Below are 57,671 nucleotides of genomic sequence, written 5' to 3' on the forward strand. Positions count from 1 at the left end.
GAAGGGATAAGTGCTGAAAGCATCTAAGCATGAAGCCCCCCTCGAGATGAGATTTCCCATCACGTAAGTGAGTAAGATCCCTAGAAGATGACTAGGTAGATAGGTCAGAGATGGAAGCATGGCGACATGTGGAGTTGACTGATACTAATCGATCGAGGACTTAACCACAAAGAGTCATTATTTTAATGAACAACAATTGGTCGATATTCGGCTTTCTTGACATCAATCCTTTATCTAGTTTTGAAGGAATAAAATTTATATGAAAATATAAAAAAATCCTTGAAAAAAATTATCTACACGATATAATAGTACTTGTCCTTAAAAAAGAGACAATACATAGTCTGGTGACAATGGCGAAGAGGTCACACCCGTTCCCATGCCGAACACGGAAGTTAAGCTCTTCAGCGCCGATGGTAGTTGGGGGATCTCCCCCTGTGAGAGTAGGACGTCGCCAGGCATATCGTTCCGCAGTAGCTCAGTGGTAGAGCTATCGGCTGTTAACCGATCGGTCGCAAGTTCGAATCTTGCCTGCGGAGCCAATATATGGAGAGCTGTCCGAGTGGCCGAAGGAGCACGATTGGAAATCGTGTAGACGGTTAACGCTGTCTCAAGGGTTCAAATCCCTTGCTCTCCGCCATTATATTTTCAATAAGGCCCATTGGTCAAGCGGTTAAGACACCGCCCTTTCACGGCGGTAACACGGGTTCGAATCCCGTATGGGTCACCATTTTCTTTCAAAAAGAATTCATTTACATAGTGGAGGATTAGCTCAGCTGGGAGAGCATCTGCCTTACAAGCAGAGGGTCGGCGGTTCGATCCCGTCATCCTCCACCATGATTTTTACGAAGCGTAAGCGGAGTAAGATAATCTTTCTTCATTATTATGTGTAACTTAACATATCTTATCGTCGCGGGGTGGAGCAGTTCGGTAGCTCGTCGGGCTCATAACCCGAAGGTCGCAGGTTCAAATCCTGTCCCCGCAATACCATTTTTGCTTGTTATTAGTAAAAGATTAACTTTGATCTTTTATGAGTGACGCAAGGATAGTTATTTTCGCTAGCGCGAAAAAACTTTGGTCCGGTAGTTCAGTTGGTTAGAATGCCTGCCTGTCACGCAGGAGGTCGCGGGTTCGAGTCCCGTCCGGACCGCCATTTTTACTTAGAGTATTGTTTCTTGAAAAGGAAAAGGGTTTCGAAAAGCGAGAAGGTCGAGGAAGCAATCGAAGGAACACCGCAGCGTATTTAACATACGTGAGGATGTGACTGAGTGAGCTGACGAAGAGATTCGAAGCTTAGCGGAAGCCGGAAACTATTTGGCTCAGTAGCTCAGTTGGTAGAGCAATGGACTGAAAATCCATGTGTCGGCGGTTCGATTCCGTCCTGAGCCACCATTTATTTACTTGATGCCGGTGTAGCTCAACTGGTAGAGCAACTGACTTGTAATCAGTAGGTTGGGGGTTCAAGTCCTCTTGCCGGCACCAGTCAAGTGATTTAGCTGGAGGGGTAGCGAAGTGGCTAAACGCGGCGGACTGTAAATCCGCTCCTTCGGGTTCGGCAGTTCGAATCTGCCCCCCTCCACCAAGCTTTTTTGCTAAAGCAGAATAAGCATCCATATAGGGGTATAGTTTAACGGTAGAACGAAGGTCTCCAAAACCTTTGGTGTGGGTTCGATTCCTACTACCCCTGCCAATTTTAACATGGCGATTGTGGCGAAGTGGTTAACGCACCTGATTGTGGTTCAGGCATTCGTGGGTTCGATTCCCATCAGTCGCCCCATAAAAGTCACATTTTTATTTCCGTGACATATACTATCAGTGGGCTATAGCCAAGCGGTAAGGCATCGCACTTTGACTGCGACATGCGTTGGTTCGAATCCAGCTAGCCCAGTAGTGCGGAAGTAGTTCAGTGGTAGAACACCACCTTGCCAAGGTGGGGGTCGCGGGTTCGAATCCCGTCTTCCGCTCCAATATTAAGGCGGCATAGCCAAGTGGTAAGGCATGGGTCTGCAAAACCCTGATCACCGGTTCAAATCCGGTTGCCGCCTCCAAATGTAATGCCGGTGTGGCGGAATTGGCAGACGCGCACGACTCAAAATCGTGTTCCTCTGGAGTGCCGGTTCGATCCCGGCCACCGGTACCACATCGCGGGTGTAGTTTAGTGGTAAAACCTCAGCCTTCCAAGCTGATGATGAGGGTTCGATTCCCTTCACCCGCTCCAACTTACATACGACAGACTTTCTCTTTATGAGGAAGTCTTTTTTATTTGTTCAAATCTCAGCATTATTTCAACACCACTTAATGATTTGCAAAACTAACTTTTCACACAAAACTCACAACCTTTTCTTTTACCCATCACCCACCAAAACAAAACCCATCTAGTCAAAATAGTGCACCTTCTTCGTCAATTGAGTTCCCCTTATTAAGAAAGCGCTACCATTATAATAAAAGAAAGCGATTACACAGATAGGGTGGTGATACGGGTGGAACCAAAGATTCAGACTGGACCAGTAAGCCCAGATGTACAAATGAAGGCAGTGACAAAGAAGAAGTTCAAGTATAAGAGCTTGCTGACGTACGCTGCCTTTGTTGGACCGGCACTTTTATTTTTCTTAGTGATTCAGATTCTTCCATTCTTGATGGGTGTGTATTATTCCTTCACCTCATGGAATGGTGTCAGCTCGGTTGTCGAGTGGGTTGGATTCGATAACTACAAAAAGATCTTCACGGATGATAAGACGTTTTTTAATTCATTCATGTTCACTACGAAGTTTATGTTTGCGGCAGTGATCATCAGTAACTTGATAGGATTCGGATTTGCCCTGTTGTTGAATGCCGCGTTGAAGACGCGCAATATCCTGAGGACGGTATTCTTTATCCCCAACGTCATCGGGGGATTGTTACTAGGGTTCATCTGGCAGTTCATCTTTGTTAAAGGATTTGCATCACTTGGGAATATGACGGATATCGGATTCTTTAAGATGCCGTGGCTTGGTGATGAGAAGACGGCTTTCTGGGGGATTGTCATCGTATTTGCCTGGCAGATATCGGGGTATATGATGGTCATTTATGTAGCGGCATTGCAAGGGGTGGACAATTCACTTCTTGAAGCAGCGAAAATGGATGGGGCATCAAATTGGACCCTCCTCACAAAAATCATTATTCCTTTAATATTACCTGCATTCACGATTTGTTTCTTCCTGACGATTTCGATGGCATTTAAAATATTTGATCTTAACATCTCGCTGACAGGCGGTGGGCCATTTAACTCCACGCAATCTGTAGCGATCAATATCTATCAGGAAGCTTTCCAGAATAACCGTTATGGACTTGGGACGGCGAAGTCGATTCTGTTCTTTGTGGTAGTGGCCGTGTTTACGACGGTCCAGGTAATGGTGACGAAGAAGAAGGAGGTTGAGGCGTAATGGGCAATCGCTATACGAAAAGAACATTTGTATTAGAGATCATCGGGATTGTGATCGGGCTCATTTTCCTTATCCCTTTCTACTTCGTACTGGTCAACTCGGTGAAACCATTTGCTGCGATTTTGATTGATGCGGCAGCATGGCCGGAGGAATTTATGTTTTCGAACTACGCAAAAGTGTGGGAAGTCATTAATTTCCCCCGGGCTTTCTGGAACTCATTGATCATCACCGTTTTCAGTAATATTGGCCTAGTGATCATCAGCTCAATGGCGGCGTGGAAAATGGTCCGTACGCCAGGGAAGTTCAGCAAGATCTTATTCGTGATCTTTGTTTCAGCCATGGTGATCCCGTTCCAGACGGTGATGATTCCCTTGATGAAGGTCGGGGGTACACTGGGACTGACAAATAGCATTCCCGGTCTCATTCTCATGTACTTTGGGTTCGGAGTGCCACTTTCCCTGTTCTTATATCACGGATTTGTGAAAACCGTCCCGATTGAAATCGAGGAATCAGCGATGATAGACGGCTGCAGTCAGTTTGGCGTGTTTTGGAGAATCGTCTTCCCATTACTGAAGCCGATAACGGTTACTGTGATTATTTTGAACACATTGTGGATCTGGAATGATTACCTGCTTCCACTCCTTGTGTTACAGGATGCGGAACTGCGTACGATCCCGCTTGCTGCAAGCTCCTTCTTTGCACAGTATACGAAGCAGTGGGATATGGGACTTGCAGCTTTGGTACTTGGGATCACACCGATCATCATCTTCTTCCTGTTTTTGCAGAAGCATATTATCAAAGGAATTGCGTCAGGTTCGATCAAGTAGATATAAAGTTTCTGTCGAGATGGTCTATCATTGATACAGAAATTTATATAAAATATTTTATATCAGGGAGGTCATTCCATTTATGAAGCGTATTTTATTACTATGTATGTCTTTGGTTTTAGTATTTGGAATCATTGCAGGTTGTTCTTCTAAAGACAAAACAAGCAGTTCAGGCGGGGATTCAGGTTCAGGTGATGATGTCGTAACATTGAATTTCTTCCAGTTCAAGGTTGAAATTGCCGATCAGCTTCAAGAAATGATCAAAGAATTCGAAGCGGAGCATCCGAACATTAAAATCAAGCTTGAAACCGTTGGTGGAGGTGCCGATTACGGTGCTGCCCTTAAAGCGAAATTTGCATCAGGTGAAGAGCCGGATATTTTCAACAATGGTGGATTCAAAGAGTTAGAGCTTTGGAAAGAGAAGCTTGCGGATCTTTCTGGTGAACCTTGGGTTGAGCATGTCCTTCCGATCGGGAAAGTTCCGATGACGGATGAGGACGGCAAGCTTTATGGTATGCCAGTTAACTTAGAAGGGTATGGTTTTGTTTACAACAAAGATTTATTCGAAAAAGCAGGTATCACTGAGCCTCCTAAAACGATTGATGAGTTGAAAGACGCTGCGAAGAAGCTCGAGGCGAAGAAAATCACTCCATTCTCAGCTGGTTACGGCGAATGGTGGGTAATCGGTCAGCATTTACTGAACATTCCTTTTGCACAACAGGAAGATCCGGATGCGTTCATCGCGGGACTTTATGACGGTTCTGAGAAGATTGTAGGGAACGAGAAGTTCAAACAGTTTAAAGAAGTACTGGATACTGAGCTTAAATATGCCAACGATAATCCTTTAACAACGGATTATAATACGCAGGTCACGTTGTTTGCTTCTGGTGAAACGGCGATGCTTCAACAGGGGAACTGGACGGAGAACATGATCACGGAGATCAACCCTGATATCAACATGGGCTTCCTTCCGATTCCGATCAGTAACGACGAGAATGCAGATCGCCTTCCTGTCGGTGTACCGAATAACTGGGTATTGAATAAGAACTCTAAACACCTTGAAGAAGCGAAAACATTCTTGGAGTGGATGGTTTCATCTGAAACAGGTAAGCGTTATATCACAGAAGAATTTGCGTTCATTCCTGCATTTGATAATATCGAGCCGAATGGTCTTGGTGACCTGGGTCAATCCATCCTTGACTACTCTAAGGATGAGAAGACGATTCCTTGGACTTGGTTCAAATGGCCGGATGGAGCGAACAAAGAATTCGCTGCGACCATCCAGGAATATGCAGCCGGAAAAATTGATTATGATACTGTACTTGAGCGATTCCAACAAACGTGGGATAACTTGAAGTAAACAGAATAGTAGAAAGCATGTCTATTGAAGGCATGCTTTCTATTTTATAAGTTTAGTAGGAATATTTCGAAAAAATACTTCCAAGAGCGGGGAATAACACTTTATACTAGTGTATAAGTGAGACCTGGGAGGTCCGTCCCTCATGTTAAAGACAAGCATTCGGAATAAGTTGATTGCGCTGTTGATGATTACAACGATTGTGCCGTTTGGCAGTTCGATCATCATTACATATTTGTATACGAAGGATTCGATTGAGGAGCAGGTGGTGAAGGAAAGCAGTAATCTCCTTTATCAGGGGAAGGTGAACTTGGAGAGCTATATCAATGAGCTTAACGGGTTATCGCTGTCCCTCTATAATAATCCAGATTTCATCAATTTCATGAGGTCACCGGGTAAGGAGAATAACTACCTGACGATCGGCATCGTGAAGAATATTGTGCAAACGATTCTCTACACTGGAGATACGATCAACGGGGTGCGAATATCCTTCGCCGATGGTGACCGTGTTATTTCGGCAACGAAGCGTTCGACCGTTGTGTTCTCCAATAGAATAAAAGATTCACAGTGGGAATACTTCAGAAATGCAGAACGAAGCCCGTACAATATGTACATTGAACCAACCTATAGTCAGGAAGAGGAGAATATTAACCGGTCGAAGGAAATCATCACGATTCACAGGGCGTTCCGGAATGTTCCCGGCGACGAGGTGCTGGCGTATATTTCCCTGGACATCTCTCCGGATAAAATCATTGATTTAAGCAGGAACCTCTATAACCCTGATTCTGAGGAATTCTACCTCCTGTCATCAGAAGGGGAAATGATCTACAGCTCGGATCGCGACGTATCTGATGATGGAAACAATCAGAAGTGGATCAGAAAGATCATGGAATCGAAGGATGTCTCAGGGACTCTTGAGTGGAAGGAAGATACGTTCAACGGGGTGATGATGTACGATCAGCTCCCGGCTTCCGCAGGCGGATGGTTCCTGGTGAAGAGGGTATCGTATGCGAACCTCTATGAAAGTGCCTTTAGCGTGGCGAAGATCAACATCCTGTTCGGGGTTCTTGGCTTGACCCTCGTTGTGCTTGCGACTCTGTTTGTTTCCTTCAAAATTACATCTCCAATCCGGATACTACTTTCAAATATCCAGGAGGTGGAAAAAGGGAATATGAAAGTACAGGCGGAATCATTCGGTTTTGATGAAATCGGGATCCTTGGGAATAGATTTCAGCAGATGATCGAGCGGATCAATCATTTGATCAACAGGGAGTATAAGCTAGAACTTGAAAACAAAACGAATCAATTAAAGGTCCTGCAGTCGCAGATCAATCCCCATTTTCTCTACAATGCCTTGCAGTCCATCGGGACAATTGCGCTTAAGAACAGGGTTCCGCAAATATACTCCCTGATCACCCATTTATCTAAAATCATGAGATACGGGATGAATATGGAGGAGGATGTGGTTCCTTTAAGCAAGGAAATCAACTATACGAACGCTTATCTCCTTTTACAAAAGGAGCGGTTTGGGGAAAACCTGGAGTATAGTGTCGAGGTGGATGATGGGGTAAAGGGTGTTCCCGTTCCCAAAATGATCCTGCAGCCCCTCATAGAAAACTACTTCAAGCACGGGTTCGACATCCGTGATGGAGTGGGGAGGATTGATCTGACCTGCTTTCAGGATGGGAAAGAACTGGTGATGGTCGTCCGGGATAATGGAGCAGGGGTGACAGAAGACAGGCTCAGGGAAATAGAAGAGCATTTCAAAGCAGATGCATGGAATAAAACCGGTGATGAAACCAATATAGGGCTGAAGAACGTGTATGTAAGGCTAAAACTTTACTATGACCATCAGGCGGCTCTGCTACTTGAGAATCATGAAGATGGAGGCTTTATGGTCACCATGAGGCTGCCACTCAGAATGGAAGGTGAGGCAAATGAAAGCAATCATCATTGACGACGAAAAGCATGTGCGTGAAGGGTTACTTTTGTTGGCAGAATGGGAAAAGCACGGTATCCATACCATCCTAGAGGCGGAAGATGGGGACGAAGCCATCGAATTGATCACAGAGCACAGGCCCGAGATCATCTTCACGGATATGCGGATGCCGAAGAGGGACGGCATCACCCTGTTAAAATGGCTTCATGCCTCTGATTTGACAAGCAAGACCATCGTTGTGAGCGGATATGATGACTTTGAGTATATGAGAAACGCAATCCATTATAAGAGCTTCGATTACATCCTGAAGCCGATTGAACCGGATGTACTGAATGACACGCTGGATAAAGCGGTATTGGAATGGAATGAGCAGGCCCGGTCAAGAAGGACCCAAGTCGAGGAAAACAGAGTACTCAATGAGGCCAAGCCTCTATACTGGGATCGATTATTTTCCAGTCTTTGCGCGAAGGAGAGCATTACGGCTGAAATCGTGGATAAGGTTGAGAGGGAGTTCGATGTTTCACTGCCGAAGCTTGAGAAAACGGTTGCGCTCCTGCCGATCAAGCCGATTGTCATGAAATCCTTTCAGGGAGACAGGGACCTCGCCTTTTTCACCCTCATTAATATTTGCAATGAGCTTCTTCGAAAGCAAAATGATGGGGTATGCTTCCGGAACAGCCACAAAGAAGAGGAGCTTGTCATTCTCTTCTGGAATGATAAGCGTGTGACCTATCTGCTGGAGGAAATCTACTCAATAATCTATCAATATAGCAAGGTGTTTACGGTCCTCGCTCTCGGGAAGAAGTCAAAAAAGGTGAATGAAGCCTATGAATCCGCCCTTGAAGTATTTTCAAGGCATGCCCTCCTGGATCAGAAGAAACTGGTCACACACCGGGATGTGAAGAGCGGGCACCTCCTTCATTTATTGGATTACTCCAATGAATTGAAATGGGCCATCCGTTCTGGAAGCAGGGAGCAGGTCCAGCACCAGCTGGAAGCGATCTTCTCTCAGTTAGAAAACAGACATACCATCTCCATCGAGCAGCTTAAGGCCTGGGAAGATCAGTTTGAACTGTTGCGTAATAATTGGTTGAAGGAATATGAGATCAAGCGTCAGGAACCTTTCTACCGGGGAACGGATTATTGGAATGAAGACGGATCGTTTTCGTTCCGGAAGTTTAAAGAAGAGAAGACAAAAGAATTTATCGAACTTATTCAGACACTGACAAACGTTAAATATCAGAAGGAAAAAAACAATATGCAGCATATTGAAGAATATCTGCAGCAGCATTATCAGGAGGATATCAACCTTCAGGACATCGCCGACAGGTTTTTCTTAAGCAGGGAATACATTTCCCGTAAGTTTAAGCAGGATTATGGAGCGACCATCACGGATTATATCACCGGTATCAGAATGGAAAAGGCGAAAAAGCTCCTGGAAAACCCGTATTTAAAAATTTACGAAGTGGCCTACGGAGTAGGATACGGGAATGAAAAATATTTCAGTAAGGTGTTCAAGAAGCACACGGGTGTTACACCAAATGAATACCGGCATGCACAAATATAAACTTGGAGGTTTTACAATGGTAAACGTAACCGTATGGAATGAAAATCGTCATGAACAAAAGAATCCGAAAGTGAGAGAAGTGTATCCTGAAGGAATTCATGGTGCCATCGCTTCTTTCCTCGGAGAAGCGTCCTACAATGTAAAAACCGCTACATTGGATGAAGGTGATCACGGATTGACGGAAGCAGTGCTTGAAGATACGGATGTATTGGTCTGGTGGGGCCATATCGCCCATGAAGAAGTGAAGGATGAGGTGGTCGAACGGGTGAAACAGCGGGTCCTCGACGGAATGGGCTTGATCGTCCTTCATTCAGGTCACTTCTCTAAGATTTTCAAAACCTTGATGGGAACATCCTGTGATTTGAAGTGGCGGGAAGCGGATGAAAAGGAACGTATCTGGATTGTGGACCCGAGCCATCCGATCACAGCCGGTTTAGGGGAATATTTTGAGCTTGAAAAAGAAGAAATGTATGGAGAGCATTTTGACATCCCGGCACCGGATCAGCTTGTGATGGTGAGCTGGTTCGAAGGTGGGGAAGTGTTCAGAAGCGGGTGTACATATCAGCGTGGGAACGGAAAAGTATTTTACTTCCGTCCGGGACATGAAACCTATCCGACTTATTACAATGAAAATGTCCAAAAGGTCATCGTCAATGCCGTGAAATGGGCTGCACCGGTGGATCATGCAAGACCTGTATATGGGAATGCAAAGCCGCTCGAAGATATCAAAGGATCAAACTGAAAATAGAGGAGGAAAAATCATGAAAACATTAAGAATCGGGGTCATCGGATGTGGAAGCATTGCTCAGCACCGTCACCTTCCGGAATACGCAAATAATAAAAACGTTGAAGTAGTCGCCGTATGTGACATCGTCGAGGAGCGGGCATGGAAACTCGCCGATGCAGTAGGAGCTAAAGCCTATACCAATTATAAAGAACTGCTGGCAAATGCTGATGTGGAAGCAGTGAGCGTATGTACACCGAACTACCTGCATGCACCGATTTCCATCGATGCCTTGAACGCAGGAAAGCATGTACTATGTGAAAAGCCGATGGCGACTTCAAGCGAAGAAGCAGAAAGTATGATCGATGCCTCTGTTAAAAGCGGTAAAAAGCTGATGATCGCTCACAACCAGCGTTTTGTCCCTTCTCATCAAAAAGCGAAGCAGCTGATTGAAAACGGGGAAGTGGGCAAAATCTACAGCTTCCGTTCGGCATTCGGCCACGGCGGTCCTGAAGGCTGGAGTGCTGATGGCAAGGATAGCTGGTTCTTCAAAAAGGATGAAGCGTTCATCGGTGCCATGGGTGACCTTGGTGTTCATAAAACAGATCTTCTCCGTTACATCTTAGGGGAAGAATTTGCTGAAGTCGGCGCCTTTGTGGAAACAAGCGCAAAGGAAAATGCCGATGTGGATGATACGGCAGTATGCGTATTGAAAACAGAAAGCGGTACAATCGGTACCCTTGCAGCAAGCTGGTCTTATGTGTCCAAAGAAGACAACTCCACCATTATATATGGAGAGAAAGCGATTCTCCGTTTAGAAGATGATCCGGTAAACTCCCTTGTCGTGCAATACTCGAGCGGGGAAGTAGTGAAGTATGAGCTTGGCGGCATCCAAACGAATGACGAGGGAGGACAGTCGAATTCCCGCGTGATCGATCAATTTGTACACTGCATCCTTCATGATGCAGAGCCTCCCGTACCGGGTGAAGAAGGAAAGAAATCACTTGAGGTTGTGTTGGCAGCTCTTGAATCAAGTGAAACAAAACGAATTGTAAAGCTATAAAGGGGAATGCGAGCGATGAACAAACTTCGGATGGGAGTGATCGGCGTCGGGGGGATCGCCCAGACGCGTCACATCCCTACTTTTATTAAACTATCAGATTCAGTATCGATTGAAGCGATCAGTGATATCAATCCCGGCACGGCTCAAACTGTCGCAGAAACCTTTAACATCTCGCACGTGTTCAGTGATTATCGGGACATGTTCGCGCATGTGGATGCCGTAACGGTCTGTACTCCAAATAAATTTCATGCGGAAATCACGATTGCCGCCCTCGAAGCGGGTCTGCACGTGTTTTGTGAGAAACCGATGGCCATGACTCCTGAGGAATGTGAAAGAATGATCGGTGCCGCTGAAGAATCAGGGAAGGTTCTGGCGATCGCCTATCATTATCGTTTCATGAAGGACTCTCGTGCGGCGAAGCGGGTGATCATGGAAGATGAAATCGGAGAACCGATGGTCGCCAGGGCAAGGGCGATCCGTCGCCGCAAAGTACCGGGGTGGGGAGTGTTTACCAATAAGGAGCTTCAAGGCGGAGGCAGCCTGATCGACTACGGATGTCACTTCCTCGATTTATCCCTGTGGCTTCTCGGAAATCCTACACCTGTCGAAGTGACGGGAACGACCTATAACAAACTTAGTAGAATGCCTGATCAAGTGAATCAATGGGGGGATTTCGATAAAGAGACCTTTGAAGTCGATGATCACGTGACCGCTTATATCAGATTCGATAACGGGGCATCCATGCTTTTTGAAACGTCATGGTCCGCAAACGTGAAGAGTGATGAAGAAAGCATGAGCATCTCAGGGGAAACGGGGGGAGTCGATTTATTCCCATTCCAGATGAATCAGATGAAGCACGGCATGCTTCTGAATAGTGATGCGGATTGGCTTCCCGGTGAAGACGATCCGAGTCTTCCCCAAGCACAGAACTTTATCAACAGCTGTCTTGGTTTAGAGGAATTGGTTGTGAAACCGGAGGAAGCCATGCAGGTGTCCCAAATCATAGATGCCATCTATAAAAGCAGTGAAACCGGACAAAGCATCCCATTGAAATAGGAGGAAGTATAAATGAAACTAGGCGTATTTACCGTATTATTTTCACAAAAAAACCTTGATGAAATGCTGGATTATGTAAAAGAAGCCGGTCTTCACGCAGTGGAAATCGGTACGGGAGGATATCCCGGAAATGCCCACTGTGAGCTGGACGCCCTTTTAGAAAGTGAAGAAAAGAGAAACGAGTACTTAGAGAAGGTAACGTCACGGGGACTTCAGATCAGTGCGTTCAGCTGTCACGGAAATCCGATTTCCCCTGATGCTGTCTTTGCTGAAGAATCCCATGCTGCCCTGCAGAAAACGATCAAGCTAGCCGGATTGATGAATGTACCGGTGGTCAACTGCTTCTCCGGAACCGCTGGGGACCATGAAGGAGCCAAGCATCCGAACTGGCCGGTATCACCTTGGCCGAACGAGTACGGAGATATCCTGAAATGGCAGTGGGAAGAAAAGTTGATTCCGTATTGGAAAGAGATAGGGAAGCTAGCAGAGGATCATAATGTAAAAATCGGTCTCGAGCTCCACGGAGGGTTCCTTGTACATACTCCGTACACGTTATTGAAGCTTCGTGAAGAAACATGCGATGCAATCGGAGCCAATCTGGATCCAAGTCATCTTTGGTGGCAGGGGATTGATCCGGTTGCAGCGATCAAGATCCTTGGAAAGGAAAATGCGATCCACCATTTCCATGCGAAGGATACATATATCGACCAGGACAACGTCAACATGTACGGTCTGACAGATATGCAGCCATACGGCAGCATCCAGACAAGGGCGTGGTCCTTCCGTTCGGTTGGATGCGGGCACAGCTTGCAGGAGTGGTCGGATATGATGAGTGCCCTTCGCACATTCGGGTATGATTATGTCGTAAGCATCGAGCATGAAGATCCGATCATGTCGATTGAAGAAGGGTTCGGCCGTGCGGTGAAGAACCTGAAGTCGATCTTGATTGAGGAACAGCCGTCGGATATGTGGTGGGTGTAGGTTTTTTTGAAGGGAGAGGGTCCATAGGGCTCTCTTTTTTTTTGAGAGTAAGTGTGGAGGTGCCTCGTGTTAACATTTATTGTAAATTGGCTGGATTATTTGCTGAAACGGCTGGATTTTCACAAATAATGGCCGGATCCATCGTGATTTCGGCTGGTTTCACGATAAAAATGGCCGGATTATGGTGAATTTCGGCCGGATTCGGATTGAACCCGGCCACTGTCAAAATTGAGTTGGAGAATCCATTATCCACCAACCACTTCAAACGAACCTTCCCCTCCATGAATCCCGATGAACATATCCATCAATGATTTCGTCAGTTTCCCGCTTTCTTCTTTAGAAAGGGATGGCTTCAAAAATATGATCTGTACGGCATTTTTCGTCTGTTCCCCGATCGGTGCACGATCAGAGTCGACGAATGGACTTCCGAAAGGTCCGTCCCCGTCACAGGCGACGATGAGGTTTTCCAGGGAGTTTTCCCGGCCGTTGAGCCCTGTGTAGGTTTGTCCCGTTTCCCCTACTTTTAACTCGATGTGATTTCCCTTGAGCCCCGAACAGTCGTATATGCCGATCGGCACTTCGTATTGAAGGGAGAAGAAGTTATTGAGATCGATGGCAGAGTTGATGGTCGTCAGATAATTTTGTTTTTTGACACGGCGGAAAAGGGCCTCGGCTGAATGACGGTACCGGTTGGGATCTTTTCCAGTCCTCTTGAAGATTTCCCTCCAGGCGGCAATCCCTTCCAGTTCAGTGACACTCTTATCATGAAGGTCAAAGAATATCGATTCCTGAAACAGTTGAAGTCTGCCCTTCAGCATTTGAGGAGAAGAGCCGACTTCGATATGATGGTATTGAATGAATCCGACTTTGAAATCGGGGATTTTACTCGTAATGGATGAATCTATTGTGATTTCCACTTATTTTCCCTCCACATTTGTTTTAAAATAGTTTATCATAATACACATTGCTATTTCACGAATGCTTATTTAAATAAATGCAGAAAGGAGGCAGGGGCAATGGATATAAATCAATTAAAACAGGATATCATTGCGTACAGTAAAGAGATTGGAATAGATAAGATCGGGTTTACCACGGCCGATACGTTCTCTGAAATGAAGAACCGGCTCCTTCGTCAGGAGATGCTAGGGTATCAATCCGGATTCGAGGAGAAGGATATTGAGAAGCGGGTCGATCCTTCCTTGATATTTGATCAACCGAAATCGATCATCGCGATTGCCCTTGCCTATCCTTCCAAGATGAAAAATGCGCCACAAAGCAAGCGTGGGGAGAGACGGGGGATTTTCTGCAGGGCATCATGGGGGACGGATTATCACCATGTGCTCAGGGATCGTCTTTCAAAGCTTGAAGAGTATATTGTCTCCAGAGTCCCACAGGCGCGTTTCAAATCCATGGTGGATACGGGGGAACTTGTGGACCGGGCCGTGGCGGAGCGTGCAGGGATCGGCTGGAGCGGAAAAAATTGTTCCATCATCACACCCGAATTCGGATCATATGTGTATTTGGGGGAAATGGTGACAAATCTTCCATTTGCACCGGATACACCTATGGAGGACCAGTGCGGGACATGCAATAAATGTGTGGACGTATGCCCGACGGGGGCCCTCATGGAAGGCGGACAGCTGGATTCCCAAAAATGCATTGCGTTTTTAACTCAAACGAAGGGATTTCTTGCGGATGAGTACCGGGTGAAGCTCGGAAATCGCCTGTACGGTTGTGACACCTGTCAAACCGTTTGTCCTGAAAATAAGGGGATGGACTTTCATTTTCATGAAGAGATGGAGCCGGATCCGGAAATCGCGAAGCCACTCTTAAAGCCCCTATTAACCATCAGTAACCGTGAGTTCAAAGAGAAGTACGGGCATGTATCGGGTTCCTGGAGAGGAAAGAAGCCCATACAGCGAAACGCCATCATTGCCCTCGCTCACTTTAAAGATGAGACGGCCGTAGAGGACCTTATCCATGTTATGGAAAAAGATGTGAGGCCCGTCATGCGGGGAACCTCCGCATGGGCTCTGGGGAAAATCGGCGGAGAAACAGCGGAAAAAGCACTTCTCATGCAGCAAGCGGTTGAAACGGATGAAGAAGTCATGGATGAAATACGAAAAGGTCTTAATTTAATACAGCACAAAGGATAAACTCGTCAATTCTCCTCGAGTTTATCCTTTTTTGTTTTGAACGGTTTGAGTGGAGCATATCAATTAGTGAGGAGGGGAGACGATGATTCGAAAGCTGTTAATGGAAAAAGTCCATCATGTAATCGAAGAATATACTTCTCGCAGTCAATCAGATTACGAGAGTGACAAAGTGAGAAGAAAAAAAGCATCTTGCGAGGAGCGCCACGCAGAAATCGTGAAGGTGGATGCAACCGGAAAGGTCCTCCGCATTACACAAGAAAGCAATGAGACTCAAACCATTTTATATGATGTTCATTATAAATATCTCATCAAGCAGGGGGCCCTGCTCTATTTGGAAGAGGAAGTGGAGAATCGAAGGGCGGTCTTCTACAATGATAAAATGTATGAAGATGGAGAAATCCAGATTCAACGTGAAGAGAGCGTGGAAGAAGAGGAGGGCGTCACTCATGAAGAAGAAGAAAGAGTGACGTACCGGTATGACCGACTCAGTGCCGTTCAATATGCAGAGCGGTGGTGGAACAGCTATAACCCGGCATTCAAGAAGTTCGAAAATGATTGCACGAATTATATTTCGCAATGCCTTCATGCAGGGGATGCTCCCATGCGTGGATATCCCACCAAGGGGAAGGGCTGGTGGATGCGGAATCAGAACTGGAGTTACAGCTGGACGGTGGCGAATTCCTTAAGGTGGTATATCCCTAATTCGACGATCGGTCTTCGCGGCAGGCTTGTGGATGATGCGAAAGAATTGAAGCTTGGGGACGTGATCTGCTACGACTTTGAAGGGGACGGACGTTTTGATCATACGACCATTGTGACGGGAAAGGATGCCGCGGGAGAGCCCCTCGTGAATGCCCATACCTTCAATAGCCGGATGAGATATTGGAAATACGAAGATTCCACTGCCTATACACCTAATATGAAATATCGTTTTTTTACGATCGTAGATGACCGTTAGTCTTGTTCTATGGGGGAGAAATGGTATAATGTCACTTAGAGTTTTATGAATGAGGTGACATTGACATGGGAGTACATGTTGTATTATATCAACCAGAAATACCTGCTAACACAGGGAATATCGCAAGAACATGTGCAGCGACCGATACAACCCTGCACCTGATCCGACCACTCGGATTCTCGACGGACGATAAAATGTTAAAGCGTGCCGGCCTTGATTACTGGCAGTTTGTGAACATTGTTTACTATGATTCCCTCGAAGAGTTCTTCGAGAAAAACGACGGCGGTGAATTTTTCTATTTAACAAAGTACGGGAAAATCCCTCACACGAACTTTGATTATAGTGTGGAAGACAAAGAATACTTCTTTATTTTCGGCAGGGAAACATCGGGACTTCCTGATGACATCATCCAGAATAATCTGGACCGGGCACTCCGCATCCCTATGAATGAAAACGTACGCTCCTTGAACCTTTCCAACACAGCGGCTATTCTCATCTATGAAGCATTGAGGCAGCGAAATTATCCGGGGCTGTTATAAAAAAGCAGGAATGAAAATCAAATGATTTTCATTCCTTTTTTTATTTAGCTTATACTAAGAGGATAATGAGAAGGGAGAGACTACATAATGAATGAAACCATCGAAACCATCCTGAAACATCGATCCATCCGTGAATTTAAAAATGAAGCACTGACAGAGGAACAGATCCGTACGATTGTCTCCAGTGCACAAGCTGCGAGTACATCGAGTTATATACAGGCGTATTCAATCATTGGCGTGAAGGATCCCGTGAAAAAGAAGAAGCTTGCTGAACTTGCCGGGAATCAAGGTTATGTTGAAGAAAACGGCCATTTCTTCGTATTCTGTGCTGATTTATACCGCCATGAGAAAATCGGTGATTGGGAAGAAGCAGACGTGATTCCTTCTTTAGAGAGCACGGAAAAATTCATGGTGGCCCTCATTGACGCTTCCTTGGCTGCCCAGAATGCATCCATCGCGGCTGAATCAATGGGACTTGGGATCTGCTATATCGGCGGGATCAGAAATGACCTGGAATCAGTAAGTGAACTGCTGGGGCTGCCGGACCGGGTCATCCCTTTATTCGGACTCGCTGTCGGTATCCCTGAGAATCATTCGGATGTGAAGCCGAGGCTGCCGATGGAATCGGTTTATCATGAGGATTCATACAATGTGGATGAGACGTCCATTAAGGAAGGGCTCGACCGTTATGATGAAACGATTTCAGCTTATTATCATGCCCGGACCGCAGGGAAACGATCGGATCGCTGGACCGCGCAAATGGCAAAGATGCTGTCTGGTAAGAAGCGGATGTACATGAAGGAATTCGTGGAGAAGAAAGGGTTTAATAAAAGATAGGAAGTTCAACCGGGGAAATGAAAAAGAACTGGCCATGTGGCCAGTTCTTTTTCGTTTTAGTTTTAGTTACATCCAGCTCCGGCGGCTAGTCCCTCGAGGTCATAAGTCAAACCAACCAAAAAGGCAAAAGGCGCCTTTCCGGTTGGTTCGTCTTATGCTTGTCGGGCCTGAACGAGCCGCCTCCGCTTTAGTTTGAACCCGGTTTATCGTTATATCCAGCAGTGAAAATCGCTACTAAGAACGTTAAAGATACACCTACGATCATGACAGTACCCATGTTTTTGCAACCTCCCAGTTTACTTATTCCACAGTCTGTCTTTAGTATAGCCTATTTTCAAATTGATGTGAACGAAAGTTGGATTTTTTTTGCTGTTTTGTGAAAGTTTGAAGGTCGAAAGAGAAAGCGTTTCATATTTATGTCTCTATTCCAATGAATGAAGCGAATATCGACCGTTTGTCTTGAATTAAAATATCTTATTAACATGTTCGGGTGAACAAGCGCATAGAGTATATTAATCGTCTCTCATTAAGCGACAGGGGGAGGTCCTTATGGATATTTTAAAAAGAATTGAACATTACCGAGAAGAAGAAGAGAAACTGAAATGGGAAGGGACGTTTGCTCAGTATTTAGACCTGCTGAAAGAGAAGCCTTGGATCGGGCAGTCTGCTCATTCAAGAGTCTTTAATATGATTAAAGATGCCGGAGTCGAGGAGGTCGAGGGGAAACGGAAGTATAAATTCTTCAGCAATCAATTATTTGGCTTAGAAGAGGCGCTGGAAAGACTCGTTGAAGAATACTTTCATCCTGCTGCGAAACGATTAGACGTGAGAAAGAGGATCTTATTATTGATGGGTCCTGTAAGTGGAGGGAAATCGACACTCGTTTCCATGTTGAAACGGGGACTCGAGCAGTATTCACGGACTGAAAGAGGAGGAGTATTCTCCATTAAAGGCTGTCCGATGCATGAAGACCCGCTGCATTTGATCCCTCAGCATTTACGTGAAGATTTCTATGAAGAGTATGGCATCCGAATTGAAGGAAATCTCTCTCCGTTGAATACAATGCGTCTGGAGAAAGAATACCAGGGCCGCATTGAAGACGTCCAAGTGGAAAGAGTCTTCTTCTCTGAAGATAAACGTGTTGGAATTGGTACATTCAGTCCATCTGATCCAAAGTCACAGGATATCGCCGATTTAACAGGAAGCATCGATTTCTCGACGATTGCAGAATTCGGTTCAGAATCCGATCCGCGTGCCTACCGGTTTGATGGGGAATTAAATAAAGCGAACCGTGGTTTGATGGAATTCCAGGAAATGCTCAAATGTGATGAAAAGTTCTTATGGCACTTATTATCTCTTACCCAGGAAGGGAACTTCAAAGCAGGCCGGTTTGCCCTGATTTCTGCCGACGAGCTGATTGTGGCTCACACGAATGAAACCGAGTACCGATCCTTCATTTCGAATAAAAAGAATGAAGCCCTGCATTCACGTATCATCGTCATGCCGGTCCCGTATAATTTGAAGGTTACCCAGGAAGAGAAGATATATGAAAAAATGATCAACGAAAGTGATGTTTCGAACGTCCACGTGGCTCCTCATACATTAAGGGTCGCAGCGATGTTCACGATCCTGACACGACTGAAGGAACCGAAGCGCGGTGACATCGATTTAATCAAGAAAATGCGCCTGTACGACGGCGAAAATGTAGAAGGGTTTAACTCCGCTGACGTGGACGAAATGAAAAAGGAATATCAGGATGAAGGAATGAGCGGTATCGATCCGCGTTATGTGATCAACCGTATCTCTTCTACGATCATTCGAAAAGAAGTACCGACCATTAACGCGTTGGATGTTCTCCGGGCTTTGAAGGAAGGTCTGGACCAACATCCATCGATCACCAATGAGCTTCGGGAAAAATATCTAAATTTTATCTCCCTTGCCCGGAAAGAGTATGATGATATCGCCAAGAAAGAAGTGCAGAAAGCCTTTGTGTACTCGTATGAAGAGTCTGCGAAAACGCTTATGGATAACTATCTTGATAATGTTGAAGCCTACTGCAACAAAGCAAAGCTTCATGACCCGTTAACCGGTGAAGAAATCAATCCAGATGAAAAGCTGATGCGTTCCATAGAGGAGCAGATCGGTATCTCAGAAAATGCGAAGAAGGCATTCCGTGAAGAAATCCTGATCCGAATCTCTGCCTATGCCCGTAAAGGGAAGCGATTCGACTACAATTCCCATGATCGCCTGAGAGAAGCCATTCAGAAGAAGCTATTCGCTGACTTGAAGGACGTTGTGAAAATCACGACATCATCTAAAACGCCAGACGAACAGCAGCTGAAAAAAGTCAACGAAGTGGTTGCCCGCCTCATCGATGAACATGGCTATAACTCAACATCCGCCAATGAATTACTGCGCTATGTGGGCAGCCTGTTGAATCGTTAATAGACGTACAATCGGGAGGTGCTTCGGCATCTTCCGATTTTTTCTGGATTGTTTAAATCTCTCATCTAAAGGGAAAAGTAGTATCCAAGAGGTGAAGAGATATGAGTAAAAGCAAACACGAATTAGATAAAAATTATGAACCGGAAAACGGCTCAATGGCGCATGATATGGAAGAGATGGAGCAATTGGGGAAACAGATGGATAAGCTTAGGACGAATGAAGAATTGAAAGAGGATAAAAAGCAGCCCGATCCTGTTCAATATAAAGAGAAAGACAAGGGATAGTTGACAGAAAACTCTGAATACCATAATCTATAGATAGAGAGCCGGACCCATTATCAAATGAAGGTGGGTTGATAGGATGTCGTTTACACCGAAATCCCGGGAAGAAGCGGAACCTCTCAATGGTAGCATGGCCTCCAATATGGAGGAAGTCATTAAACTGGGAAAGCAAATGGAGAAATTACGTTCCAGTGGCGAATTAAAGTTGAACAATCGAGTTTCAGACCCGGCTCAATATGAAGAGGAAGCTTAATCAGGTGAAAGTGCCTGATTATTTTTTTTGGAATCTCATCGATCCGGGACAGGCATTACAACCTGTCAGAAAAATAGGCTCGTCCGATTAGAAAAGAACGGTTAATTGTCGAAATTATTTGTAAATTTATCAATACTTCTGCATAGGATAGAGTAATCCCCGTTTCACTTCATGGGATACGTGCAGTTTAGACAGTCAACATAGTGTATGCAGGAAAATGAAAAAATGTGAAAAAAATTAAGGAGGGGAATAATTTGAGTCAAATGGATAATCATCAGTTTGTCATTTCCAAGGAAGATTGGGCCCTCCACCGCAAAGGTCACGATGATCAACAAAGACATCAAGAGAAAGTACAGGATGCCATCCGCAATAATTTACCAGACTTGATCACAGAAGAAAACATTGTCATGTCCAATGGCCGAGACGTCGTCAAAATCCCGATTCGTTCGTTAGATGAATATAAAATCCGTTACAACTATGATAAGAATAAACACGTCGGGCAGGGAGACGGTGAAAGCCAGGTAGGGGACGTCATTGCAAGGGACGGCTCACAACAGCAGCAGGGTCCAGGAAAAGGTCAAGGGGCCGGGGACAAAGCCGGTGAAGATTATTATGAAGCAGAAGTATCGATGCTTGAAATTGAAGAAGCGTTATTCAGCCAATTGGAGCTTCCGAACCTGAAGAAGAAAGAGCAGGATGTCCAAACCGTCGAGCATATTGAATTCAATGATATCCGTAAAACCGGCCTAATGGGGAATATAGATAAAAAGAAGACGATGATGTCTGCCTTCAAACGAAATGCCATGAAAGGAGCACCAAGCTTTCATCCGATCTTTACAGAGGATCTGAAATTCAGGACGTGGAACGAAGTATTAAAGCCCGAATCCAAAGCCGTTGTACTCGCGATGATGGATACGAGCGGCAGTATGGGAGTATGGGAGAAGTATATGGCAAGAAGCTTCTTCTTCTGGATGACCCGATTCCTGCGCACGAAATATGAAACCGTGGAAATCGAATTCATCGCTCATCATACCGAAGCCAAGGTGGTGTCAGAAGAGCACTTCTTCTCGAAAGGGGAAAGCGGAGGTACGATCTGTTCATCAGCCTATCGAAAAGCCCTTGAGCTCATAGATGGAAAGTATGCTCCAAGCCGTTACAATATTTACCCTTTCCATTTCTCCGACGGTGATAACCTGACGAGTGATAATGTGCGGTGTGTCAAGCTTGTCGAAGAATTAATGAAAGTGTCCAGCATGTTCGGATATGGGGAAGTGAATCAGTATAATCGTCACTCCACATTGATGTCAGCCTATAAAAATATTAAAAACGACGATTTCCGCTACTACATCCTTAAACAAAAAGCCGATGTATTCCATGCCATGAAGAGTTTCTTCCACAAGGAGCAGGAAAAGGCATTCGCGTGAGAAAAACCAGCCGACGAGGCTGGTTTTTCATTGTAATCTATTTATCTCGTTACATATGAAATCATTAGGTTATTCTGTATCTAAAGTGCTAGAATAGAGAAAGGTACTTTAAAAACATTCTATAAGCGGTGAGGGTTGTCATGACAAGTGAAAGTCAAGAAGTTCAACGATTAAAGCAAGAGGTTAAAGAATTGAAAGAAAAGCTGGCACAATCCGAAGAGCTTATCAAGGATATATCAGCACCCATCATCCCGTCCATCATCCCTGAAACGATTCTGATTCCCATAACGGGGAGGCTCACTCCTGAACGCTTTGAGATGATCATTTCAAAGATATTGGACTTCTCATATGGAGGAGATATCAATACCATCATTGTAGACTTCTCAGCGATTTCAGAAAAAGAAATCGGAGAAATCGACATCTTCGGCACCTATATCCATAATATGGCCAATGCGATCGGGTTAATGGGGATCGAAACCCTATTCGTCGGTTTCACTCCTGCTCTTACGCAAGTAATGATCAATTCAGGAGTGAGGGAGCTTCAAGGGATTAAAACCTTCCTGACATTCCGGACAGCACTGCAGTATTTGATGAGGGAAAAAGACATGGAATTCCAAAAAGCCAACCAATAAGGTTGGCTTTTGTACTGAGTGCCATCATGTCAGATTCTTCTTGGGTGAGACAACCTCCACGCCATCCTGTTTCCCTACAATCATCAGGTCGGTCACGTCAATGAAAAGACCTGTTTCCACGACACCTAATAATTGTTTTAACTGGGAGTGAAGGGAGGCAGGGGCATCGATGCCCGTGAAATGACAATCCACGATATAGTTTCCGTTATCGGATATAAATCGTTCATCATTTCTTTTTCTTAGAACAGGCGTGCATCCTAATTCAGCGAGTGATCGGCATGTCACTTCCCATCCGAAGGGTGTGATCTCAACAGGGAGAGGGAAGGAGCCAAGCTTTGAGACCAATTTGGACTCGTCCACGACAACGATAAACTTGCGGGTGAACGTATCAATAAACTTCTCCCTCACCAATGCTCCACCTCCCCCTTTTATTAAGTTGAACATGGCATCCACTTCATCGGCGCCATCAATTGAAAGGTCCAACATGTTCACTTCAGAGAAGGTAGTCAATGGAATGCCGGCCTTTTTTGCCAGGCGCTCTGTTTCCACTGAAGAGGGGATGGCCTTGATCTGTAATCCTTGAGAGACGAGTTCCCCTAATTTTTGAATCGTCCAATAAACGGTTGAGCCGGTTCCCAAACCGATCGTCATTCCGTCTTGTATATATTCTGCCGCTTTTTCACCGGCCCATTTCTTTTCCAGGCTGTCCACTCTAGTGCCCCTTTCCAATGTAATCATCGTTTTACTTAGCATTCTATACTAGAATAAACATGAATGAAAGAAGGAGAGATCATATATGATTAGATTCGGAATCATCGGAACCAACTGGATCACTGACCGTTTTATACAAGCATCAGAAAGCGTGGATGACTTTCAATTACAGGCTGTTTACTCAAGGACCGAAGAGAGGGCAAGGGCATTCGCTGAAAGCCGTGGGATCGGCGACTGGTTCACGGATATAGAAGAGATGGCGAGTAAAGATCTTATCGATGCCGTGTACATAGCCAGCCCCAATTCCTTTCACTGCAGTCAGGCCATCACCTTTTTAAATAAAGGCATTCACGTATTATGTGAGAAGCCATTGGCTTCGAATGAAAGAGAAGTTCAAGAGATGGTTGCTGCTGCAAAGGAGAACGATGCCTTACTCATGGAAGCGGTCAGGACCACATTCCTGCCCAATTTCAAGGTGCTTAGAGAGAAGCTGCACAGCATCGGGACCATTCGGAAAGTCAATGTCAGCTGCTGTAAGTATTCTTCCCGATACGACGCGTACAAAGATGGGACGGTCCTGAATGCATTCAATCCCGCTTTTTCCAATGGTGCCCTGATGGACTTGGGTGTTTATTGCATTTATCCCATGGTTGTTCTATTCGGAGAGCCGAAGGAAATAAAGGCAACTGGCACCATGCTGGATTCAGGTGTCGATGGTTCAGGCACAGTCATCATGAAATACGATGAAATGGAAGTGGTGTCTACTTTCTCTAAGATTTCAAATACGCACATCCCGACTGAAATCCAAGGAGAGGAAGGAACCGTCACCATTGATCAAATAGGTGAATTCAGTACACTGACGTTTTATTATCATAATGGAGAAAAAAGTGTTTATACTCAAAAAGAGGACGTTCCGTACATGTATTACGAAATAAATGAATTTGTTTCCATCATCAAAAAAGGCGGGGAATACGAATCTCCCATTAATTCTTACCAGAATTCATTAATCAGCTCCAGGGTGATGGATAACGCCAGAAAGCAGATCGGACTGGTTTTTCCGGCAGATCGGACTTGACGATTCGGAAATGATGTTTTATTTAGTGTCTATGAAGGGAAGAGAGCCGATGAAAAAGATATTAAAATGGGCCGGAATTGTTCTTTTGGCAGTGATTGTAGTAGGTTTTCTGGGATTCTACATCTGGTCAGAACAAACGTATTCAGCCACGGAGAAGTTGACGAAGGCAGTCCACCTGGGGGATGACCCACTGATAGAGGAAAAAAATGACTGGCTTATTTTTAAAAGTGAAGATTCAAACGGGAAAGGCGTCATACTTTATCCCGGGGCTAAGGTGGAAGTGGAGGCTTATGGGTATATCGGTAAGTCTCTATCCGATAAGGGGTACACCGTCGTCATCCCTGAGGTGCCATTTCATATCGCTTTTTTCGGCATGAATGAAGCTGAAAAGATCATCAGCGATTTCGATGAAAAGCTTGATTGGTATCTGTCCGGTCACTCATTGGGAGGTGTGGCTGCGGCATCGTATACCTATGATCATCAAGATGAAGTGAAAGGTGTCATATTCCTGGCCTCCTATCCAACAAATTCAGCGGATTTCTCCAAGAGTGATATGCCGGTCCTGAGCATCTATGCAGAGAATGACGGTCTTACCACAGGCGATGACGTTGAAAACAGTAAGAAGCTGCTGCCGTCTAAAGCGGCCTTCCATAAGATTGACGGCGGCAACCATGCAGGATTCGGAGTGTATGGTCCACAAAAGGGTGACAAGAAAGCAAGTATTTCCGTGTGGGAACAGCAGGATGAAATCATACAGGTGATGGACGATTGGATGAAGGAGAACTAACCCTTTTAGTGCCGCTTGAGTCGAACTCAAGCGGCCTTTTTGATTTCTGAATAAAGGATTATGGACGGAGCAGGTCGTATATGTCATGGTGAAGGGAGAGATAGAAATGGAATTTATTTATGTATTAAAGTTGATCCCACGCTTGTATCAAGAAGCAAATTGGACAACCGGGGATGAAGAAATCGTGAAACGTCATTTCGAACGCTTGAAAGAATGGACGGACAATGGGAAAGTGATCCTTGCCGGCAGAACATTAAATGAAGAGGAAAATGCCTTTGGAATCGTAGTATTTGAAGCGGATGACGAGGAACAGGCAAAGGCATTCATGCAAGAAGATCCGACTGTAGCTGAAGGTATCATGACAGCAGAACTGTTCCCTTATCGTGTGGCTCTTTTAAGAAAAAATGAACATGTCATAGACTAGGAGATAAAGAATGGAAAAGTGGATTCAAGAACTTTTTACAGAGGATATATTAAAGGATGCAGCTTCACGCTTCGGCTGCGACACAAATCATGCGAAGAAGCTTGGTGATTTCGAAAACTATGTGTATGAGGTGCACAGGGGAGAGATTCCCTATATCCTCCGCCTGACTCATAGTTCCCATCGTTCAAAAGGGGAAGTGGAAGCAGAGTTGCAATGGATCAATTACTTACATAAACATGGGGTGAATGTTTCACTCGTGAATGATTCAGAAGCAGGAAACCTGGTTGAAGTACTGGAGGCGGGGGATACACATTTCTTTGTCTGTTTATTTGACAAAGCTCCCGGGAAACCCGTGAAGATGGATGATCCTTTATTTGATGATGACCTTTTTTATAAATGGGGAAAACTCACCGGTCATATGCACCGGGTAACGAAGGGGTATGTGCAGGGTGAAGCTGGGCGTGACCGGTGGGATCAAGATGATGTACTTGATTACGAGAAATATTTGACGAGTGATAAAGACAGGGACATTATCAGTAAAGGACATCAAAACAAGGAAACGATCAGAGGATTTAAAGAGACACGTGATTCGTTTGGACTCATACATTCGGACATCCATCCAGGCAACTTCTTTTTTCATGATGGAGATCTCCATGTATTCGACTTTGATGACAGTACTCAATTCTTTTTTGTAAGCGACGTGGCCATCCCGTTATATTATTCAGTATGGTGGAAGTTTCGGAATGAGACCCTGGAAACCCGCAGTGGATTCGGGGGAAAATTCCTCATCGCGTTTCTTAAAGGATATTTGACGGAGTGTGACATCGATGACGAATGGGTCAAGCGCATCCCCCATTTCCTGCTTCTCAGGGATCTGACTCTCTACACAGTCTTCCATAAAAAGTGGGATCTTGAGAATTTATCTGATGGAGAGCGGTCGTTGCTGTCCCAAATCAGGGAGAGGTTACAGGAGGATGAACCAATCGTCGACCTTGATTATGAAAAGATCCTTCGTGAAGTCCGAACAAGATGATCTGGGCTTTACTGATTACTGGGGGAATCATCGGGTTACTGGTCAGGGTGATGAGGGTGACCTTCAAGAGTGGATACGGCATGTCGGAAGACCTGTTCGATCAGCCAGTGTATGTGAAAACATGCAGTCATTGTCATAAAAAGATTCCAAAGGATTATTCTAAATCCCTGTGCCCCCATTGCGGGAAGCTGGTGGAATGATGGAAAGGCTCAGGGTAGAGTGGTCTCCCGGGGCCTTTTTTTAAAGTGAAGAGGTGAAACATGTTAATAGAAGGGAAAGTTTGGTATGATGCTAAAGACTGTTTACATAAAATCGAGAGGTGAAAGAAATGGATAAAACCATTGGATTTATAGGATGTGGAAATATGGCGCAGGCCATCATGGGAGGGATACTGAAGTCCGGGCTGGTGGACAGACAATCTGTTCGTGCAAGTGCCAGGACTCAGGAAACCCTGGATATGGTCAGAGAGAAATTTGGAGTGAAGGCGACGGATGACAATCTGGATGTAGCAGCCTTTTCTGATATTGTGTTCATTGCTGTGAAACCGGATCAATACAAGGACCTGATCGAATCCATCAAACATTCCTTGAAAAAAGACAGCATCATCATTACGATTGCGGCTGGAATCACGATTGAATGGATGGAAGAGCAGATTTCCCCTTCTGCCAAAATCGTACGGACGATGCCGAATACTCCGAGTCTTGTCGGGGAAGGAATGACCGCATACTGTGTGAATGAAGAAATAACAGAAAGCGATTTGGAACATGTCCAGGCAATCCTTGAAAGCTTCGGAAAGGCGGAAAAGATCGAGGAAAGCTTGATGGATGCAATACCGGCAGTGAGCGGCTCCTCTCCTGCCTACGTGTTTATGTTTATCGAAGCACTCGCCGATGGAGCCGTCCTCCAGGGAATTCCGAGGAATCTTGCCTATCAGCTGGCATCACAGGCAGTGCTTGGGGCAGCTAAAATGGTCCTTGAAACCGGCACTCATCCAGGAGAGCTGAAAGATGCGGTCTGTTCACCCGGAGGCGCAACGATTGAAGCAGTGGCTGCTTTAGAGAAACACCAGTTCAAGGGGGCTGTATTATCGGCCATGGAAGCCTGCGGGCGCAAATCGAAATCCCTTGGTGAATAGCTGATTGAGTTACCTGCAAATTTAATAGGGTAAATAAAAAATAAAAATTTTTAAGATAATATTTGTATGTACAAATGTATATGTGTTATTATTTGTACATACAAATAAGGAGTGAGAGAATTTGAAAACATTAGTATTGGTTGGCCATCCAGCCATTGAAGAATCCAGAATGAACAAAGTGTGGGCAGACCGGCTGGAGAAGGAAGAGAACATCACGGTCCATCATTTATATAAAGAATATCCAGATATGCAAATTGATGTAGAAAGAGAACAACACCTTCTGCTTGGACACGATCGCATCGTGTTTCAATTTCCATTCTATTGGTACAGCACTCCCGCCATTTTAAAAGAATGGCAGGATCAAGTGCTTCAATACGGTTGGGCATACGGTTCGGAAGGGACGAAGCTCCATGGAAAGGAATTTCTGGTTGTCACTTCAACAGGCGGACCTGCCGGGGCTTACCAATCAGGAGGCTATAATCATTATTCCATGAGTGAATTGCTGAAACCATTACAGGCGATGGCTAACCTCACGGGGATGACCTTCCTGCCTGCATATGCCGAGCAGGGAGTCAGGATGTTGAGTGATGAAGAAGTCGCCATTTCTGCAGAAAAAGTGGCTGCCTATGTGAGGGATGGGGATTTGAAGAGAGGTCGGTAGGCGGTATTTTGTAAGAGTGATGGAAAGTGGATGCCAGAAAAAAACTGCCTCAGTAGTTCTCTACTTTGGCAGTTTATTTAATGGGTCCTGAATTCTACTGTGATGATGGCTGTGACGGCAATTTGACCCGGTTGAACGGCCGTACTTTCGTCGGCTGCCTTTAAATAGGCGGTGTTCATAAAGGGAACGGCTGAAGGCCGGGATTGTTCCGTAATGGATTTGGGCTGCGGATTAAGCTGTTGATTTGATTGGCCGGATAATGTGAGTGCCTTTTGGTATGCCTCTTGATAGGCTAAGGCGAGAGCCTGCTGGTAGGATTCGATGGGGTTAGACTGAATGAACTGAATGTTTTCCACTCGATTGGCCCCACTCTTTAAAGCATCATCAATGATCTTTCCGACTTTTTCGATCGACTTAACAGTGACCCTGAATACTTGTCGAACTTCATAACCGGTGAACGTTTGTTTTCCATCTTCAAATTGATACTGTGGAAGAACTTGATAGGTGGACGTCTGAATATCCTGTCGGCGAACTCCGTTATTTAAAAGGGACTGAACGACCCGATTGGAAAGTTGCTTGTTCTCGTTTTGGGCAACTTCAAGCTCTTTATCATTCGTCACAATGCCTATCGATACGAGGGCTTGATCCGGATCGACATACAAAGTATGTTCCCCGCTCACGGTTATGATGCCATTCGATTGATTGGTTCGATAGTATGGGATTGAGTGCATGGCGCCACCTACACGCACGTAAAGGATTCTATTTTATCCAAATCGATGCCGAAGTACACCCATGTGAATCCGATCCATCTCCATCCGGCAATGGAACGGCGCCCGACAAACACCGGGTAGAACCAGAAAGCATCTCTTCTTAACCATATATACGTGTAACGGAATAAGCATCTTCTGATGGCACCCGGATCGACTGCGAAGGTGCTCGGTCCACCCTGCGTTCCTTGAAGTGCCGTTTTTTGCGGTTGGAAGTTCGGTGGTGGACCGGGTGGTGGTTGGTTTTGTCCCCCCTGCCCGCCTGTAGGGGGTGGTGAGCTTGGTGCTCCTTGTCCTCCACCGGGAAAACCGGGAATGCCTGGGAAACCACCGCTGCCTGAACCACCGCCGCCTGGAAATCCAGGAATACCAGGGAAGCCACCACCGGAACCCTGTCCTCCCCCGGGAAAACCAGGGAATAATTGTCTGTGATCGTACATAGAAGAACCTCCTCATAAAGAATTCTCTTTATCTTATGAGGAGGGGGAGTGGGCGTGCGTGTCTAATCTGCTGTGATAAGGTGGCCCATTAAGATTCCAGCGCTTTTTTCATGACGTTTTTCAACGTTTGGGCAGAATGGGAGAACTGGGCCTTTTCTTTTTCATTCAAGGGAAGTTCGACAACTTTTCGGATTCCATCCCGGTTGATGATGGCCGGTACACCGATATACATGTCCTGTTCCTGATATTCTCCTTCAAGGAGGGCGGAAACGGTCAGGATGCTGTTTTCATTATTGAAGATGGCTTTGGTGATCCGGGCAAGTCCCATGGCGATTCCGTAGTACGTGGCCCCTTTTCGTTCGATGATGTGATAGGCGGCGTCCCTTACATTGACAAAAATGTCATCGAGGTCTTTCTGGACGTTCTCCCTGTCCATATCAATCAGTTCATTCAACTGACTTGCACCAACTGTCGTATGGCTCCAGACCGGGAACTCTGTGTCACCATGTTCCCCCATGATATAGGCGTGGATATTTCGTGTATCGATATCGAAATGCTGGCCGACCAGGTAGCGGAGCCTGGCTGTATCGAGGATCGTCCCTGAGCCGATGACTCTCTCTTTCGGCAGGCCGGAGAATTTCCAGGTGGCATAGGTTAAGATGTCGACAGGGTTGGTGGCGACAAGGAAGATTCCGTTGAAACCACTTTCCATGACGGAGTCTACGATGTTTTTGAAGATCTTCACATTTTTTTCTACAAGATCCAATCTGGTTTCACCGGGGGCCTGATTGGCTCCGGCCGTGATGACGACCAAATCAGCGTCTTTACAATCACGATAATCCCCGGCTGAAATCTTCATGGGGGAAGCAAAAGCAAGACCGTGATTTAAATCACGTGCATCTCCGTCGGCTTTCTCCTTATTCAAGTCGATCATCACAAGCTCATGGGCGATTCCTTGATTGAGAAGAGCGAAGGCATAACTGGAACCGACAAATCCTGTACCGATTAAAGCTACTTTGTTTGTGCATTTGACTGTCATACGTCATCACCTATTCTTTCATAATTTGTCCTAGCGATTGGTAACATCCGTTCCCGATGGTTAGAGGGGAAGATTGAATCCGTTGATATTGTGAAGTATTTCACAAACAAATCATAACACGTTTCTCACTGATATTCTATTAATAAATACATCCTATCATACATTTATTGTGAAATGATTCACAAATTTGTCAAAGTTACTGGAGGGGGACGGACTTGATTCCTAGGACCTGGTTCTAGGAATCAAGGTCCGTCCCTCTAAAAGAAGGGTTTTTTAGTGGTTGTGATGAATGTATAGAGGAAGAGGTTTGTTTATGGAGGTGCTGTATGTATGAATGTCGTGAGTGGGGAGTTGAATGTCCGTCCGTTAGTGGCTGGGGATAAGTACACGCTTTCAAGGTGGTTGACGGATCCCGTGGTCCTGGAATTTTATGAAGGCAGGGATCGCCCTTTCACACCCGAGATGGTGGAGGAGAAATTCTTCTCGGATAGGGGTGTCATGAGTTGTCTAGTTGAGTATGAAGGAATTGAAATCGGTTATCTTCAATATTACCAGCTCGATCATGAGACGATGATACGCTACGGCTATACGAATCTGGATGAAGTGATTTATGGTACGGATCAATTCATCGGAGAGGCGGATTATTGGAATAAGGGAGTCGGGACAAAGCTCATTCGTGCTGTGGTGGAATACTTGCTTCAGAAGGAGGGAGTCCACCGCCTCGTGATGGATCCGATGACATGGAACACGAGAGCGATTCGCTGTTATGAGAAATGTGGATATAGTAAAGCACGGATACTCCGGGAGCATGAGCTTCATGAAGGGGTATACCATGATTCATGGCTGATGGAGTTCATACCCGAGTAAATGGAAGATACACCTGTGGCTTTTTGAAAAGTAAAAAAGTAAGGACATGATTTCTACGCAGTACATATCGAATAGTCAGGGGCTGTTCAAACGGGCGGCCCTATTTATTGTTGTCTAAGAGAAAGGAGTGAATGGATGTGACCGTGACTAAATTATATCTTGTCAGGCATGCCCACTCGATTTATACGCCGGAAGAGTTAACGAGGCCCCTGTCTGAAAAGGGAAGAAGGGACGCTCTTAAGGTGACGGAACGACTGATAAAAGAAGGGATTGACGTGATTTGTTCCAGTCCCTACAAAAGAGCCGTTGAAACGGTAGAAGGAATAGCCCGGCATATCGATCAGGAAATTACATTGGTGTCTGAGATGAGAGAGCGCACACTATCCTCGGTGCCTGTCGAAAACTTTCAGGAAGCCATTTCATCGGTTTGGGCTGATCCTTCCCTTGCACTGGAAGGCGGAGAGTCGAATCTTACCGCTCAAAAGAGGGGTGTCGAGGGGATATTTAAAATATTGGAAGAATATACTGGTAAAAACGTGGTGATTGGAACCCACGGAAATATTATGGTCCTGATCATGAATTATTTTGACGCGGGATATGATGTGGAATTCTGGAGAGAACTTGAGATGCCGGATGTATATTGTTTAGCATTCCATGATAGAAATCTCGAGAGTGTAAAAAGAATATAATCGCAGCTCATTTAAAAAAGACCGTTCACTGTGAACGGTCTTTCGAGTATCTATCTGAATCAATGAGGCAGGAACGCCAGCTGATAGAAGAACAGGACAGCAAAGATATAAACAAGTGGATGTACTTGTTTCCATTGTCCTTTCACTACTTTCAGTAAAGGATAAGAAATGAATCCCAGTGCGATCCCCGTTGCGATGCTGGATGTTAAAGGCATGCTCAGGATGATGAGGAATGCTGGAAAGGCTTCATCCAGCTGATCCCATTTAATTTGGGAAATGCTTCCCATCATCAGGCTGCCCACGATGATCAGGGCAGGAGCCGTAATGGCAGAGATCCCAGATACGGAATTGACCAATGGCCCGAAAAAGGCGGAAGCGATAAACAGGATCGATACGGTCAAGGTTGTCAATCCCGTTCTTCCCCCGGCAGAAACGCCAGCCGAAGACTCGATATATGCGGATGTCGGGCTCGTCCCGAACATCGCACCGATCGTTGTCGCGATGGAATCGGCTAGAAGTGCCTGCCTGGCCCTCGGAAGGGTGTTTCCTTTCATAAGTCCAGCCTGCTGTGCCACTCCGATCATCGTTCCCGTCGTGTCAAAGATGGTGACAAGTAAAAATGAGAAGACGACCGCGTATAATCCATACTGGAAGACGTCGGCAAAAGCCGTTACCGGGTTTGCTACCATCAGTCCTTCAGGAAGATGGGGAATGGCGACGAATCCTTCTTTAAAGGAAAGGTCTCCCGTAAAGTACGCAATCAATCCAGTCACGATCATCCCGATGAACAGGGCTCCATGGACGTTCAGGACCATGAGGATCAGTGTGACGGCCAATCCGGTCAATGCAAGAAGTGCTGAATGGGAATGAAGATCCCCAAGCTGTACTAAATTTGTCGGATGTGCCTGGATCAATCCAGTCAGACGCAATCCGATAAAAGCAATGAATAAACCGATTCCCGCTGTAATTCCGTGCTTCAGATTCTGAGGAATGGCTTCGATCAATTTTTTTCGCAAGGGTGTTAAAGAGAGCAGGATGAAGACGATCCCTGCTACGAAAACGGCAGAAAAAGCAACGATATATGAAATATCATCATGTGCACCGACAACTGAGTAAGTAAAATAAGCATTCAATCCCATACCTGGTGCAATGGCGATCGGATAATTTGCAAACAATGCCATCCATAACGTTCCGGCTACGGCCGATATGATGGTTGCTAAGAATACCTGATCAAACGGGACACCCGCATCGGATAAGATGATGGGATTCACAACCACTATGTATACCATCGTCAGGAATGTTGTAATACCGGCAAGTATTTCCGTTTTGGGATCCGTACCGTTTTCCTTTAATTTAAACATCGTAAAACCTCCAATAAAAACGAACATTAAAAACACACAACTTCTATAATATTCGGTAATAGAACGAATTTCAATAGAAAAGACCGAATTATTTTTAAGAAAATATCTTGAAACCCCTTCCAAACCCCATTCTTTTTCGATAAGATGTTATCAATTATAGAGGAATCAGTTTCTATAATGCCCATGCATTGAACGATTTACCACGCATAGGCTCATATTTCTTTAAGAAAGGGGCGGTACTATGTATACTCAACTGAAAAACAAGTCAACTTCTGAACAGATCGAACTCATCACACGATCCTTAATCGCTCTGAAAAGTTATAACGGTACAACCGGCGAAAGTGAGAAAGCCCTATTTATATATAAATTGATCTCATCGTTTCCTTATTTCAAGCATCATCCCGAAAGAGTCTGGCTACAGGAAGTCCCTAATGATCCGATTGGAAGGAAGAACGTCTTTGCCTTTGTAAAAGGGGCGTCTTCTAAAACCGTCGTATTTCATGCCCATTACGATACGGTGGGAACAGATGATTATGGGGCCCTCCAGGATATGGCCCATGACCCGGATTTTCTGCAGAAGTTTTTCATGGATTATGAAGGGGAGGAGAAGGTAAAAGAAGATGCCCTTTCAGGAAACTGGCTGTTCGGGAGGGGCTCCTTGGATATGCAGAGCGGGATCGCCGTCCATTTAGCGAATCTTTTATATCATACAGGGGAAAAACAGCCGGATGGGAATTTACTCTTCCTGTTCAATGGGGATGAAGAAAGTGAGCATGCCGGGATGATTGCGGCTTTAAGTGATCTCCACCGCTTGAAAAACGAAGGCTTTGACTATTTAGCAGCAATCAACACAGACTTCATTTCCCCTATTTATGACGGGGATTGTAAACGGTATATTTATACGGGAGCAGCGGGGAAGCTGCTGCCAAGTTTCTATATATATGGAAGAGAAGCACATGTAGGGGATGTTTTGACATCGATTGATCCAACCGTGATCGCTTCGAAGATCAATCTCGAAATCAATCAGAATCTTGATTATCTCGAGGATATCCCCGGGGAGTTCACCCTGCCGCCTTCATGTTTACATTTTAAAGAGGATAAGCATACGTATAATGTTCAGACACCACTCAGCGCGTCTCTGTATTTCAATTATTTTGTATATGAAAGAACGGCTCGTGAAGTGCTGTACGACATGAAAAAGGTCGCTTTGAAGGTAGTAAGTGAAATGGAAGAGCGAAGCAAAAGGCAGTTTGAACAGTACCGCAACTATCACGGATTCCCTGAACGGGAATTTTCATGGGAAGTGGAAGTCCTTACGTTAAGGGAGTATATATTCTGGCTGAAAGAAAGGGGCATAGATCCGGACCCCGTCATGAAGAAAATCTTTCATGATATGGAAGGGGAGGACCGACGGACGATTGCTTTTTCAATGGTGGAAGCCCTCCAGCATCTTGATCCCGACCGGACACCAAGGGTCATCTTGTTCTTCGCTCCGCCTTTTTTACCACATAATTTTGTGAATGAGGAAAATGAGTACGGCAAGAAGGTGAGAGAGGTGCTCGGAACCTGCTTGGATGACATATCAAATGAGACAGGCGAAGAATTCGTCATCAAACGGTTTTTCCCATATCTTGCAGATGGCAGCTTTCTTTCCCTTCACGAAGAAGATGAAGATATCGAGGTTTTCAAGAAGAATCTGCCCCTCATTGATCACCTGTACCCGGTGCCCATCGATATGATCAGAAAACTGAACATCCCCTCCATCAATATAGGAGTCTACGGGAAAGATGGGCATCAATGGACCGAAAGAGTGTATAAACCTTATACGTTCTCCGTCCTGCCGGAGATCATCAGGCGGGTGACGAAGGACTTATTGGAAATTTGATTTGAAATAGGTAGAGAGGTTATTTTCCTCTCTATTTTTTATTGGTCATTAGAGTGTGATTTACTATAAAAATGAATTTTTCTGGATTCTCACTAGAAAATTGTCACAAAACGGTCAATCCCAAAAGATGCATGAACGGAACAAGTTTACTATAATATAGATTGTGAAGTATTTCACTAACTTTTAACTTTTGGGGTTGAGAGAAAATATGAAAGAGCTTAATCAATTAGCCAAAGAGCAAAGAGCATCGACCATGACGCTTTACGGGACTTCCCTGTTGATGGGAGGAGTCGTTGTTGGGCAGGCGTATTTGCTCGTAAGCATTGTTCATTCAATATTCATAGAGAAGCTCGGGTTCCAGGAGATCCTCCCGATGCTTGGGGCTTTGCTTCTCATACTCATAGGGAGGGCCGCCCTTTCATTTGTCAATGGCCGGATCGGAATCAGGATGGCAAGAAAGGTGAAGGGGGACCTGAGGAAACGGCTGTTAAAGAAATGGGCAAAGAATCCCCTTCAGGCCACCATTCAAGGTCAATCGGGTCAAAAGGTCAGCACGATGATGGATGCGGTCGATGGGGTGGACGGATTTTTCAGTCAGTATATTCCTCAAAGGATCCAGACCACCATCGTTCCTTTAATCCTGTTGATCACCATCTTCACTGAGCATGTGTATACAGGTTTGATCATGGTGGTGACGGCTCCATTCATCCCATTATTCATGGCCATCATCGGAGTCATGACCAAGAAGAAATCAGAGAAGCAGATGGATAAGCTGACCGCGTTTTCCGGGAGGTTCCTCGATACTCTTCAAGGATTGCCTACTTTAAAGTTACTTGGGAAGGGGAAGCAACAGAAAGAGGGGATCAAATCAAGCAGTCTGGATTTCCGGGAAGCGACCATGGATGTATTGAAGACGGCATTTTTGTCTTCCTTGATGCTTGAGTTCATTTCCATGTTAAGCATCGGCCTGATCGCCCTGGAGGTGGGGCTGAGATTGGTAGTCTTTGAGAGTATCCCATTCTTTACCGCTTTCTTCGTTCTTGTCCTGGCACCGGAATTCTATCAGTCTTTAAAAGAGCTGGGGAATGCATTTCATACCGGTCGTGGGAGCATGGGGGCCGCAAAGAAGGTCATGGAGGAGCTTCAGGAAAAGGGTCAGCCGGTCAAATGGGGGGAAAGGGAGTTCAATTCAAATGGGATTCCTCCCACCATCGAACTGCGTAACCTCGGGTTCTCCTACAGTGAAAAAGGCTATGCCCTTCAAGGGGTCACCGCCTCCTTCCCTTCACAGAGCCAGGTGGCGGTCATCGGTCAGAGTGGAGCGGGGAAGACAACCCTCCTTCATCTGCTGGCAGGTCTGCTTGATCTTTCTGAGGGAGACCTTCTCATTAATGGAGTCCCGAGAAGCGAATACGCGGAAAGTGACTGGTTTGATCAATTGAGTTACATTTCACAGAACCCGTACTTATTCTCTGGCACGATAGCTGAAAATATTGCGGTCGGGGGAAGAAAAGGGATCACTCGAGAAGAAATCGTATCCGCTGCTGAAAAAGCGGGGATTGCTGAAATGATCGCTGGACTTCAGAAGGGATATGATACACCGATCGGGGAAGCGGGGAGAGGGCTTTCCGGTGGGGAGAAGCAGCGCATTGCCATTGCAAGGGCGTTCCTCAAAGGTCCGTCCCTCATCCTGTTTGATGAACCGACTACCGGACTGGATATTGGTACCGAGCAAATCCTGCAGTCGTCGATGGAGGAGTTGGCTAAGGGTTCTACCGTCATTACAGTAGCGCACCGCCTTCATACAATACGAAAAGCAGATGCCATTTTGTTGTTGGATAAAGGAAAAGTGGCTGGGCTTGGAACTCATGAGGAGCTCATGAAATCGGCTCCTCACTATCGTGATATGGTGAATGTACAGCAAGGGGTGAAACATTAGATGAAAGAATTACAATTTGTCGTAAAGCTGATGATGAAGGAAAAGAAGGATGTTGTGTATTCGATTCTTTTAGGCTTTCTGGCTGGAATTACCTCTGTGGGACTCTTTGCTTCAAGTGGGTATTTAATTTCCAAAGCGGCCTTGGAGGTACCGCTTTATGCCCTGACCGTCATGATTGCTCTGTTAAAATTGTTTGGTTTAACGAAGGCACTTAGCCGGTATGGGGAACGTTATTTTTCCCATCGGGCCACGTTCACGATTTTGGCGAACTTGCGGGTTTCCATTTATGAAAAAATCGAGCCCCTAGCACCGGGGATCTTCGGGCGTTATCGGAGCGGGGACCTTCTTGCAAGAATCGTCGGGGATGTTGAGAGCCTGCAGAATTTCTTTCTTCGTGTCTTTTATCCGCCCGTGATCCTGGTGATGGTATTTTTAAGCACGGTTTTATTTACTGTGTTTTACTCTGTTTCGATTGCCCTGGTCCTACTCGGAGGTCTATTGTTGACAGGCTATATCGTCCCAGCCTACTTCGCTTTTAAACAGAGAAAAGTGGAGGCGACGCTGCGGGAAAGACGTGGGGGATTATCGACCGAGGTGACGGAATTTCTTTATGGATTCAGGGACCTGAAGATCTACCGGAGACTGGAAGATAAAGAGGCGAATCTAGTCCAGGCAGCGACAGGGTATGTGACCGAACAGGAAAGGGAGAGCCGATATTCCCTCTTTAGTCATTCAACGAACATCCTGGTTTCCCTGCTCATTTCATGGATCGTCTTGGCATTGGGGGCTTATTCAGTAGCAGCGGGTCAATTGGACGGAATATTCCTTGCCATGCTTGTCATGATCTCATTAACCGTATTTGAAAACGCCACACCCATGGCGATCCTGCCGACCCACTATGAAGATTCTCGTCGGGCGGCAACAAGGCTCACTACCATCACGAATGAAGAGTCTATCGAGAGGGATGGACCTCCAATGGCTTCGGTTTTTGAAGGGGATGTTCCTGCCATTAGCATGAAGGATGTGAGTTTTTCCTTTGACGGGGAGGAAAGGAAGACACTGAACGGGGTGAATCTCGAGCTTCCCGCAGGTTCGAAAACAGCGGTCGTAGGACCATCGGGGTCAGGCAAGTCGACGTTACTTCAATTGTTATTACACTTTTACCCAACGGATGAAGGAGCAATTTTTGTCAATGATGCGTCCATTGAGGATATCGATAAAGAATCATTGTGGGGGTATGCGAATGTTGTTCTTCAAGAAAACCATTTCTTTTACGGTACAATCAAAGAAAATCTGATGCTCGTGCGTCATGATTTGACAGATGGAGAAATGATGTCGGCATTGGATAAAGTGAAACTGGATCACCTTTCTTTAGAGGATGAAGTATTGGAAAAAGGAGAGAATCTTTCCGGAGGGGAAAAGCAGCGGTTGGCGATTGCAAGGGCCCTTTTGAAAGGCGCACCATTATGGTTGCTCGACGAACCGACATCTTCCGTTGATGCACTGATGGAAAAAGAAATATTTGACCATCTGTATTCAGCAGCCGACGGGGATACGCTGGTTCTGATCAGTCATCGATTGACAGGTCTTGAAAAAATGGACCAAATCATCGTCATGGATCAGGGGAGTGTGGTGGAATCAGGAAGCTATCAGGAGCTTATGAGACAAAAAGGCTATTTCTATGAAATGAAGCAGATTGAAAAGAGCGTCCTATTCTAACTCACACTAAAGAAGCCACATCCCATTCAGGATGTGGCTTTAGTAACAGGCAATCATTCTGCCCAATCAATTAAGTTTCGGATGTCCAGTCGATCTGTCTTTCGAGCTTTTTGAAGCGGTTTTCCGATTGTGATCAGCATGATCGGAAGATAACGCCCGGATACTTTGAATTCAGAAACGAGGGCAGCCGGATTGAATCCACCGATCGGACAAGTGTCCCAGCCCTTCGCTTTTGCGGCAAGCATGAATTGCATGGCAGCGAGTGACGCATTGCTGTATGCAGCGTCCCGAGGGTATTCCTCACGGCTGTACGCACCTTCGATCTGCTTCTTCAGCACCTCTTTGATTTCCGCCGTCATTTCGCCTTTCTCAATGGCAGGATCAAAGACGGGATCGATGTTCTTATTGGCTTCTAGGTCACCAAGTATAGCTACGACAGCAGAAGCATCATGTACCTGCTGCTGGTGATAGGCGATCGGAAGCAGGCGTTCCTGCACTTCTTTTTGGTCAAATACAAGGAATCTCCATTGCTGCAGATTCCAGGCAGATGGAGCTTTCCCAGCCGCCTCTAACAGGCTGACCAATTCCTCACGGGGGATTTCCACCTGAGGGTCGTATACTTTCGTGGAGCGGCGTTCGTCGACGATTTGAAAGAAATTATCCATGAGTATGCCTCCTTGATGTATGAAGAAATGTTATAATGTGGTATATAATTGTATGTTACTTACTTTTTGTAAGTTGTTAAGCAATACGAACAATATAACCGACGTTTTAGTATGCGTCAAGGAATGAAGTTTTAGGATGTGTGAAAGAGCGATCTTCGGTGGATGTTTTGCATAGTAAATACTGTTGCTTTTGGCTGTAGCGAGTAGTGGTTGATTTCCGCTGCAGGTGCTCGCTTTCCGCGGGGCGTGAGTTGAGCCTCCTCGGGCTTTGCCCTGCGGGGTCTCAACTTTCCCGCGTTTCCCGCAGGAGTCGAGCACCTTCCGCTCCAATCAACTTTCCAAGTGTAAGTCTTCACTATAACAATGTAATGTAGAGAGTGCTTTACAATCACATTCACCAACTCCTATTCTATTAGTTGCAGTGACCGATTACTGTAAAACATACTTTTCTAACCTATCCTGAATGACTCATTTTGCTCCGACACATCCAAAATGAGCGAACATTCGAAAACTGCAGTCTGTGTATGTATAACAACTTTGGTGAAATGGTCCTTCTATAATTATTGCTAAAGCGTCTTCAGTGTATAAAGCAGGGTCTAGCTATTGATTGGAGTGCAAGACGAAGACTCCTACGGGAAAAGCGGAATAGGTAAGACCCCGCAGGAGCTACAGCGACGAGGAGGCTTGCCTTCCGCCCGAGGAAAGCGAAGTCTTGCACGGAAATCAATAGCGGTGTAACAAGTGATCCTAACTAATTTTTGTCTTTAGAGAAAATGGACAATTATGTTCAAGCCTCATACGAGTTAAAGGAGCTTAGAGTTGTAAATGTGCTCAAAGGGATCATTTTGATCGTAGGAAGTGTGGAATTGGATGGGCTTTAATGCAGCGTAACTTCCGCCGATGATGATGGCACAGAGAATGGGTAAGGATAAAATGCCGAGCATAGTATAGCCTCCTTATCATGTTATTGGAATGAAAGAGCATTGGTATTCCTTGCATGATTTTACTTTAAAGTGTGAAACGCGTTTCAGAGCAAGCGTTATTTTAAGAGATCGTTTAGGGTTGGAATATGGTTACTTAAGGGGTATGGGTATGACAAACATTAGAAGTATTGCAAAGCTTGCAGGAGTTTCGGTGTCAACAGTTTCGAGGGTATTGAATGACCATCCTTATGTGAAAGAAGAGAAGCGCCGAAAGGTCCTGGATGCTGTGGAGCAGTTAAACTACATAAAGAACGCGAACGCCGTCCATTTATCAAAAGGGAAAACCTATAGCATCGGAGTGATTCTGCCTTATTTGAATCTTCCTTACTTCGGGGAGATTCTTCAAGGCATAGCGGGGGAAGCGTTAAAGCATGGCTATCACCTCCAGCTTTTTCAGACGGATTATGACAGGGGGGCTGAACTTGATGCCTTTCATCGACTTCAGATGAAGGAAGTCGATGGATTGATCCTGACGTCACGCTCCAATTCTCTGGATGCTCTTGCTTCATTTATCAGTCCGAATGTGGTTTTTTGTGAAAATGTATACGACCCCACATATAAGAAGGTATTCATTGATCATTATCAGGGGATTCGGAGCGGGCTCCAGTATCTTTATTCTAAAGGGCATTCGAGAATCGGGTTGTGTTTGCACAGAACATTTGGGACGAATAGCGAAGAGCGGATCCGGGGATTCTTCGACAGCGCAGAGGCTGCCGGCCATCCCGTTCGTGACGAGTGGATCTTCAATGACTGCTACGATCTTCAGGACGGACGGGATGTGTTGAGTGAATGGGAACGGATGGAAGAGAAGCCCTCTGCCCTTATTGTAACGAGCGATCAAGTATCTGCGGGAATGGTGGCAGAGGCGGGAAAAAGATCAATCAGGATTCCAGACGACCTGGCTATCCTGAGCTTTGATAACCATCCCCTTTCCGATGCCCTGGATATCACATCTTTTGAAGTACCGATAAGAAAGGTGGGGGAAGAAGCGTTTAAACTCTTTCTTGAATCGGAACATCCTGATCCGGTCATATTGAACACAAGATTGTTTGAACGGGGAAGCGTGTAAGTCATGCTGCTCATTAGAGGGAGGGAAAACCATGCAGGGGAACAATGAAGAAAAAATGCTCGTCATCCTGATGGGAGTTGTCGCATGTATTGTATTGATCGCCATCATAGGAAAATATCTTTTTTAAGGAATTAGCCTTCATAACACGCTCCTTTTCCCCATATCTTAAAGTAGTGAAGCATCTTCAGATAAGACAGGAGTGATTGGATTGAGGAAGTTCCTGGGCTCATTGGTTGACCTTCTTCTGATTGCCACGAGTATTTTTCTAATGGTTAAACTGCTCAATCGTTTAACTGCCAGTGATCAGGCTTCTAAGGTTCATCGAACGAACAATCTTGAAGTCCTGCAGGAAATCAGAGACATTCTGAAGGACGATTTTAGGAGTGCCCGCATAGCGGTACCGGTCAAAGCCCGTGATCTCCTGACGAAAAGCGGCATGAAAATTCAAATGAGGACGGATCGTAAGTTAAAGTGAATTCATGATCATTGCCTAAATCCTACTTTTATAGTAGGATTACTTTGTGTTAAAAGACTGTATATTTAAAATCATACGAACAAATGGGGTAATGATCATGAAAAAAATTCATATCATTCATGAAAACAGTGAATGGACCAATCATTTAACGGCCAGGCTTGATGAGCTACAACTGCCATATGAGGAATGGTTCCTTGATCGTGGACTCGTCGAATTATCATCAAAGCCGCCGGAAGGTATTTTCTATAATCGAATCAGTGCGTCGTCTCATACGCGAAACCATCGTTTTGCACCGGAGTTGACGGAGAGCGTTCTATCCTGGTTAGAGCGAAACGAAAGAAAGGTCCTGAATGGAAGCCGTGCCCTTCGCTTGGAAGTTAGTAAAGTAAATCAGTATACAGCTTTGAATGCTGCCGGCATCAAGACACCGGAAACCATTGCAGCCGTTGGGAAAGAACAAATAATCGAAGCTTGTGAAAAGCTTGGTAAACCATCTTTCATCACGAAGCATAATCGTGCAGGAAAAGGTTTGGGAGTGCAATTGTTCCATTCGGTGGAAGCATTGAAGAATTATGTGTACAGTGACGACTTTGAAGAGCCATTAGACGGCACGACACTTATACAGGAGTACATCGAAGCACCCGATGCATCGATTACACGCTGTGAGTTTATAGGTGGTAAGTTCATGTATGCAGTAAAGGTGGATACATCGGATGGATTCGAATTATGTCCTGCTGACGTATGTCAGGTGGATGACCTATTCTGTCCTGTAGGGGAACAGGAAGACAAGCCTAAGTTTCAGATCAGGGAGAACTTTTCACATGAGATCCTGACATCATATGAAGCGTTTTTGCATGCGAATACAATCGATATTGCCGGGATTGAATTTATTCAGGACAAAGAAGGTAACATCTACACGTATGATGTGAACACGAATACGAATTACAATAAAGAGGCCGAGTCGAAGTCCGGGCAATACGGAATGCTCGAGCTGGCAAAATATCTTGGTGAACAATTGAAAACGGTGTAAGGTGATGACTCTCCTGTAGTACAGGAGAGTTCTCTTATGTAAATAACAAGTTACATATATAATTGTAACGATAGAGGGATTAGTATGGTAGAATTTTTATAAAGAAGACAATTTCGGTGAAAGGTCAAAGGGTCAGGATGATTATTTTTAATCAGGATGTCATTAATAATTTCTTTTATATCATTTTGAGTATTTTTTTAATTTTTTTCCTTGTTGAAAAAAAGATGATACAAGGTTGGTATACAAGGTTCGCAACCCTTGTTTCTTTAAGTATCGCCATTATTCTGTGCATGCTTTCCCCCATATACAATAACCCCTACTGTGTCCACGATCTCAGGATGATCCCGTTTGTTCTCGGCATTCTGTATGGAGGTCCATTTACAGGCCTCGCATTGCTCGCTGTCTTATTGGTATCGAGGACGATGATCTACAGTTGGAGTATGGTGGCATTCGTGATATATGCCGTGATCTACCTCTTGACGGTCATCGGGATGAAATGGTTCGATTTCAACCGGTTATCAAGCCGGAAGAAGATCATATTCTCTGTGGTGCTTTTTACAGTTCATTCCATCGTAGCAGCTCTTATTGCGAAGGCGATGACTGTGTTTGTGATCGACGAAAGCTATCTGATAAATTTTATTTTTCTCCCTTCCCTGGGCATGCTGATCCTGACATACATTTGTGAGACGTTGCTTAAACAGATTCAAATCAAACAAGCCCTCGTGAAAATAGAAAAAATGGAAGTGCTCGCTCAGTTGGCTGCCAGCATTTCCCATGAGGTGAAAAATCCTTTAACGGTGATCAAGGGATTCCTGAGACTGCTCCATCAGGAAAATCTTCCTGTAGGAAAAAGGGAACAATATCTAACGATCGCATCATCCGAACTGAACCGGGCAGAAGAAATCATCAACGATTATCTTACGTTCGCTAAACCGGATCCGGATCAAGTGGAGAACATCTCCATTTCGGAGCAGCTCCATAAGCTCGCCGACATGGTTGAGCCCTTGAGCAATCAACAATCGGTCCTCGTACATAAACGGATCGAGGATGCCTCCATCATAGGGAACACCCGCAGTTTCCAACAGGCATTTCTCAACATCATGAAAAACGCCATTGAATCCATGCCTGATGGGGGCACACTCACCATTCTTTCGAAGGTTCAAAAAGGGACCGTAAGCATATCCATCATTGATACTGGCGTCGGAATGACCCCGGATCAACAAGAGAGACTCGGCGAACCTTATTTCTCTACGAAGGAAAAGGGGACGGGCATCGGACTGATGGTTTCCTACCGGATCATCGAAGCCATGAGGGGTGTCATTACCGTGGAGAGCCGAGTGGGTAAGGGGACTGGTTTTCAGATTGTGTTTCCTGTGGATCAAGTGAAGGACCCTTCATCTGTTTAGGTGAAGGGTTTTTCTACTTGTTTATTCCTGAATTATCTGATAATATATATTTCTGCTCCCAAACGCCTACATAATTTTTACAGATTTCAATGTGTCTTAATCAACGTTTTCCCCATCAAGAGTCGTTACCTTGGTGGAAGTGGGAAGACGTTTTTTCTCCATTGCGGCTAAAACAATTGGAAGGAGAAATGTATGACAAAGGAATCGACTATTCATCCCGATTTTTCAATTGAATCAGAACGATTAGAGTTTACGAAGCGCTATATTGACGTAGTCATCAGCACATCCCTGACGAGTAAGGAAAAGTATAAGGAAAACATGGAAAAAGCTTTTGGAGATATTGATTGGGGAGAGTCGAGTGCCGCCTACATCGATATCTTGACGAACTCAAGCTTTTTTGAGATGTCCAAAGAAGAATTGGAGTCCCTTACGAAAGCAAAGACGAAACCGTACTTTGCCCGGATCGATTTTCAACATGAGGGCTCCGGCAAGGTGGAGAAGCATTATATCGGGAAGACCTCCTTGTATCAGCGTGAAAATCAGGAGCAAATCATCGTCGACTGGAGATCCCCCATCGCAAACCTGTACTACGAAGGAAGGATCGGCGATGTCTCTTACGAGGCTGAAGGTGAAACGTACGAGGGAGATTTATCCCTGAAGCGCCAATACATGATCGAGGATGGACTCATGGAAGAGATTCGCGATATTGACTTAACCACCACGGATGAACTGCTTCAGGATTCATTAGCCAAAAGCTCCAGTAACCGTTTGACTGAAATCATTTCTACCATCCAGGAGGAACAGAATCGGATCATCCGGGCCGACTTGAACAAGCCGATCATTGTACAGGGGGCGGCGGGAAGTGGGAAAACAACCATTGCCCTTCACCGGATTTCTTATTTTATTTATAACTATAAACAGCATTTTGATCCGAGGCAACTGATGATCCTGGCCCCGAGTAATTTGTTCATTGACTATATTTCAGAAGCGCTGCCGGAACTTGGGGTGGAGCGGGTAAGGCAAACGACATTCACGGATTATGTCATGACCTGCTTAGAAAAGAAGCTTACGATTGTAGAAGATAATAAGCTTATTCAACTGATCGAGACCCATGATGAAAAAGTAGAGACCGCATCATGGATATCAGGATTCAAAGGGTCTAAAGCATTCAGGAGAATTCTCGAGCATTATATAGAAGAAGTCGAACAGCGCTTTTATACTTCAAAGGACTTCTATGTGGATAAATACAAGCTCTACACCGCCAAAAGGTTCACTCACCTTTTCAAAGAGGAATATACGTATATGCCAATCTATCGCCGGATGGAAAAGCTGAAGTCACTCCTTCAAAGCTATGTACGGTCGAACAAGAAGCAAATGGTTGAGAAGGTCGAGAAATTTTTTGATGAGCGGATTGAAACCGCACTCTTTGAACGTTCAAAGGCAGGGAACCGAAAGGAATATGTCTCGAAAGCATTGGATAAGAAACTCGAGCGTGTGGACGAAATCAAGAAAGCAATACGGACAAGTGTCAATGGATACATGAAGCAGTTTGAAAAGAAAACACTTCATCAATATTTCATTGAGTTGTTCTCAGATCCCGTGCGCCTTGCTTCCTACTCGAAGGGGGAGCTCAGCGGGAGACAGGCGGAACGGCTCTGTCAGTACACATTGAAATATGCGAAGAAAAAGCAGTATGAAGTAGAGGATCTGGCCATTCTCCTATACTTGCAATCCCATTTGTTCGGAATCGATAAATTCCACAAAGCAAAAAACATCGTCATAGATGAAGCACAGGATTATAGTTATATGCAGCTCTATTCATTGAAGCGGGCACTTGAGACCGACATGTTCACACTGGTGGGGGATCTCGCTCAAGGGATCCACTCATACCGGGGCCTTCAGTCCTGGGAACCGGTCTATCGGGATATCTTTCCGAGGGCGACGTACACCGAGCTTCAAAAAAGCTACCGTACGACGATTGAAATCATGGAGGAAGCGAATAAACTGCTTAGTCTCCTGCCCTATGATTTTCCGCAAGTGAATCCGGTGGTGCGACACGGAGATTCTCCGAGCTTTGATGAGTATGTGGAAGTGGATGAACTCGCTTCCTTCATCGAGAAGGAAGTGGAGTTAGGACGGAAAGAAGGATTCCAAACCTTCGCCGTCATTGGAAAAAGCATGAAGGACTGTGTGAAAATCAGTGAAATCCTTCAAGAGAGGCAGCCAGGGAAAGTAAAGCTATTGGAAGAACAGGAATCGATCCCGAAAGATCAGATTGTCGTCGTTCCTTCCTATCTCTCGAAGGGACTCGAGTTTGACGTGGTGATCATCGCTGCGGTGGATGAAGCATTCAACCCGGAAAACGAACTCGACATCAAGCTCCAGTACGTTGCCATGACACGTCCCCTTCATAAACTTGCATTCATAGGAAAGAAACGAGAACAATTTATCGGTCAATAGGCAATGTAGAAGAAAAGGTCCGTCCCTCAAAACCGAGGGACGGACCTTTTTACTCTCATAGAATACTCCGGAATCATAAAATTAGCTTTCTGGCGTTTAACTTTGTAAAATAATGAGTCAGGAGGGATGCAATATGTTGAAAAACTTACAAAGCACGAAGACACTACATAACGGAATCGAAATTCCTTATGTCGGTTTAGGAGTTTACCAAATGAAAGATCCGTCTGAGACGGTACAGGCCGTCCGTACAGCGATTCAGTCCGGATACCGTTCCATCGATACCGCCGCGATCTACGACAATGAAGAAAGCGTAGGGCAAGGGGTGAAAGAAGGTGGCGTAGCGAGAGAGGACCTGTTCATCACTTCGAAAGTATGGAATAGCGATCAAGGCTACGATACGACGTTAAAAGCATTTGAAACGAGCCTGAAGAAGCTCGATATGGATTATCTGGACATGTATCTCATTCACTGGCCGGTGGAAGGAAAGTACAATGATACATGGAAAGCAATGGAGAGACTTCATGGCGAAGGATTGATCAAATCAATCGGTGTAAGTAACTTCCATCAGCATCATCTTGAAGATTTGATGAAAAATGGCAATGAAAAGCCTGTATTAAATCAAATCGAGTTACATCCCCGTCTGAACCAGGAGAAAATACGAGAATTCTGTGCTTCACACAATGTCGCAGTCGAAGCGTGGTCACCAATCGCTCAAGGGCGGGTACTGGATGAACCTACATTAAACCACATTGCAGAGAAGCATGAAAAGTCTGCTGCACAGGTGATTCTTCGCTGGCACCTTCAGAATGATGTCATCATCATTCCAAAGTCAGTCCATGAAAACCGCATCAAAGAAAATGCAGATTTATTCAATTTCGAGCTTTCACTGGAAGAAATGAATCAAATCAACCAACTGAATCTAGACGAACGTTTTGGTCCAGATCCAGACAACTTCGATTTTTAATATCGATCTTTCGAAAGAGGTCCGTCCCTCATGCAAAGGGACGGACCTCTTTTTTTCGTCCAGCCCATTTCAATAAATGTTGCAAATAGTTGTTGACAGAGAGGAGAAGGATATTATACAATTATCTCGAAATCAAAATAATCACATTCGAGATAACTTGTCTTATTTTTTTAATTATATATCTCATATTCAAGATAATTGACGTAAGAATAATTGAATTTGAAATGTTTAAAGGTGAATCTCGAAGGGAAAACAAGAAGGAGGAAAAAAGATGACAGCATTGGCTGCGTTCGGTTTATTGGTTATTCGTTTAGTAGTAGGATTGACATTCGCTGCTCATGGAACACAGAAATTATTTGGGTGGTTCGGAGGACATGGTGTCCAGGGTACGGGAGGATTCTTTGAATCGATTGGAATCAAGCCGGGAAGGACGATGGCGTTATTTGCAGGGATATCCGAAGTAGCGGGTGGATTATTGTTTGCCGCAGGCTTCCTTACGCCATTAGGTGCACTGCTCATCATTGGCACTATGATCGTGGCCATCGTGAAGGTTCATGGTGCAAACGGTTATTGGGCGACACAAAATGGTACAGAATATAATGTGATGCTCATTGTTGTGGCACTGGGAGTAGCCCTTGTTGGTGCAGGGAGCTTTTCAATAGATGCACTATTATTTGCTTAATGGATTTACATGCAACCCTAATCTGTGTTTCACCCATTTATTATAAAAAACATAATTAAAGGAGAGATTTTATGTCTAACGTAAAATTGGCAATCATGTATTACAGTTCAACAGGAACAAACTATCAGATGGCGAAATGGGCCGAAGAAGCTGCAAAAGAAGCGGGGGCAGAGGTGAAATTACTTCGCTTTGAAGAGACTGCACCAGAAGGAGCGATTGCTTCCAACCCGGCATGGGAAAAGCACTATAATGAAACAAAAGATACGGTTCCGGTAGCGACCCTTGATGACTTGGAGTGGGCAGATGCTTATCTATTCAACGTTCCTACCAGATTCGGTAACGTGCCTTCTCAAGTCAAGGCGTTCCTGGATACAACCGGAGGACTGTGGTTCAATGGGAAACTGGCCAACAAAGTAGTGAGTGCCACATCATCTGCAAGCAACTCACACGGTGGACAGGAGCAAACGGTTCTGGCTCTTTATACAACCATGATGCACTGGGGTGCCATCATCGCAGCACCTGGATACACAGATCAATCAAGCTTTGCAACTGGAGGGAATCCATACGGTACGAGTGTAACGGTCGATGGGGAAGGCAATATGGTCGAATCCGTCGAGCCTGCCGTAAAACACCAAACCCGCCGTACGATCCAAATCGCTGAAGCGGTAAAAAATGGATTGAAATAATGATAAAAAGACCAGGTCACTCATGATTTTGAATGACCTGGTCTTTTTGATGCGTTCAGATTTCCTTTGAATTCACTCCATTACAACCCAATATCATCACGGCAATCAGCTTCACATTCAATCCGTTCCCCTGTCAGCGGATGAGGGAACGAAATTCGGGCTGCATGCAGTGCCTGCCTGGTGAAGACCGGCTTTCCCCCATATAATGTGTCGCCAGCCAGAGGGTGTCCGATGTGGCTCATATGTACACGGATTTGGTGTGTACGGCCGGTATCAAGCTGTACTTCGACGAGTGTATATGGATTCCTGACTTCCATTACGTTATAATGGGTGACTGCATCCTGACCGGAAGGCGAAACCCTCCTTCTCGTATTGTGATGACGATCTCTCCCAATCGGTTCTGAGATAGTGCCTTTTTTTTGCTTCAATCGACCGTGAACGAGGGCATGATAGGTACGCTTGATTTGTCTTTCGGCAAGAAGGCGGTCAAGGATCGCTTTACTTAATGGATGCTTGGCGAAGATGATTGCTCCGGACGTATCGCGATCCAACCGATGGATGTGCAACACGCGGCATCTCTCACCATTTGCCTGATGATGGAAAGCGACAAGGTTGGCCAGGGTATCCGTTTCATCAGGAGTATTTGGATGGGTATCGATCCCGGCAGGTTTATTGACCACAATCAGATGTTCATCTTCAAACAAGACGTCTAACTCCCCGTAGGTCGGGGGAACATCGTATTCGACTTCCTTGAATAGTCGAATCTGTAGAATATCTCCTTGTGAGAGTGGGGAAGTCCATGAAGTCAACTCTCCATTTACTTTGACATCACCGTCCATCCTCATGGAATGAACCAGTTTCTTAGGAGCCTGCCAGTGTTTTCTAAGAATTGTTTCAATCGTTACATTTTTCCAATCATTTGGAATGACTAGGTCGAATCGTTCGCCTATTTTCCGTGTTTTCATCAAAAAACCCCTTTAAATGACAAATATCTTATACTCTTGTGGGTATTTAAGCCTACCATAGCACCTATTCAACCCAATTCATGGGTATAATTACCACGCTGTTGGTTCTACTTCTATGTTATCCTTAATATATCTATTACAGAGAGATTACAACCGTTACAAAGGTGGGCTATGATGGTGAAAGTTTTACTAGCATCAACACATGAACAGGAAGATAAAATCCAAGAGCTTATACAGTACATGTATTGTACTATTTTCCCTGATTATTTCACAGATGATGAAATCGAACAATTCGATGATATGCAAGTATTACATACGACGACGAGGAACTTTGAATATTTCGGGACTCTGAAGGAAGCATTTCAAGTGATCTCAAGCCTGCAAACGCTGATTTCCATCATTGAAAGCGGCTCAAAAGAAGACCTATATGAAGATATGTTCTATCATAATGCCGGGATCCTTCAAAGCTTTGGCATGTTCTTCCCTTTATCGTATGATCAATTTACGGAAGAATCGGACTGTAAGCATAATCTGAGCATATACTCGAGAGCGGATAACCAGCTGCTTGTGTAGGTTATATCACGTCCTTAATAGTTAGATACTTTAGAAAATTCACATTAGCATGTTTGAAAGGTTCTTGTGAGGGGAAAATAGCAAGTACTAAGTTAATCTTGAAGATACAACGTATCTTCATCTTGAAATTCCTCCTCACTTGAAAGGGGCTGACTCGTGGAAAAGTCAGCCCCTCTTTTTTTTATTCTGATTTTACGTTCTCTTCGAAAAATGCCTTGAAATCTTCTTTAGGATGTTCTCCTACAATTCTCGCCACTTCTTTTCCATTTTCATAATGGACGAGTGTAGGGGTGGCTTCGATTCCGTATTGATCCCAGCCCTGTTCAAATTCAAGCAGATTGTACTGAACCATGTCGACTCCCATATCTTCGGCAAGAGGTGCGAGGGTAGGTGTCGTTCTTTTACAGTGGATACAAGTAGAGCTGTAGAAGTATACGGTCGCTTCTTCTTTATTCTTTAATGTCTCTTCCAGTTCTTCGGGAAGGATGACGTTTTGATAGTTTGGATCATCCAGCAGCTCAACGGTAGCAGGGTCGAGTTTCGCTTTTTTGAACTTATTTCCCTCGGCTTTTTGACTGTTCTGGACGCTTGTGACAATGGCGATGGCTGCGAATAATCCGACGATCGCCACCAGGAATATGATGATTTTTTTCAATCTAGTTTTCCTCCTTTATAGCTTTTAAGACGATCACACTTGAAATGAAGATGATGATGAACCCCAAGAGTGCAAGAAACGGAATTGTGATAAAACCGAACAGGTTGATGTATTCACCTGTACAAGGAACGCGTCCGCAGGCTGGGGCACTCTCAGTCAGGATCGAAACTTTTTGGATAGAGTAGTGATAAATGGAAATGAGAAGGCCGATGCCGGAAAAAATGGTAGAATATAATGCCGCTTTAAAATCTTTGCGTACATAAGCCACTCCTAATAAAATCACCATCGGATACATTAATATCCGCTGATACCAACATAATTCACATGGCACATATTTCATGATTTCAGAGAAATATAAACTCCCCATCGTGGCGACCAGGGAAGAGGCCCAAGCCAGGAATAACAGAGAATCTGCTTTTTTATTCATATAGAATTCCTTTCTACGTATATTCTATCAAATTATAGTATGATATTATTATAAAAGTAAAATGAGAAAACTTTATGAAGAAATGTGATATTTTTTTAACGATTTGTGCAAGCGGTTGCAGAAAACGCTTGCTTGATGCTGAACAGGAGGAAAACACATATGACAAAAAAATGGTGGAAAGAATCGGTGGTCTATCAAATTTACCCTCGCAGTTTCATGGATAGCAATGGTGATGGCATCGGGGATATTAAAGGAATCATCTCTAAATTGGATTATTTAAAAAAACTGGGCATTGATGTGATATGGTTATCCCCTGTTTATGAATCCCCGAATGATGATAATGGCTATGATATTAGCGACTATAAAAAAATCATGGATGAGTTCGGCACGATGGCTGATTGGGAGGAAATGCTTGAAGAAATGCATAACCGTGGGATGAAGCTTGTGATGGATCTTGTGGTGAATCACTCTTCCGATGAGCACGGCTGGTTTGTGGAATCGAGGAAATCAAAGGATAATCCTTATCGTGATTATTATATATGGCGTGAAGGAAAGGACGGTAAAGAGCCGAATAACTGGGAATCTGTATTCAGCGGTTCTGCCTGGGAATATGATGAGGGAACAGAAGAGTATTTCCTACATCTCTTCTCGAAAAAGCAGCCGGATCTCAACTGGGAAAATCCGAAGTTGCGCCGGGGAATTTATGACATGATGACCTTCTGGCTGGATAAAGGAATCGACGGTTTCCGTATGGACGTCATTAACTTTATATCGAAAGTACCTACGTTACCGGATGCGCCGAACCCTGAAGGTAAACCGTATGCTTCCGGTCATGAGTACTTTATGAACGGTCCACGGATCCATGAATTTCTTCAGGAAATGAATCAGGAGGTCCTCTCCCATTATGAGGCGATGACGGTTGGGGAGATGCCGGGGGTGACACCCGAGGAAGCGGTACTTTACACAGGTGAAGACCGTAATGAAGTCAATATGGTATTCCAATTCGAGCATATGGATGTCGATTCGGGACCGGGAGGGAAATGGGACGTCATTCCGTTCGATCTTGTAAAATTGAAATCAATCCTGACTAAATGGCAAACGGAACTTCACGGGAAGGGCTGGAACAGTCTGTACTGGAACAACCACGATCAGCCAAGAATCGTCTCAAGACTTGGACAAGATGGAGAGTATCGGGTGAAGTCTGCGAAAATGCTTGCGACCCTCCTCCATATGATGCAGGGGACGCCTTACATTTATCAGGGGGAAGAGCTTGGTATGACGAATGTCCGCTTCTCTTCCATTGATGAATACCGGGATATCGAAACATTGAACATGTATCGGGAAAAAATAGCCCAGGGTATGGATCCAGAGGAAATCATGGAATCCATTTACGTAAAAGGAAGAGACAATGCAAGGACTCCTATGCAGTGGGACGACACGGAACACGGTGGATTCACAGAAGGGGAACCATGGATCGCCAGCAACCCGAACTACAGAGAGATCAATGCCGAAAAAGCCTTAAACGATCCAGAATCCATTTTCTACTACTATCAAAAATTGATTGCGATCCGCAAAGAGCATGACATCATTCCATACGGATCGTTCGAGCTTCACTATGCAGATCACCCTTCCGTATATGCCTATACGAGAACACATGGGAATGAAAAGATCCTCGTTCTTTGCAATGTATCAGGAGAAGAGCAAGTCATCGACAACATCGCTTCCTTTGATATCACTCAAACGGAAATCCTCATATCAAACGAAGAACTGCATGAAAAAGATGCATTTACTTTAAACCCATGGGAAGCGACGGTGTATTATTTTAAAGGTTAAATGAAAGGAAGCATCCTAATCATCGGATGCTTCTATTTTTAAGGACTTTTTTATTTGAGTAAAGACAAATCATATTTCTTCAAAAAATCCTCACCCCTTTGCTAAAATAAAAGAAATGGACTGTCATGAACTTCGTTTCAACAGTGCACTATAAGGGTATATAATTCAGGTATTTTATGAAGGAGTAGATCATAAATGGCAGAAAAACTGGACTTATCACAATTTGAAAAGAAAATGATCATCCGTCCAATGGAACATAAGGACATTCAAGATATCATCAATATGCAGTCTGTCTGCTTTCCAGGGATGGATCCATGGAAAGTGGAGCATCTGGAAAGTCATCTGGAAGTGTTTCCGGAAGGTCAGCTCGTAGCAGAATTAGATGGGGAGATCATCGCATCATGCTCGAGTCTGATCATCAACTTTGATGAATACGACGACCGCCATACATGGGATGATGTAACGGATAATGGTTACATAACGAACCACAATCCCGACGGCTATAACCTGTACGGGATCGAAGTGATGGTGCACCCTGATTACCGGCGCATGAAGGTAGGTCACCGTTTGTATGAAGCCAGAAAGGACCTTGCCAGGCAGTGGAATTTAAAGAGTATCATCATCGGGGGACGCATCCCGAATTATCATAAACATTCTGATGAAATGTCTCCAAGGGAGTATGTGGATTCCGTGGGGCGTCACAAGATTTACGATCCAGTCCTTTCGTTCCAGCTTCTGAACGGATTCACCCTGATGAGGATCAATCCGAACTACCTGCCGGATGATAAGAGGTCCCATAAATATGCCACACTGATGGAATGGAATAATGTCGACTACCGTCCATCCAGCAAACGTCACTTCAAAACGAGCTATCCGGTCCGGATCTGTGTCGTTCAATATATGATGCGGAAAATCAACTCCTTTGAAGAGTTTGCCAATCAGGTGGAGTACTTCACCGATGTGGCTTCCGATGCAAAATCAGATTTCGTGGTGTTCCCTGAGATTTTCACCACCCAGCTCATGTCATTCCTGAATATTCAATCACCAAGCCTTGCAGTAAGACGGTTGACAGACTTCACTGAGGATTATATTGAATTATTCACGGACCTTGCTGTCAGGTACAATGTCAATATCATCGGGGGTTCACACTTCGTCAAGGAAGAAAACGATGAGATCTACAATATTGCCTATCTTTTCCGTCGTGATGGGACGATCGAGAAGCAATACAAAGTTCATATCACACCGAATGAACGGAAATGGTGGGGGATCAGCCCCGGGGATTCTGTCAGGGTCTTCGATACGGATTGCGGGAAGATCGCGATTCAAATATGCTATGATATTGAATTCCCAGAGCTTGCGCGCATTGCTACAGACAAGGGTGCAAAAATCATCTTCACCCCATTCTGTACAGAGGACCGTCAAGGTTATCTTCGCGTCAGATACTGTGCCCAGGCACGTGCAGTGGAGAATCAGATCTACACAGTCATTTCCGGTACGGTCGGAAATCTTCCACAAACGGAAAATATGGACATTCAATATGCCCAGTCCGGCATCTTTGCCCCGTCCGACTTTGAATTCGCACGTGATGGAATCGTGGGCGAGACCAACCCTAACATCGAAATGGTCATGATCGGAGACGTCGACCTCGAAGTCCTCCGCCGCCAACGCCAATCAGGAACCGTCCGTCAACTCAAAGACCGACGCCATGATGTCTATGGAGTGAATTATAAAAAATAATGCATATCAAAAGGCCCTGCTGAATTGTTCAGCGGGGCTTTATTTAATGAAAGCATATTTAAACATCCTTCGGTAAATATATCGTGGGTATAGGATCATTTATTTTAATGAATATTTATATTTTTAACGATTACACACTACCTTATAAAGTTGATTGGAACGGAAGGTGCTCGACTCCTGCGGGAAATGCGGGAAAGTTGAGACCCCGCAGGGCATAGCCCGAGGAGGCTCAACTCACGCCCCGCGGAAAGCGAGCACCTGGAGTGGAAATCAACCAGCACTCGCTTTTTTTATCAACACAAACATACTGATTCTTTCAAATAGAAATTATGCTAAAATAAGGATTAAACGAATCTTGTCGACATGTGACGGATTGTTTTAGAAGGAATTCTACAATATATGATAGAATTCATTATTATACAGCATTAGGAGGGGATCGTTTTGAGTTGGAAAACATCTTGGGAAAAATGGAGCAGCTACTTACATCTGGACAAAGAAGTCAATGAACTTCTAGAGTCAATGAAAGACGACGAAAAGTCCTTGGAAGACGCATTCTACAAAAACCTTGAATTCGGTACGGGTGGAATGAGGGGAGAAATCGGTCCCGGAACCAATCGGATGAACATCTATACAGTCAGAAAAGCCTCTGAAGGACTGGCGAGATACATAGAAGAACAGGGTCAGGAGGCTAAGAACCGCGGAGTTGTAATCGCTTACGATTCCCGTTATAAATCACCTGAATTTGCCATGGAGTCAGCGAAGACCCTGGCAACCCATGGCATCCAAACATATGTCTTCGATGAATTGAAACCGACACCGGAGCTTTCATTTGCCCTGCGGCAGCTAAAGGCATTCTCCGGCATCGTAGTGACAGCAAGCCATAATCCTCCTGAATACAATGGATATAAAGTGTACGGGGAAGATGGTGCTCAACTTCCTCCACATGTAGCGGATGCAGTGATCGAGAAAGTGAACGCCGTTGAAAATGAACTGGAAATCCACGTTCAGACAGAAGAAGAATTAAAAGCAGCCGGGCTGATTAAAATGATCGGGGAAGAGATCGATCAATCATACCTGGAACATTTGATTTCGATTTCCGAGAAGCCTCAGATCGCCAAGGAAACCGATTTGAAAATCGTCTTCTCACCCCTGCATGGCACTGCCTTGAAGATGGCAGAAAAAGGGTTGAAAGCATTAGGGTATGAGCAAGTTCACATTGTAAAGGAACAGGCAGTCCCTGATCCTGAATTTACAACAGTGAAGTCTCCGAACCCTGAAGATAAAGCGGCATTTGAATACAGCATCCGTGACGGAAAGGAAATCGACGGGGATATCCTGATTGCGACGGATCCCGATGCAGACCGTTTAGGTGTAGCGGTAAAAGGGGAAACAGGCGAGTATATCCTCCTTACCGGAAACCAGACAGGGGCGATCCTCCTGGACTATATCCTTGCCCGCAAACAGGAGAAGAATATGATCCCTGAGAACGGCCGGGTATTCAAAACCATTGTGACATCCGAATTGGGCCGTAAAGTCGCTGAACATTATGGAGCTTCAGTCGAGGATGTTCTTACAGGTTTTAAATTCATCGGGGAAAAAATCAAGCAATACGAAGAAACAGGTGCGTATTCATTCTTATTCGGATATGAAGAAAGCTATGGATACTTGATCGGCGACTTTGCCCGTGATAAGGATGCCATTCAAGCAGTATTGATGGCGGCAGAAGCGGCTGCTTATTATAAAAAAGAAGGCAAAACGCTATACAATGTCCTCCATGAATTATTCGAAGTACACGGGTTTTATCAGGAAGGACTGAAGAGTCTGACCCTTAAAGGAAAAGAAGGAGCCGAACAAATTCAAGGGATCCTGAAGGACTTCAGGAACGAACCGTTGAAAGAAGTGGCAGGCTTACGTGTGGTTTCGTCAGAGGACTACAAAACAAGTACGAAAGTGGATTTGGTATCCGGTGAAGAATCCTCCATTCATCTGCCTTCTTCCAATGTGTTGAAATATCATCTTGAAGATGGATCTTGGATTTGCCTCCGTCCATCAGGGACCGAGCCGAAGATCA

54 protein-coding genes, 16 tRNA genes and 2 rRNA genes (2 of these 72 only partly in view) are annotated in these 57,671 nt (G+C 44.9%); 60 read left to right on the forward strand and 12 right to left on the reverse strand.

Annotated features, from left to right (window positions below; genetic code table 11):
• From M1J35_RS09220 to M1J35_RS09350, 27 genes are all read left to right on the forward strand, one after another.
• A 23S ribosomal RNA gene (locus tag M1J35_RS09220) occupies window positions 1-168 on the forward strand; it begins 2,769 nt to the left of the window's first position.
• Between the two features lie 172 nt (window positions 169-340).
• Window positions 341-457 (forward strand): 5S ribosomal RNA (gene rrf, locus M1J35_RS09225).
• Window positions 458-464: 7 nt separating this feature from the next.
• Window positions 465-539, forward strand: a tRNA-Asn gene (locus M1J35_RS09230).
• A gap of 6 nt (window positions 540-545) precedes the next feature.
• Window positions 546-637: transfer RNA gene (locus tag M1J35_RS09235), tRNA-Ser, on the forward strand.
• Window positions 638-652: 15 nt separating this feature from the next.
• Window positions 653-727 (forward strand) — tRNA-Glu (locus M1J35_RS09240).
• A gap of 31 nt (window positions 728-758) precedes the next feature.
• Window positions 759-834 (forward strand) — tRNA-Val (locus M1J35_RS09245).
• A gap of 74 nt (window positions 835-908) precedes the next feature.
• Window positions 909-982 (forward strand) — tRNA-Met (locus M1J35_RS09250).
• Window positions 983-1,073: 91 nt separating this feature from the next.
• Window positions 1,074-1,150 (forward strand) — tRNA-Asp (locus tag M1J35_RS09255).
• Between the two features lie 163 nt (window positions 1,151-1,313).
• Window positions 1,314-1,389 (forward strand) — tRNA-Phe (locus M1J35_RS09260).
• Window positions 1,390-1,403: 14 nt separating this feature from the next.
• A tRNA-Thr gene (locus tag M1J35_RS09265) sits at window positions 1,404-1,479 on the forward strand.
• Between the two features lie 16 nt (window positions 1,480-1,495).
• A tRNA-Tyr gene (locus M1J35_RS09270) sits at window positions 1,496-1,579 on the forward strand.
• Window positions 1,580-1,613: 34 nt separating this feature from the next.
• Window positions 1,614-1,687, forward strand: a tRNA-Trp gene (locus tag M1J35_RS09275).
• An 11-nt stretch (window positions 1,688-1,698) separates the two neighbouring features.
• Window positions 1,699-1,774, forward strand: a tRNA-His gene (locus tag M1J35_RS09280).
• Window positions 1,775-1,813: 39 nt separating this feature from the next.
• Window positions 1,814-1,885 (forward strand) — tRNA-Gln (locus tag M1J35_RS09285).
• A gap of 4 nt (window positions 1,886-1,889) precedes the next feature.
• Window positions 1,890-1,964: transfer RNA gene (locus tag M1J35_RS09290), tRNA-Gly, on the forward strand.
• A gap of 7 nt (window positions 1,965-1,971) precedes the next feature.
• Window positions 1,972-2,045 (forward strand) — tRNA-Cys (locus tag M1J35_RS09295).
• Window positions 2,046-2,053: 8 nt separating this feature from the next.
• Window positions 2,054-2,137 (forward strand) — tRNA-Leu (locus M1J35_RS09300).
• A gap of 4 nt (window positions 2,138-2,141) precedes the next feature.
• A tRNA-Gly gene (locus M1J35_RS09305) sits at window positions 2,142-2,215 on the forward strand.
• 307 nt (window positions 2,216-2,522) lie between these two features.
• On the forward strand, window positions 2,523-3,419 hold the full coding sequence (locus M1J35_RS09310) for a carbohydrate ABC transporter permease (protein ID WP_257474862.1): 897 nt from the start codon (window positions 2,523-2,525) through the stop codon (window positions 3,417-3,419).
• Complete coding sequence (locus M1J35_RS09315; protein ID WP_224520626.1) at window positions 3,419-4,246, forward strand: carbohydrate ABC transporter permease; 828 nt, start codon at window positions 3,419-3,421, stop codon at window positions 4,244-4,246. Before M1J35_RS09310 ends, M1J35_RS09315 begins: the two co-directional genes overlap by 1 nt.
• Before the next feature lie 82 nt (window positions 4,247-4,328).
• Window positions 4,329-5,606, forward strand: a complete 1,278-nt coding sequence (locus M1J35_RS09320; RefSeq protein ID WP_224520625.1) for an ABC transporter substrate-binding protein — start codon at window positions 4,329-4,331, stop codon at window positions 5,604-5,606.
• A 142-nt stretch (window positions 5,607-5,748) separates the two neighbouring features.
• A complete protein-coding gene (locus M1J35_RS09325; RefSeq protein WP_229595587.1) occupies window positions 5,749-7,560 on the forward strand; it encodes a cache domain-containing sensor histidine kinase in 1,812 nt (603 codons plus the stop codon).
• Window positions 7,541-9,109 (forward strand): response regulator transcription factor, encoded by a 1,569-nt coding sequence (locus M1J35_RS09330; RefSeq protein ID WP_254653487.1) that lies wholly within the window; start codon window positions 7,541-7,543, stop codon window positions 9,107-9,109. The genes M1J35_RS09325 and M1J35_RS09330 overlap by 20 nt, the downstream gene beginning before the upstream one ends.
• 16 nt (window positions 9,110-9,125) lie before the next feature.
• A complete protein-coding gene (locus M1J35_RS09335) occupies window positions 9,126-9,851 on the forward strand; it encodes a ThuA domain-containing protein (protein ID WP_254653488.1) in 726 nt (241 codons plus the stop codon).
• Window positions 9,852-9,870: 19 nt separating this feature from the next.
• On the forward strand, window positions 9,871-10,896 hold the full coding sequence (locus M1J35_RS09340) for a Gfo/Idh/MocA family protein (RefSeq protein WP_224520621.1): 1,026 nt from the start codon (window positions 9,871-9,873) through the stop codon (window positions 10,894-10,896).
• A 15-nt stretch (window positions 10,897-10,911) separates the two neighbouring features.
• Window positions 10,912-11,952: a Gfo/Idh/MocA family protein gene (locus tag M1J35_RS09345; RefSeq protein ID WP_254653489.1), complete on the forward strand. Its 1,041-nt coding sequence runs from the start codon at window positions 10,912-10,914 to the stop codon at window positions 11,950-11,952.
• Between the two features lie 12 nt (window positions 11,953-11,964).
• A complete protein-coding gene (locus tag M1J35_RS09350; RefSeq protein ID WP_224520619.1) occupies window positions 11,965-12,933 on the forward strand; it encodes a sugar phosphate isomerase/epimerase family protein in 969 nt (322 codons plus the stop codon).
• 76 nt (window positions 12,934-13,009) lie between these two features.
• Here M1J35_RS09350 and M1J35_RS09355 read toward each other — a convergent pair whose 3' ends face one another.
• Window positions 13,010-13,198, reverse strand: coding sequence for a sugar phosphate isomerase family (locus tag M1J35_RS09355; RefSeq protein WP_224520618.1), 189 nt, complete (start codon window positions 13,196-13,198; stop codon window positions 13,010-13,012).
• Entirely contained in the window at window positions 13,179-13,850 is a 672-nt protein-coding gene (locus M1J35_RS09360; RefSeq protein ID WP_254653490.1) for a B3/B4 domain-containing protein, read from the reverse strand. Before M1J35_RS09360 ends, M1J35_RS09355 begins: the two co-directional genes overlap by 20 nt.
• Window positions 13,851-13,949: 99 nt before the next feature.
• On the opposite strand from M1J35_RS09360, the gene queG reads away from it, so the two are divergent.
• The 9 genes from queG to M1J35_RS09405 all read left to right on the forward strand — a co-directional run bounded on the left by queG (window position 13,950) and on the right by M1J35_RS09405 (window position 22,458).
• Window positions 13,950-15,089, forward strand: a complete 1,140-nt coding sequence (gene queG / locus M1J35_RS09365; RefSeq protein ID WP_254653491.1) for a tRNA epoxyqueuosine(34) reductase QueG — start codon at window positions 13,950-13,952, stop codon at window positions 15,087-15,089.
• An 85-nt stretch (window positions 15,090-15,174) separates the two neighbouring features.
• The gene (locus M1J35_RS09370) at window positions 15,175-16,047 is read left to right on the forward strand and encodes an amidase domain-containing protein (RefSeq protein ID WP_371928750.1); all 873 of its coding nucleotides are present in this window, start codon (window positions 15,175-15,177) and stop codon (window positions 16,045-16,047) included.
• 65 nt (window positions 16,048-16,112) lie between these two features.
• Window positions 16,113-16,586, forward strand: coding sequence for a tRNA (uridine(34)/cytosine(34)/5-carboxymethylaminomethyluridine(34)-2'-O)-methyltransferase TrmL (trmL, locus tag M1J35_RS09375; protein WP_079534738.1), 474 nt, complete (start codon window positions 16,113-16,115; stop codon window positions 16,584-16,586).
• An 87-nt stretch (window positions 16,587-16,673) separates the two neighbouring features.
• Window positions 16,674-17,423 carry an oxygen-insensitive NADPH nitroreductase gene (nfsA, locus tag M1J35_RS09380; RefSeq protein ID WP_224520613.1) on the forward strand — a complete coding sequence of 250 codons (750 nt, stop codon included), beginning with the start codon at window positions 16,674-16,676 and terminating at the stop codon, window positions 17,421-17,423.
• Window positions 17,424-17,972: 549 nt separating this feature from the next.
• Window positions 17,973-19,868: a PrkA family serine protein kinase gene (locus tag M1J35_RS09385; RefSeq protein WP_034760298.1), complete on the forward strand. Its 1,896-nt coding sequence runs from the start codon at window positions 17,973-17,975 to the stop codon at window positions 19,866-19,868.
• 101 nt (window positions 19,869-19,969) lie between these two features.
• On the forward strand, window positions 19,970-20,152 hold the full coding sequence (locus M1J35_RS09390) for a hypothetical protein (RefSeq protein WP_254653492.1): 183 nt from the start codon (window positions 19,970-19,972) through the stop codon (window positions 20,150-20,152).
• A gap of 76 nt (window positions 20,153-20,228) precedes the next feature.
• The gene (locus M1J35_RS09395) at window positions 20,229-20,402 is read left to right on the forward strand and encodes a hypothetical protein (RefSeq protein ID WP_098441226.1); all 174 of its coding nucleotides are present in this window, start codon (window positions 20,229-20,231) and stop codon (window positions 20,400-20,402) included.
• Between the two features lie 263 nt (window positions 20,403-20,665).
• Window positions 20,666-21,826, forward strand: a complete 1,161-nt coding sequence (gene yhbH, locus M1J35_RS09400) for a sporulation protein YhbH (protein ID WP_371928753.1) — start codon at window positions 20,666-20,668, stop codon at window positions 21,824-21,826.
• A gap of 140 nt (window positions 21,827-21,966) precedes the next feature.
• Complete coding sequence (locus M1J35_RS09405; RefSeq protein WP_224520609.1) at window positions 21,967-22,458, forward strand: STAS domain-containing protein; 492 nt, start codon at window positions 21,967-21,969, stop codon at window positions 22,456-22,458.
• A 24-nt stretch (window positions 22,459-22,482) separates the two neighbouring features.
• Here the strand turns inward: M1J35_RS09405 and rpiA are convergent, their stop codons facing one another.
• Window positions 22,483-23,169: a ribose-5-phosphate isomerase RpiA gene (rpiA, locus tag M1J35_RS09410; protein WP_305882339.1), complete on the reverse strand. Its 687-nt coding sequence runs from the start codon at window positions 23,167-23,169 to the stop codon at window positions 22,483-22,485.
• An 85-nt stretch (window positions 23,170-23,254) separates the two neighbouring features.
• On the opposite strand from rpiA, the gene M1J35_RS09415 reads away from it, so the two are divergent.
• The 7 genes from M1J35_RS09415 (at window position 23,255) to M1J35_RS09445 (ending at window position 28,284) form a co-directional block, all read left to right on the forward strand.
• Window positions 23,255-24,244 carry a Gfo/Idh/MocA family protein gene (locus M1J35_RS09415; protein ID WP_254653493.1) on the forward strand — a complete coding sequence of 330 codons (990 nt, stop codon included), beginning with the start codon at window positions 23,255-23,257 and terminating at the stop codon, window positions 24,242-24,244.
• 49 nt (window positions 24,245-24,293) lie between these two features.
• A complete protein-coding gene (locus M1J35_RS09420; RefSeq protein ID WP_254653494.1) occupies window positions 24,294-25,031 on the forward strand; it encodes an alpha/beta hydrolase in 738 nt (245 codons plus the stop codon).
• 106 nt (window positions 25,032-25,137) lie between these two features.
• Window positions 25,138-25,455, forward strand: a complete 318-nt coding sequence (locus M1J35_RS09425) for a YciI family protein (protein ID WP_224520606.1) — start codon at window positions 25,138-25,140, stop codon at window positions 25,453-25,455.
• A gap of 10 nt (window positions 25,456-25,465) precedes the next feature.
• Window positions 25,466-26,488, forward strand: coding sequence for a phosphotransferase enzyme family protein (locus tag M1J35_RS09430; RefSeq protein ID WP_254653495.1), 1,023 nt, complete (start codon window positions 25,466-25,468; stop codon window positions 26,486-26,488).
• Complete coding sequence (locus M1J35_RS09435) at window positions 26,485-26,688, forward strand: hypothetical protein (RefSeq protein ID WP_224520604.1); 204 nt, start codon at window positions 26,485-26,487, stop codon at window positions 26,686-26,688. Before M1J35_RS09430 ends, M1J35_RS09435 begins: the two co-directional genes overlap by 4 nt.
• A gap of 128 nt (window positions 26,689-26,816) precedes the next feature.
• A complete protein-coding gene (gene proC, locus M1J35_RS09440) occupies window positions 26,817-27,623 on the forward strand; it encodes a pyrroline-5-carboxylate reductase (protein ID WP_254653496.1) in 807 nt (268 codons plus the stop codon).
• Between the two features lie 121 nt (window positions 27,624-27,744).
• Window positions 27,745-28,284, forward strand: coding sequence for an NAD(P)H-dependent oxidoreductase (locus tag M1J35_RS09445; protein ID WP_254653497.1), 540 nt, complete (start codon window positions 27,745-27,747; stop codon window positions 28,282-28,284).
• 77 nt (window positions 28,285-28,361) lie between these two features.
• On the opposite strand, the gene M1J35_RS09450 is transcribed toward M1J35_RS09445, so the two are convergent.
• The 3 genes from M1J35_RS09450 to M1J35_RS09460 form a co-directional block, all read right to left on the reverse strand.
• Complete coding sequence (locus M1J35_RS09450) at window positions 28,362-29,015, reverse strand: SIMPL domain-containing protein (RefSeq protein WP_254653498.1); 654 nt, start codon at window positions 29,013-29,015, stop codon at window positions 28,362-28,364.
• 8 nt (window positions 29,016-29,023) lie between these two features.
• Window positions 29,024-29,491: a hypothetical protein gene (locus M1J35_RS09455; RefSeq protein ID WP_254653499.1), complete on the reverse strand. Its 468-nt coding sequence runs from the start codon at window positions 29,489-29,491 to the stop codon at window positions 29,024-29,026.
• An 88-nt stretch (window positions 29,492-29,579) separates the two neighbouring features.
• Entirely contained in the window at window positions 29,580-30,530 is a 951-nt protein-coding gene (locus tag M1J35_RS09460; protein WP_034760262.1) for an L-lactate dehydrogenase, read from the reverse strand.
• A 330-nt stretch (window positions 30,531-30,860) separates the two neighbouring features.
• On the opposite strand from M1J35_RS09460, the gene M1J35_RS09465 reads away from it, so the two are divergent.
• Window positions 30,861-31,397 carry a GNAT family N-acetyltransferase gene (locus M1J35_RS09465; RefSeq protein ID WP_079534760.1) on the forward strand — a complete coding sequence of 179 codons (537 nt, stop codon included), beginning with the start codon at window positions 30,861-30,863 and terminating at the stop codon, window positions 31,395-31,397.
• Window positions 31,398-31,540: 143 nt separating this feature from the next.
• On the forward strand, window positions 31,541-32,086 hold the full coding sequence (locus tag M1J35_RS09470) for a histidine phosphatase family protein (RefSeq protein WP_254653725.1): 546 nt from the start codon (window positions 31,541-31,543) through the stop codon (window positions 32,084-32,086).
• A 59-nt stretch (window positions 32,087-32,145) separates the two neighbouring features.
• Here the strand turns inward: M1J35_RS09470 and M1J35_RS09475 are convergent, their stop codons facing one another.
• Window positions 32,146-33,447 carry an NCS2 family permease gene (locus tag M1J35_RS09475; RefSeq protein ID WP_254653500.1) on the reverse strand — a complete coding sequence of 434 codons (1,302 nt, stop codon included), beginning with the start codon at window positions 33,445-33,447 and terminating at the stop codon, window positions 32,146-32,148.
• Between the two features lie 241 nt (window positions 33,448-33,688).
• On the opposite strand from M1J35_RS09475, the gene M1J35_RS09480 reads away from it, so the two are divergent.
• The 3 genes from M1J35_RS09480 (at window position 33,689) to cydC (ending at window position 38,990) form a co-directional block, all read left to right on the forward strand.
• Entirely contained in the window at window positions 33,689-35,332 is a 1,644-nt protein-coding gene (locus tag M1J35_RS09480; protein WP_224520598.1) for a M20/M25/M40 family metallo-hydrolase, read from the forward strand.
• 208 nt (window positions 35,333-35,540) lie between these two features.
• Window positions 35,541-37,271 carry a thiol reductant ABC exporter subunit CydD gene (gene cydD / locus M1J35_RS09485; protein ID WP_254653501.1) on the forward strand — a complete coding sequence of 577 codons (1,731 nt, stop codon included), beginning with the start codon at window positions 35,541-35,543 and terminating at the stop codon, window positions 37,269-37,271.
• Window positions 37,272-38,990 (forward strand): thiol reductant ABC exporter subunit CydC, encoded by a 1,719-nt coding sequence (gene cydC, locus M1J35_RS09490; RefSeq protein ID WP_254653502.1) that lies wholly within the window; start codon window positions 37,272-37,274, stop codon window positions 38,988-38,990.
• A gap of 53 nt (window positions 38,991-39,043) precedes the next feature.
• Here the strand turns inward: cydC and M1J35_RS09495 are convergent, their stop codons facing one another.
• Window positions 39,044-39,661 carry a nitroreductase family protein gene (locus tag M1J35_RS09495; protein ID WP_224521125.1) on the reverse strand — a complete coding sequence of 206 codons (618 nt, stop codon included), beginning with the start codon at window positions 39,659-39,661 and terminating at the stop codon, window positions 39,044-39,046.
• Between the two features lie 797 nt (window positions 39,662-40,458).
• Window positions 40,459-40,599: a hypothetical protein gene (locus tag M1J35_RS09500; protein WP_254653503.1), complete on the reverse strand. Its 141-nt coding sequence runs from the start codon at window positions 40,597-40,599 to the stop codon at window positions 40,459-40,461.
• A gap of 148 nt (window positions 40,600-40,747) precedes the next feature.
• On the opposite strand from M1J35_RS09500, the gene M1J35_RS09505 reads away from it, so the two are divergent.
• From M1J35_RS09505 to wrbA, 8 genes are all read left to right on the forward strand, one after another.
• Window positions 40,748-41,707, forward strand: a complete 960-nt coding sequence (locus M1J35_RS09505) for a LacI family DNA-binding transcriptional regulator (protein WP_179126141.1) — start codon at window positions 40,748-40,750, stop codon at window positions 41,705-41,707.
• A 208-nt stretch (window positions 41,708-41,915) separates the two neighbouring features.
• The gene (locus M1J35_RS09510; RefSeq protein ID WP_254653504.1) at window positions 41,916-42,182 is read left to right on the forward strand and encodes an MscL family protein; all 267 of its coding nucleotides are present in this window, start codon (window positions 41,916-41,918) and stop codon (window positions 42,180-42,182) included.
• A gap of 97 nt (window positions 42,183-42,279) precedes the next feature.
• The gene (locus M1J35_RS09515; RefSeq protein ID WP_254653505.1) at window positions 42,280-43,212 is read left to right on the forward strand and encodes an ATP-grasp domain-containing protein; all 933 of its coding nucleotides are present in this window, start codon (window positions 42,280-42,282) and stop codon (window positions 43,210-43,212) included.
• Between the two features lie 224 nt (window positions 43,213-43,436).
• Window positions 43,437-44,618 (forward strand): sensor histidine kinase, encoded by a 1,182-nt coding sequence (locus tag M1J35_RS09520; protein ID WP_254653506.1) that lies wholly within the window; start codon window positions 43,437-43,439, stop codon window positions 44,616-44,618.
• 192 nt (window positions 44,619-44,810) lie between these two features.
• The gene (gene helD / locus M1J35_RS09525; RefSeq protein ID WP_254653507.1) at window positions 44,811-47,078 is read left to right on the forward strand and encodes an RNA polymerase recycling motor HelD; all 2,268 of its coding nucleotides are present in this window, start codon (window positions 44,811-44,813) and stop codon (window positions 47,076-47,078) included.
• 133 nt (window positions 47,079-47,211) lie between these two features.
• On the forward strand, window positions 47,212-48,042 hold the full coding sequence (locus M1J35_RS09530) for an aldo/keto reductase (protein WP_254653508.1): 831 nt from the start codon (window positions 47,212-47,214) through the stop codon (window positions 48,040-48,042).
• Window positions 48,043-48,322: 280 nt separating this feature from the next.
• Complete coding sequence (locus M1J35_RS09535; protein ID WP_254653726.1) at window positions 48,323-48,724, forward strand: DoxX family protein; 402 nt, start codon at window positions 48,323-48,325, stop codon at window positions 48,722-48,724.
• Window positions 48,725-48,795: 71 nt separating this feature from the next.
• A complete protein-coding gene (gene wrbA, locus M1J35_RS09540) occupies window positions 48,796-49,410 on the forward strand; it encodes an NAD(P)H:quinone oxidoreductase type IV (RefSeq protein ID WP_061810931.1) in 615 nt (204 codons plus the stop codon).
• 80 nt (window positions 49,411-49,490) lie between these two features.
• Here the strand turns inward: wrbA and M1J35_RS09545 are convergent, their stop codons facing one another.
• The gene (locus M1J35_RS09545; RefSeq protein WP_061810932.1) at window positions 49,491-50,375 is read right to left on the reverse strand and encodes an RluA family pseudouridine synthase; all 885 of its coding nucleotides are present in this window, start codon (window positions 50,373-50,375) and stop codon (window positions 49,491-49,493) included.
• Between the two features lie 171 nt (window positions 50,376-50,546).
• Here M1J35_RS09545 and M1J35_RS09550 point away from each other — a divergent pair, with 171 nt between their 5' ends.
• Window positions 50,547-50,948 (forward strand): DUF5365 family protein, encoded by a 402-nt coding sequence (locus tag M1J35_RS09550; protein WP_254653509.1) that lies wholly within the window; start codon window positions 50,547-50,549, stop codon window positions 50,946-50,948.
• A 181-nt stretch (window positions 50,949-51,129) separates the two neighbouring features.
• On the opposite strand, the gene M1J35_RS09555 is transcribed toward M1J35_RS09550, so the two are convergent.
• Entirely contained in the window at window positions 51,130-51,603 is a 474-nt protein-coding gene (locus tag M1J35_RS09555) for a thioredoxin family protein (protein WP_254653510.1), read from the reverse strand.
• A 1-nt stretch (window position 51,604) separates the two neighbouring features.
• Window positions 51,605-52,030 carry a disulfide oxidoreductase gene (locus M1J35_RS09560; protein ID WP_254653511.1) on the reverse strand — a complete coding sequence of 142 codons (426 nt, stop codon included), beginning with the start codon at window positions 52,028-52,030 and terminating at the stop codon, window positions 51,605-51,607.
• 159 nt (window positions 52,031-52,189) lie between these two features.
• On the opposite strand from M1J35_RS09560, the gene M1J35_RS09565 reads away from it, so the two are divergent.
• The 3 genes from M1J35_RS09565 to M1J35_RS09575 form a co-directional block, all read left to right on the forward strand.
• Entirely contained in the window at window positions 52,190-53,863 is a 1,674-nt protein-coding gene (locus M1J35_RS09565; RefSeq protein ID WP_254653512.1) for a glycoside hydrolase family 13 protein, read from the forward strand.
• 195 nt (window positions 53,864-54,058) lie between these two features.
• Entirely contained in the window at window positions 54,059-55,600 is a 1,542-nt protein-coding gene (locus M1J35_RS09570; protein ID WP_061810936.1) for a bifunctional GNAT family N-acetyltransferase/carbon-nitrogen hydrolase family protein, read from the forward strand.
• A 441-nt stretch (window positions 55,601-56,041) separates the two neighbouring features.
• Window positions 56,042-57,671 carry the 5' portion of a phospho-sugar mutase gene (locus M1J35_RS09575; protein ID WP_254653513.1) on the forward strand. The gene runs 122 nt beyond the window's last position, so 1,630 of the gene's 1,752 nt are visible here — the first part of the coding sequence; its start codon is at window positions 56,042-56,044; its stop codon lies off the right edge, out of view.

It is taken from the genome of Rossellomorea sp. KS-H15a, assembly GCF_024195245.1.
In the GTDB taxonomy this organism is placed as follows: domain Bacteria; phylum Bacillota; class Bacilli; order Bacillales; family Bacillaceae_B; genus Rossellomorea; species Rossellomorea vietnamensis.

What these genes read in the sequence shown, in the direction of transcription:
- M1J35_RS09310 (WP_257474862.1), top strand. Translation starts at nt 2,523, where the DNA reads ATGAAGGCAGTGACAAAGAAGAAGTTCAAGTATAAGAGCTTGCTGACG.
- M1J35_RS09315 (WP_224520626.1), top strand. Translation starts at nt 3,419, where the DNA reads ATGGGCAATCGCTATACGAAAAGAACATTTGTATTAGAGATCATCGGG.
- M1J35_RS09320 (WP_224520625.1), top strand. Translation starts at nt 4,329, where the DNA reads ATGAAGCGTATTTTATTACTATGTATGTCTTTGGTTTTAGTATTTGGA.
- M1J35_RS09325 (WP_229595587.1), top strand. Translation starts at nt 5,749, where the DNA reads ATGTTAAAGACAAGCATTCGGAATAAGTTGATTGCGCTGTTGATGATT.
- M1J35_RS09330 (WP_254653487.1), top strand. Translation starts at nt 7,541, where the DNA reads ATGAAAGCAATCATCATTGACGACGAAAAGCATGTGCGTGAAGGGTTA.
- M1J35_RS09335 (WP_254653488.1), top strand. Translation starts at nt 9,126, where the DNA reads ATGGTAAACGTAACCGTATGGAATGAAAATCGTCATGAACAAAAGAAT.
- M1J35_RS09340 (WP_224520621.1), top strand. Translation starts at nt 9,871, where the DNA reads ATGAAAACATTAAGAATCGGGGTCATCGGATGTGGAAGCATTGCTCAG.
- M1J35_RS09345 (WP_254653489.1), top strand. Translation starts at nt 10,912, where the DNA reads ATGAACAAACTTCGGATGGGAGTGATCGGCGTCGGGGGGATCGCCCAG.
- M1J35_RS09350 (WP_224520619.1), top strand. Translation starts at nt 11,965, where the DNA reads ATGAAACTAGGCGTATTTACCGTATTATTTTCACAAAAAAACCTTGAT.
- queG (WP_254653491.1), top strand. Translation starts at nt 13,950, where the DNA reads ATGGATATAAATCAATTAAAACAGGATATCATTGCGTACAGTAAAGAG.
- trmL (WP_079534738.1), top strand. Translation starts at nt 16,113, where the DNA reads ATGGGAGTACATGTTGTATTATATCAACCAGAAATACCTGCTAACACA.
- nfsA (WP_224520613.1), top strand. Translation starts at nt 16,674, where the DNA reads ATGAATGAAACCATCGAAACCATCCTGAAACATCGATCCATCCGTGAA.
- M1J35_RS09385 (WP_034760298.1), top strand. Translation starts at nt 17,973, where the DNA reads ATGGATATTTTAAAAAGAATTGAACATTACCGAGAAGAAGAAGAGAAA.
- M1J35_RS09390 (WP_254653492.1), top strand. Translation starts at nt 19,970, where the DNA reads ATGAGTAAAAGCAAACACGAATTAGATAAAAATTATGAACCGGAAAAC.
- M1J35_RS09395 (WP_098441226.1), top strand. Translation starts at nt 20,229, where the DNA reads ATGTCGTTTACACCGAAATCCCGGGAAGAAGCGGAACCTCTCAATGGT.
- yhbH (WP_371928753.1), top strand. Translation starts at nt 20,666, where the DNA reads ATGGATAATCATCAGTTTGTCATTTCCAAGGAAGATTGGGCCCTCCAC.
- M1J35_RS09405 (WP_224520609.1), top strand. Translation starts at nt 21,967, where the DNA reads ATGACAAGTGAAAGTCAAGAAGTTCAACGATTAAAGCAAGAGGTTAAA.
- M1J35_RS09415 (WP_254653493.1), top strand. Translation starts at nt 23,255, where the DNA reads ATGATTAGATTCGGAATCATCGGAACCAACTGGATCACTGACCGTTTT.
- M1J35_RS09420 (WP_254653494.1), top strand. Translation starts at nt 24,294, where the DNA reads ATGAAAAAGATATTAAAATGGGCCGGAATTGTTCTTTTGGCAGTGATT.
- M1J35_RS09425 (WP_224520606.1), top strand. Translation starts at nt 25,138, where the DNA reads ATGGAATTTATTTATGTATTAAAGTTGATCCCACGCTTGTATCAAGAA.
- M1J35_RS09430 (WP_254653495.1), top strand. Translation starts at nt 25,466, where the DNA reads ATGGAAAAGTGGATTCAAGAACTTTTTACAGAGGATATATTAAAGGAT.
- M1J35_RS09435 (WP_224520604.1), top strand. Translation starts at nt 26,485, where the DNA reads ATGATCTGGGCTTTACTGATTACTGGGGGAATCATCGGGTTACTGGTC.
- proC (WP_254653496.1), top strand. Translation starts at nt 26,817, where the DNA reads ATGGATAAAACCATTGGATTTATAGGATGTGGAAATATGGCGCAGGCC.
- M1J35_RS09450 (WP_254653498.1), bottom strand. Translation starts at nt 29,015, where the DNA reads ATGCACTCAATCCCATACTATCGAACCAATCAATCGAATGGCATCATA.
- M1J35_RS09455 (WP_254653499.1), bottom strand. Translation starts at nt 29,491, where the DNA reads ATGTACGATCACAGACAATTATTCCCTGGTTTTCCCGGGGGAGGACAG.
- M1J35_RS09460 (WP_034760262.1), bottom strand. Translation starts at nt 30,530, where the DNA reads ATGACAGTCAAATGCACAAACAAAGTAGCTTTAATCGGTACAGGATTT.
- M1J35_RS09465 (WP_079534760.1), top strand. Translation starts at nt 30,861, where the DNA reads ATGAATGTCGTGAGTGGGGAGTTGAATGTCCGTCCGTTAGTGGCTGGG.
- M1J35_RS09475 (WP_254653500.1), bottom strand. Translation starts at nt 33,447, where the DNA reads ATGTTTAAATTAAAGGAAAACGGTACGGATCCCAAAACGGAAATACTT.
- M1J35_RS09480 (WP_224520598.1), top strand. Translation starts at nt 33,689, where the DNA reads ATGTATACTCAACTGAAAAACAAGTCAACTTCTGAACAGATCGAACTC.
- cydD (WP_254653501.1), top strand. Translation starts at nt 35,541, where the DNA reads ATGAAAGAGCTTAATCAATTAGCCAAAGAGCAAAGAGCATCGACCATG.
- cydC (WP_254653502.1), top strand. Translation starts at nt 37,272, where the DNA reads ATGAAAGAATTACAATTTGTCGTAAAGCTGATGATGAAGGAAAAGAAG.
- M1J35_RS09500 (WP_254653503.1), bottom strand. Translation starts at nt 40,599, where the DNA reads ATGCTCGGCATTTTATCCTTACCCATTCTCTGTGCCATCATCATCGGC.
- M1J35_RS09505 (WP_179126141.1), top strand. Translation starts at nt 40,748, where the DNA reads ATGACAAACATTAGAAGTATTGCAAAGCTTGCAGGAGTTTCGGTGTCA.
- M1J35_RS09515 (WP_254653505.1), top strand. Translation starts at nt 42,280, where the DNA reads ATGAAAAAAATTCATATCATTCATGAAAACAGTGAATGGACCAATCAT.
- M1J35_RS09520 (WP_254653506.1), top strand. Translation starts at nt 43,437, where the DNA reads ATGATACAAGGTTGGTATACAAGGTTCGCAACCCTTGTTTCTTTAAGT.
- helD (WP_254653507.1), top strand. Translation starts at nt 44,811, where the DNA reads ATGACAAAGGAATCGACTATTCATCCCGATTTTTCAATTGAATCAGAA.
- M1J35_RS09530 (WP_254653508.1), top strand. Translation starts at nt 47,212, where the DNA reads ATGTTGAAAAACTTACAAAGCACGAAGACACTACATAACGGAATCGAA.
- wrbA (WP_061810931.1), top strand. Translation starts at nt 48,796, where the DNA reads ATGTCTAACGTAAAATTGGCAATCATGTATTACAGTTCAACAGGAACA.
- M1J35_RS09545 (WP_061810932.1), bottom strand. Translation starts at nt 50,375, where the DNA reads ATGAAAACACGGAAAATAGGCGAACGATTCGACCTAGTCATTCCAAAT.
- M1J35_RS09550 (WP_254653509.1), top strand. Translation starts at nt 50,547, where the DNA reads ATGATGGTGAAAGTTTTACTAGCATCAACACATGAACAGGAAGATAAA.
- M1J35_RS09560 (WP_254653511.1), bottom strand. Translation starts at nt 52,030, where the DNA reads ATGAATAAAAAAGCAGATTCTCTGTTATTCCTGGCTTGGGCCTCTTCC.
- M1J35_RS09565 (WP_254653512.1), top strand. Translation starts at nt 52,190, where the DNA reads ATGACAAAAAAATGGTGGAAAGAATCGGTGGTCTATCAAATTTACCCT.
- M1J35_RS09570 (WP_061810936.1), top strand. Translation starts at nt 54,059, where the DNA reads ATGGCAGAAAAACTGGACTTATCACAATTTGAAAAGAAAATGATCATC.